Here is a 57,671-nt window from a genome sequence, read left to right on the forward strand (position 1 = left end):
ATCGGCATTTTGCCCCCAGCGGTAATGCGATTTTGCTAATAAATTTACAACGGGATTAAACCCTGACGAAATAAAATCTCCAAACTGCATTTCAACAACACTTTTCATTCCGGCTATAGATAAACCCATAGCGTTTTCAATAATTGCCGACTCACAAATGGGCGTGTTTCGTATTCTGTCTTTCCCAAATTGCTCAACAAAACCCTTGGTGATTTTAAAAGCACCACCATATTCAGCAATATCCTGCCCCATCATTATAAGATTGTCATGACGCTCCATGCTTTGCTTTAAACTTTCCGAAATAGCATCAATAAATCTTATGCTGTTAAAATTATTGTTAACAATAACTTCTTGATATTTAAATTGTTGATAAACATCATTTAATTCTAAGCTTTTACTAGGTATTATGTCGCTTTCTTCAAAACTAGTTGCTATAGCTTCATTAATAATATGACTGAATTCTGTTTTAATTTCATTTTTTAAATCTTCAGAAAGCACAGATTTACTTTGTAAAAATTGCTCAAAATTATCAATGGGATCTTTGGTTTTCCATGTTTCAAAAAGGCTGTTGGGTACATAATCGGTTCCGCTAGACTCCTCATGACCACGCATTCTAAAGGTTTTAAACTCGATTAAAACAGGTCTGTGGTTTTGACGTATACTTTCAGCAATGGCTTTCACTTCCGTAAAAACATCAACAATATTATTACCATCAATAATATATGATTCCATGCCATAACCTATAGCTCTATCAGCTAAATCCTTACAATAATATTGCTCATTGGTAGGTGTTGATAGTCCGTAGCCATTATTTTCAATACAAAATATAACAGGTAGTTGCCAGACCGAAGCGACATTCAAAGCTTCATGAAAATCGCCTTCACTGGTACCGCCTTCCCCGGTAAACACCGCAGTAACTCGATTTTTGTTTTGTAATTTATGGGCTAATGCTATGCCGTCAGCCACGCCTAATTGCGGGCCTAAATGTGAAATCATACCAATAATCTTATGGGCTTGCGAACCAAAATGAAAAGAGCGATCGCGACCTTTTGTAAAACCTGAAGCCTTACCATTCCATTGCGAAATTAATTGTTCAAGCGGTATTTTTCGAGTTGTAAAAACTCCCAAATTACGATGCATTGGCAATATATACTCATCAGACTTTAAGGCCATAGTCACACCTACTGAAATCGCTTCTTGCCCGATACCAGAAAACCACTTGCTAACTTTACCTTGTCTTAATAAAATCAGCATTTTTTCCTCTATCATTCTAGGATACAGCATGTTTTTGTACAATGCTATTAAATCGTTTTCATGGAGATGTTCTGCTTGATATGGCATGTCAAATCGACCGTTAAAAGTGTTTTTAATTATTGTATTTAAGCAATTCAAAGATACCATAAAAAGCACTGCTTTCTAAGGATTTTAAGTCTCAAAAGTGAGCCTAAATTTTTCAATGTTTTTCGTACATTTGTGTAATACACATCATAAAATAAACCTCATGAATAGGATTCCAAGTGTCGATTTAAAAGATTTTATTTCCAATGACGCTACCAAAAAACAAAATTTTGTAAACGCTATTGGTAAAGCTTATGAAGAGATTGGTTTTGTGGCTTTAAAAGGTCATTTTTTAAACCAAGAACTTGAAGAAAATCTTTATAAAGAAATTAAAAGCTTTTTTGACTTACCTATTGAAACCAAACAGAAATACGAAATTCCTGAAATTGGTGGACAACGTGGTTATGTATCTTTTGGAAAAGAGAGTGCCAAAGGTAAAAAAGAAGGGGATTTAAAAGAGTTTTGGCATTTTGGGCAATATGTTGAGGACGATGATGCATTGAAGGCTGAATATCCTGATAATGTTATGGTTGAAGAGCTTCCTGGTTTTAATTCAACAGGAAAAGAAGCTTATCAAATGCTTGAAAAAACCGCAAAATATGTATTGCGTGCATTAGCGATTCATCTCAATTTAGAAGAAACCTATTTCGACCAATACATTCATAATGGAAACTCTATTCTAAGGCCTATTCACTACCCTCCTATTACCGAAGAACCTAAAGAAGCTGTACGTGCTGCGGCTCATGGCGACATCAATTTAATCACTTTATTAATGGGAGCTCAAGGGCGTGGTTTACAAGTTCAAAACCATAAAGGCGAATGGATTGATGCCATTGCAGAGCCTGATGAACTCATGATTAATGTTGGCGATATGCTGTCTAGACATACTAATAACAAATTAAAATCCACCATACACCGTGTTATTAATCCGCCAAAAGAACTTTGGGGAACTTCACGTTATTCCATTCCTTTTTTCATGCACCCCATAAGCGCTATGAAATTAGATGTCCTAGAGGATTGCGTGGATGGCGAAAACCCAAAAGCTTTTGAAGATATTACTGCTGGCGAGTTTTTAAGAGAGCGTTTAATAGAATTGGGATTAATAAAATAACTTGTTTACTGACATAGCATTCGTAAAAAAACTATCTTATACCCTATTAAAAAATAGAAAATGGATTTACAAGATCAATTAAAAAATTTATTTCCAGATCATATAGAAGAAGTTCCAGAAGACACTACAAATAGTGATGATAATATCTGGATGCAGGACGATCCTATTTTATGTAAATACGAAAAGCGCAAAGGTAAACCTATTACCATTTTAGAAGGTTACACCGGGGCTACCGAGGATTTTAAAATATTAGCCAAGGAAATAAAAACCAAGCTTAGCGTTGGAGGTAGTTTTAAAGATGATAAAATTATCATTCAGGGAGATTACCGTGATAAAATCATGCAAATGCTTAAGGAAAAAGGATTTAACGTAAAACGCGTAGGCGGTTAATTTATGGAAAAGAAGATACTTCACATTACCAATGGTTCTGTTTTAACCAACTTTTTAAATGAGTTGAAAGTTGAAGGTGAATTTTTAACATGGCAGGCGATGTTATGTGAAGGTCCTACTACCGAAAAGGTCTTTTCAGAAGAATTTTTAGAGTTGCGGCGAGTGCATTTTAAAGACTTTTATGATGTTGAAGTAGATAATGAGCTTATTGAAAGTGAATTAGAAAAACTTAATCATCCCGATGACTATTCTGAAATTGTATTGTGGTTCGAATACGATTTATTTTGCCACCTTAACATGGTAGCCATTATAAGTCTGCTAAAACAAAAAAAGTTGAACCTGCCCGTTTATTTGGTCTGTAGCGGCCGTGTAAAAGGTAGTAAAACTTTAAAAGGCCTTTCAGAACTTAGTTCGGAACAACTTCTAGCACATTATAAAAATAAGGTACGCCTTACCGAAGAAGATTTAGAACTTGCACGAAATGTGTGGAGTATTTATTGTGGTATTGATCATAATTTATTAAAACCACTCATTGTAAAGAGCTCTTCGTTTAATTATTTAAGTAATTGCTTAAAAGCCCATTTAGAGCGTTTTCCAGATTCGATTTCAGGATTAAATGACTTGGAAAAGAATATTCTTGAAATTATTCATAAAAATAAAATTACTTCTAAGAATCATTTGTTAGGATACATCCTAAATTATCAAGGTTTTTTTGGTTATGGTGATTTTCAGCTCACTAGAATTATTGATGAGCTTAATGTTTTTTATGCCATAAAAGAAGATCATATTGAACTGAATAGAGTTGGCTATTTAGCCCTTGAAAATCAGCTTAATTGTGCAGACAAAATTGAAAACCATATGATGTATGGCGGCGTTAAAAAAGCAGCATTCTATTTTAGTCGATCGGAAAATAAGCTTATAAAATCTGTGCACTATGACGATTAAAGAGTCTGAACTTATTCTGAATCCAGATGGTAGTATATATCATTTGAATTTAAAACCTGAAAATATTGCGCATACCATTTTATTAGTGGGTGATCAAAATCGTGTAGAAAAAATATCAAAACATTTTGATCATATCGAATTTAAAACTCAGAAGCGTGAGTTTAAAACCCACACAGGCACCTATAAAGGAAAACGTATCACCGTGTTATCTACTGGAATAGGTCCCGATAATGTTGATATTGTCTTGAATGAATTGGATGCTCTGGTAAACATCGATTTTAAAACCAGACAGGTTAAAGAATCGCTTACTAAGCTTGACATTATTAGAATTGGCACTTCAGGATCGCTTCAAGAAAATATTCCGGTTGATGCCTTTGTTTTAAGCACCCATGGTTTAGATCTTAACGGACTGCTACGTTCTTATCAAATAGATCATATTGCAAATCCAGAAATCGAAAAGACCTTTATACAACACGCCAACTGGAGTTCTCATAAAGCGACACCCGTGGTTATTTGTGGTAGTGAAACTTTGGAAAAGAAACTAGAAAGTGACTTAACGCATAAAGGATTAACAGCTACAGCAGGTGGTTTTTATGGACCACAAGGACGTGTTTTGAGATTAGATATTCAAGATCCCAATTTAAATGCAAAAATGGATAATTTTAACTTTAATGGTGTTGTAATTTCTAATTTTGAAATGGAAACCTCAGCCATCTATGGCTTGTCAAAATTACTAGGCCATGATGCCTTATCTTTAAACGCCATAATAGCCAATCGTGCGAATGGTACTTTCAGTAAAAATCCTTTAGCGGCTATAGAAAAATTAATTAGTTACACTTTAAATAAACTTGTAGAATAGTTTTATCCTAATATGAAAAAAGTAAAGATTGGTGGCGTTCCGGAACATTTTAACTTAGCTTGGTATCTCACGATTAAAAATGGCGAATACAAAGCAGAGGATATCAATTTACGATGGCAAGATTACCCTGATGGTACTGGTGCCATGTGTAAAGGATTGAGAGATGGTGATATCGATATGGCTGTTATTTTAACGGAAGGCATTGTAAAGGATATTATTGCGGGCAACCCTAGTAAAATTGTACAAACTTTTGTGCAGTCGCCATTAATTTGGGGCGTTCATGTGGCTAATGATTCTACTTTTAAAGTTGTTGAAGACCTTAAAGGTACTAAAGCGGCCATTAGTCGATATGGTTCTGGTTCGCATCTTATGGCTTATATTAATGCTGAAAATCATCAGTGGAACTTAGACAAAGATTTAAACTTCGAAATCATAAATAACCTTGAAGGTGCTGTAGAAGGTCTTACTGAAGGTAAGGCAGAATATTTTTTATGGGAAAAATTTATGACCAAACCTATTGTAGATAAGGGTGTTTTTAGACGTATTTCCGATTGTCCAACCCCTTGGCCTTGCTTTGTTGTGGCAGCGAGAGAAGATTTTATTGAAAATAATTCAGAGGAACTCAAAACAATTCTAGATATTATCAATAATACGACAGCCGATTTCAAAGCCATTCCTAGTATCGACAAAACCATTGCAAACCGATATAATTTACAATTGGAAGATGTACAAGACTGGTTAAACCTTACGGAATGGTCTCAAGAATTAATTGATGAACAAACGCTCAACGAAATTCAAGAGCAATTACATAAATTAGGTGTTATTTCTAAAACAGTTGGTTATGAGACCTTAACACATAGTTTATAGTTTTATTTTCCGATTCAAATTTAATGCGTCTTATTACCGCTTCCCGTAAGAACTTAACCCGCTGTTAAAGTATTGCTGCATGGTGCTATCCTTAAGTAAATTCTTATAATTAGTTGGGTCTTCATATTTTTAGTTTGTCTATTTAGCTTCTTTTGCATAAATTCGCTACGTTTAAAAATTGGTAAACCAATTAGGTAAACCAGTTTTTGTAACAAACGAATAACCCTAAACTATAACAAATGAAACTAAATTTACTTAAGATCATGCGATTGTTTACAATCTGTATGATGTTTTTTGCTTTTAACCCAGTGTTAACAGCCCAAACAATTCCAGCTGATTTGATGAACAATTGTAGTCAGTGGAAAATCACAAAACCAGATGGTTCAGAACAAAAACCATTGTGTCAATACCCAAATCAAGACTATTATTATTTGAATTCTGCGAAAGATGCTATTGTTTTCCGCGTAGAAATTAACGGAAGCAACGGTTCTACAGCTAATTCTAACTACATCCGATCAGAACTTCGTGAAAGACTACCTGATGGAAGTTTAGATGTTTATTGGACAACAGCTGGACAACATGTTATTTATGTTGAGCAAGCTATTACCCACTTACCTACTTACAAAAATCATTTAGTAGCTACTCAAATTCATGGTAACAAAGATGATGGTATTGATGACGCTATGGTGTTAAGATTGGAAGGTCAACACTTATTTTTATCATTTAACGGTGGCAAATTAAGACCCGATTTTACTATTAAAACAAATTATCAAATAGGAACCAAACACGAAGTTATTTTTGAAGTTATTGATGGTAAACATTATTGTTATTATTCAGAAGACGGTAATCTAAAAGCAAGTTATGATGCTGGAACTGCATCGCAGTATTTAGTTAAGGATATAGCCAATGGGACTGATTACGTCATGGATTTAAACTATAACCAAACCTATTTTAAAGTTGGAAATTATACCCAATCTAATGTTTCTAGAGAAGAAGAATATGCTAAAAAAGCTGGACAAACTTACGATCCAAATGCCTTAAATTACGGTGAAGTTGAAGTTTATAACTTTAGTGTGATTCATGATGGTGTTGTTGATGGTGGTACTGAAGGTGGTGTAGATCCTCCTGCTCCAGGAACTACTCCTCCAGCAGAAGATGAAATAATTATTTTAGATGCTATAGGCGTAGGTACCGAAACAGGTAAAAATAATGTAGGTTCACCTTATGCCTTTGATGATGTTGTAACAGCAGATTTCTACTGGGCTGCCGATGCTTCAGTAGGTGAAGCTTCTATTACTTTCGATTTAGGTTGTAACCGTGATTTAACAGAAATAGGTATTCATTTCCTAAAGGCAGATGCTAGAACTACAAAATTTGATATTGCTGTTTCTGATGATGAAGGTGCTACATATACAAATGTAATTACTGCACAAGATAGTTATGCGACAGGTTACACCGTTGATGATGAACAAAAATTTGATTTAACTGGTAGTAATGGTCGTTATGTTAAAATTATCGGACATGGAAACAGTGCGAATTCTGGTTGGACCAGTATTGCCGAGGTACATATTTATGGAGAAAATGGAAGTTGTTCAACATTAAGCACTGGTGATGTACATGCTAATAACAATACATTATCTATATATCCAAACCCTGCTAGTCATGTTATAAACATTTCTAATGCAAAAGATTTTGAAACTGTTGAAATTTACAACTTAGTAGGTAAATTAGTTTCAAAACAAGCTATTCCAGGAAATTCAATGGATATATCAAACTTAAAATCTGGATTATATATCTTCAAATTTTCAGGAAAAAATAGTACAGTAAATAAACGCGTAATTAAAAAATAAGCGTTAATAATATACTTTTAAAAGCAGATGGAATTTTTCATCTGCTTTTTTTATGCTTTAAAATCACTTTAAGCAATGATATTAAATTATGGTTTATAATATAATAGCTTGTCATTCAGTACCAACCATAAAAACAAAATGTTAATATAAATCTAAAATAGTAACAAGCCTATTTCAAATTATTACATTTGGGCAAAACCAATAAAAACAATGAAAAAACTCCTACTTTTAGCTTTAGCAGTATCTGCTTTTAGCTGTAAAACAGAAACAAAGCCAGATTATATTGTGATTTCTGGGAAAATAACAAATAAATTACCTGCAGAGTTATCAATAAACACCCAAGACCGTTCATTTACTGAAGTTATAGAGGTTGCTGCCGATGGAACTTTTAATGATACATTAACGGTTGAAAAAGGTTCTTACGTTTTATATGATTCTAAAAACCCTGTTTTTTTATACCTGGACTCTGGTTATAACTTAAACATTAATTATAATGCAGCCGATTTTAAAAATTCCTTAGCCATTTCTGGTGAAGGTGCCGCTGAAAATAACTACCTGAAAGAAAAGAGAGAAAAAACACCATTGTTAATTGGAGATAATGCTAGTTTTTATTCTTTAAATGAAGATGATTTTAAAAGTAAACTGCTTAGTATAAAGGACTCATTATCGACACTTTTAACTAATACCCCTGGAATTTCTGAAAATTTCAAAACTTCAGAACAAAAGGAACTTCAATACAATTATTTAGCTGGTTTAAATGTTTATGAAAAAGCACACAGGTACTTCGCTAAAGACCAAGAATTTAAAGCCTCGGATGATTTCTTAAAAGAGTTTGATGGGTTTGACTATTCTAACGAAGCAGATTACAAAGGGTCTGCTAGCTACAAGAAAATTGTAACCGATCATTATATTACCGAAATTACTGATTTAATGGCTAAAGATTCATTATCTCAAGAGGAAGCTTTTTTCAAAACAGCAAAATCTATTCCTTCAGAACAAATTAAAAACACCTTCTTATTTGATTTTGCAAATCAGTCTTTGGGACGTTCAGAAGATATTGAGTCGTTCTATAAAGAGTTTATGAGTATCTCAACAAATGAAGATAATAAAGCTGTAATTACTGAAAAGTACAACAAACTTACAGCTGTAGCTGAAGGTAAGCCTTCACCTAAATTTGTAAATTATGAAAACTACAAAGGAGGTACTACTTCTTTAGACGATTTAAAAGGTAAGTATGTTTATATCGATGTTTGGGCGACTTGGTGCGGACCATGTAAACGTGAAATACCTTTCTTAAAGGAATTGGAAAAAACATATCATGATAAAAACATTGAATTTGTTAGCCTTTCTATAGATAAAGTTTCAGATCGTGATAAATGGAAAAAAATGATTGAAACTGAAAATTTACAAGGTGTACAGTTATTAGCTGATAATGACTGGAAATCTAAATTTGTACAAGACTATCAAATCCAAGGTATTCCACGATTTATTTTAATTGATACCGCTGGAAATATTGTTGATCCTAATGCACCTAGACCTTCAGATCCTAAATTGGTTGAAATGTTTACAGCATTGAATATATAATTAGAAATATTTCTAATCCACTAAAAAGCCATTTTAAAGTGATATCATCCTTTAAAATGGCTTTTCTTATTTATCCAATTCTAATTGAAAAGTATCTGATTTTATTTTATACTTAAAATCATTTTTTAACTTCCACTTGTTTTGGTGTACCTGCTTCTTCCTTTTCTTTAGGAGCTGGATTTACAGGTGGTTCAGGTTCTTTAAATAAATCTATAAAAGCATCTCCAATATAAGCTATAACATGGCTGGCTGTTAAACTCTCAAATCCGCATTGTAAAACTGCAAGATCTGCTGATTTTCCATGTAAGTAAGTTCCAAATATAGCTGCTGAAGTTGGGTGGTATCCTTGCGATAATAAGCCTAGAACAATTCCAGTTAAAACATCTCCACTACCTGCTGTAGCCAAACCAGGATTTCCTGTAGTATTTACATAAAGCTTATCATTAAAAACCGTGATGCTAAAGGCGCCTTTTATAATGACAATCAGTTTGTATTTTTTTGTAAATGCTTTTACCTTACTAAGCTTATCGAAATCATCCGTCCATGTACCAATTAAGCGTTCTAACTCTTTGGGGTGTGGAGTTAAAATACTATTTTCGGGAAGTAATTTTAATAATGTTTTTTTCTTCGCCAAAATATTAATTCCATCGGCATCAATCACTAATGGTTTTTTATTGGTTTTTAGAAAAGCTTCTACAGCGTTTATAGTATCATCGTGGGTTCCCAACCCTATACCTAAACCAATCACTGTGGGATTGATATCAAATTGAATATTACTAATTTTTTCTTCATCACCATCTGTAATCACCATGGCTTCAGGAAATGATGCTTGTAAAGGTGTATATCCGCATTTAGGCGTGTAGGCTGTCACCAACCCGGCTCCAGTCGTTAAAGTGGCTTTACTCGTTAAGGTGACTGCACCAATTTTACCGTAACTTCCACCAATTACTAAAGCATGTCCAAAATCACCTTTATGGGAAAATTTTTCCCTTGGGATGTAGTTTGGTATCACTTCAACCTTGCTTATTAATTCGGCTTCAGTTTCGGTAGTTAGCAAATAGTCTGGATCTAGTCCGATATCCAAGACTTCCCACTGCTCGGTATATTTAGCGGTTTCTGGTAAAAAGAAGATCAATTTAGGAGAAGCAAAGCTTAAAGTAAACCCAGCCCAAACCACATCATTTTCATCGGCTACAGGTTTATCTACAAAAAGTCCGGAAGGCACATCAATAGACAAGGTAAAAGCTTTTGTTTTTCTAAAATAAACGAACAATTCTTTAACCCAATCGGTAACTGGACGATTTAATCCAATTCCAAAAATAGCATCAACAATAATGTCTTTTTCATCAATTTCAGGAAAATCATCACTATTTACAATAGGTTCTGGCCAAGACTTTGTAACGCCTTTAAGCCTTTCGTAGTGCGCTAAAAAATCATCGGAACGCTTATTACTATAACCTACAATATAGGTTTTTACATGATAGCCGTGTAATACCAAATGACGTGCTAAAACCAATCCGTCGCCCCCATTATTACCTATACCGCAAAAAACATGTATCGGCACCGGAGCCCCTTGCATACGTAAATGCATCCAATTGAAAATTTGTACGCCCGCACGCTCCATGAGTTCAACCGAACTGATTTTTTGTCTTTCAACCGTTAATTTGTCGCCTTCGTAAATTTGTTCTTTAGAATATATTTTCATCTGTGATTTATTATTGTGGATTTTTCAGTTCTCACAAAGGTTTCTCAACTTTTTTCTACGAAAAACCAATCTATATAAGAATACTGTAAAAAAGTTCTTAAAGTTTTTTTATAAGGTTAAAAATAATACTTTTGAGGTGCACTATGTAATTATAATGAATCATTTCAACCAAAATATTAACAGCATTATTTTCCTTTCTAACAGAGGAAACATGACTATTTTTGGTACAACTACAAACATTACAACCCTTTGGGGTTGCTAATTACATATTCTTCGGGCATTATTTGTGATTTTAAGAATCACATCAATTCAATTATTATTTTTAATTATCATATCAATTCATTAAAAAATGAAGGTTTTAAAATTTGGGGGAACTTCTGTAGGTTCTTCAAAAAACATAAATAAAGTTATAAGTATATTAGAAAACTACGGTAAAAGTGACACGGTAATATGTGTAGTTTCGGCCGTTGGGGGTATAACCGACAAATTACTTTTAGCTGGAAAGCAAGCACAAAATAAAGAACAGGCATTTTTAAATACTTTTAATGATATCAAAGAAAAACATATTGATATTGTTAAAACACTAAACCCTGAAAACAGTGCATCAATATTAAACGAGGTTGAAGAAAAACTTAACGGTTTAAAAAGTTTGTTAGAAGGTATTTTCTTGATTAATGAACTGTCTCCAAAAACATCAGATAAGCTGGTAAGTTACGGGGAACTATTGTCATCTTACATTGTTGCTGAAACGATGAAAAATCGTGGTATTTCAGCCGAAAGAAAGAATTCACAAGAACTTATTGTAACCAATTCAAACTTCACAAAAGCTGAAGTTGACTATAAGGCTACAAATAAAAATATTCAAGATTACTTCAAATCTGATTCCAAAACAGTGACCATTTTACCTGGTTTTATTTCGAAATCTAAAACAGGTGAAATAACAACTTTAGGTCGTGGTGGATCTGATTTTACTGCTGCTATTGTTGCTGCGGCATTACAAGTGGAACAGTTAGAAATTTGGACAGACGTAAGCGGTATGTACACGACCAATCCTAAATTGGTGAAACAGGCGTACCCTATTGATAAAATTTCTTATCAAGAAGCCATGGAATTATCACATTTTGGAGCTAAGGTTTTATATCCGCCAACGGTGCAACCTGTATTGAGTTTAAGTATTCCAATTCATATTAAAAACACTTTAGAACCTGAAGCAGCAGGAACTATTATTTCTAACGATGAAGTTACTTCAACAAAACCGGTAAAAGGGATTAGTAATATTAGCAATATCGCCTTACTTACATTAGAAGGTAGCGGTATGGTTGGTATTCCTGGGTTTTCAAAACGTTTGTTTGAAACGTTGTCGCAGGAAAAAATTAATATCATCATGATTACTCAGGCTTCTTCAGAACATTCTATCTGTTTAGGAATTGAAGAAAAAGATGCTGAAAATGCCAAAGTAGCTATAGACGCTGTTTTTGAAAATGAAATTGCTCTAAATAAAATTGAACCTATCATTGTAGAAACTGGTTTATCTATTATCGCTCTTGTGGGTGATAATATGAAAAATCACCAAGGTATTAGTGGTAAAATGTTTAGTAGCTTAGGAAAAAATAACGTGAACGTTAGAGCTATTGCTCAAGGTGCTTCAGAAAAAAATATTACGGCTGTTATTGCTGAAAAAGATGTTAAAAAGGCGTTAAATACGTTACATGAGCAGTTTTTCGAATCGAAAACAAAACAACTTAATGTGTTTATTACAGGTGTTGGAAATGTTGGTGAGCGTTTGGTAGAGCAAATTCATCAGCAAAAGAAATTCCTTAAGGACAACTTAAAAATAAAAATGCGTGTTGTTGGTTTATCGAATTCTAGAAAAATGATTTTTGCTGAAGAAGGTATCGATTTAACCAACTGGAAAGCACAATTAGAAGAAGGTGAAGCTGCAACTTTACAAGGTTTCTTTGAAAAAACTAAAAGTTTGAATTTACGTAACAGTATTTTTGTTGATGTGACTGCAAATAAAAATGTAGCCGACCTTTACGCTCAGTATTTAAGAGAAAGTATTGGTGTGGTTGCTTGTAATAAAATCGCTTGTTCTAGTGATTTTGAAAACTATAAATTACTAAAACGTTTATCTCTAAAATATAATGCACCATTGTTGTTTGAAACCAATGTTGGTGCTGGATTACCAATTATAGATACCCTAAATAATTTGGTAGCTTCAGGTGATAAAATACATTCTATTCAAGCCGTTTTATCGGGAAGTTTAAATTTTGTATTTAATAATTTTAATGATCAAACAAAATTTTATGATGTGGTTAAGCAAGCTGGCGCTGAAGGCTATACCGAACCAGATCCTAGAATTGATTTAAGTGGTGTTGATGTAGCTCGTAAAATCTTAATCCTTGCTAGAGAAAGTGGTGTTGAGATGAATTTAGAAGACATCAAAAACAAATCATTTTTATCTGAAGCTGGATTAAAAAGTGATACGGTGGATGATTTCTATGAAACTTTAATTGCTGATGAAGCGCATTATCAATCCTTATATGCTTCCGCGAAAGCGAACAACTGTCAGTTAAAATACGTGGCAAAATTCGACCAAGGAAAAGCAAGCGTAAGTTTACAAGAAATCCCAGAGGGACATCCTTTTTACAACTTAGAAGGTAGTGATAATATTGTGATGTTCTACACACAACGTTACCCTAAAAATCCTATGATTATTAAAGGAGCGGGTGCTGGAGCCGATGTAACGGCCTCAGGATTATTTGCCGATATAATTAGAATTGCAAACGACTAAATCATGTTACATAAAAAAGATGCTTGTTTTTGTTCTAGTGCCCCAGAGGGTTATTTGCTAGACAGTATGAACGAAATAAAAATATTTTCGCCGGCAACGGTTGCTAATGTGGCTTGTGGGTTTGATGTATTAGGCTTTTGCTTAGACAGTATTGGCGACGAAATGGTGATAAGAAAGGTTGAGAAAAAAGGCATTCATATTACCCATATAGAAGGTTTTGATTTACCTAAAGATGCCGAATTAAACGTAGCAGGTGTATCCGCTTTAGCGATGTATAATACCTTATGTATTAATTATGGTTTTGAAATTGAAATATACAAAAACATAAAACCAGGAAGTGGTATTGGAAGTAGTGCTGCAAGTGCCGTGGGGAGTGTTTTTGGTATGAACGAGCTACTCGGAAGACCATTTAATAAAACAGAATTAACGGAGTTTGCTATTAAAGGAGAAGCTTTAGCTAGTAAATGTGAGCATGCCGATAACCTAGCCCCTGCCCTTTTTGGTGGTTTTACATTAGTAAAAAGTATGTCACCTTTACAAATTCTGGAAATTCCAACGCCGGATGATCTTTATGCGACGATTATTCATCCGCAGATAGAAATAAAAACTTCAGAATCTAGAGCTATTTTACCTAAAGAAGTGGCTTTATCTGATGCCATTACACAATGGGCAAATGTTGGTAGTTTGGTACATGCACTACACACAAGCGATTACGATTTGATTCAAGATGCACTTCACGATGTTATTGTCGAACCTCATAGAAGTCAGTTAATTCCGCATTTTAGCGAGGTAAAAGCAGAAGTTTTAAAAGCCGGCGCATTAGGTTGTGGCATTTCAGGTTCTGGACCATCAATTTTTTCATTGAATAAAGGTTTGGAAACGGCTAATAAAGTTAAAGAAGCCATGGAAAATGTGTACGCAAAAACAGATATTGCTTTTGAAGTTCACGTTTCTAAGATAAATACTAAGGGTGTGAAAGCCATATATTAAGATTGAAATAGCTATACTGTAATTTCCAAAAATACTGAGAAATTGCAGTATAAAGAATATTAATAATTAATAAACAGATTCCTGCCTTCGCAGGAATGATAAACAATGAACTATTACTCACTAAACCATAAAGCCCCGAATACAACTTTTGAAAATGCTGTTGTAAAAGGTTTGGCTCCAGATAAAGGCTTATATTTTCCTGAAAGTATTACGCCATTACCAAATTCGTTTTTTGAAAATATTGATAATTTATCAAATACAGAAATAGCTTTTGAAGCGATTAAACAATTTGTTTCACCAGAAATTCCTGAGGATGTCTTAAAAAAGATCGTAGAAGAGACCTTATCCTTCAATTTTCCTGTTGTTAAACTGAATGAAAATATTTCTACTTTAGAATTATTTCATGGACCAACCATGGCATTTAAAGATGTGGGAGCACGCTTTATGGCCCGTTGTTTAGGCTATTTTAACAAGGACAACAGCAATGAAGTTACTGTTTTGGTTGCGACTTCTGGTGATACTGGAGGTGCTGTTGCCAATGGGTTTTTAGGAGTAAAAGGTGTTAATGTTGTAATCTTATACCCTAGCGGAAAAGTGAGTGACATACAGGAAAAACAACTTACAACGCTTGGTCAGAATATCAAAGCTTTAGAAGTTGACGGTACTTTTGACGACTGTCAGGCCATGGTTAAAGAAGCTTTCTTAGATGAAAGTTTAACGAGTAAAATGCAGTTAACTTCTGCAAACTCTATAAACGTTGCACGTTGGTTGCCACAATTATTCTATTTTATGTTTGCTTATAAGCAATTGCATAATACTTATGATGACATTGTTTTTTCTGTGCCAAGCGGAAACTTCGGAAATGTTTGTGCCGGCATGATGGCGCAACAATTAGGCTTACCTATTAAACATTTTGTAGCTTCTAACAACGAAAATAATGTGGTTACACGTTATTTAGAATCTGAATTATACGAACCAAAACCTTCAGTGCAAACCATTAGTAATGCTATGGATGTTGGGGCGCCAAGTAACTTTATTCGTATTCAGGAAATATATAAGAATAACTTCAAAAGTTTAAAAGACAATGTGTCTTCTTATAGTTTTTCGGATGATGAAACGAGAGAAGCCATGTTAGAAATTTATAATAATTACAACTATGTGGCCGATCCGCATGGTGCTGTAGGCTACTTAGGTTGTAAATCACATTTAAAAAGCAATCCTGAAGCGCATTGTGTGTTTCTAGAAACGGCTCACCCAACAAAATTCTTGGATGTTGTAGAAGATGTTATTAAAGAAGAACAGCCTTTACCAGAACAGATCCAGGCAGTAATGGGGAAAGAGAAAGAAGCTACTTTAGTTTCTAGTTACGAAGACTTAAAAACGTTTCTTTTAAAGAGATAAAATAGCGTATAAAATAAAAAGGCTGTTTTAAAGGTTGAATTTTCGTCAATCTGAATTTATTTCAGATTCTCATAATCATTGTATTTCAATATCATGAGATTCTGTGTCAAGCACAGAATGACGGTTGCTTAAACTTTTAAGACAACCTTTTTTAAATTCTTAATTTTTCAATACTCAGTTACCGATCCCCAATTTTCTCCTGATTTTATACGGTAAAGCTGCATTTCAGAGATCCCAAATTGTTTGGCAATCATTTTTAATCGCGTTCTTCTATTGGGATCGTTTATTTTGCGTTTAATTAACCGCACTCTGGTTTCTGTCAGTTTTGAGTAAGTTCTTTTCCTAGGTTTATTTTTATATTCCGGATTACTGAATTGATGCGTTTCTTTTTCTCTTTTGGTTGCCCATTTTAGGTTATTTACGTGATTATCTGTTTTGTTATAATTTAAATGGATCACATAAATACCATCATTCTGTTCAAGGAAATGTTCTGCTACAAGTTTATGAACATATCTACTGGTCCATTTCCTTTTTTCCTTCAATTTTAAACGTATAGCTTCATAACCATTTACTAGTGATTTCTTTTGCTCAATGTCTTCATCTCCTTTACAGTTTAAAATTCGACCGTAATTGGAAATCTTGTATTTCTCTTGATCAGAGATTTTATCGTCAAACACAATCTCTTTCCATGCTTCTTTCCAGTAGTTTCTAATCATTTTTCTGCAATTTTATCAAAAATACTAAAACTATTGGGTTAAACCTCTAATTTTCACTAGTTTGACTATAAAAATTTGAAAAGAGGTAAGTGGAATTTCGTTTTTCAAAAAAATTGTAAAAATTTTCACCTTAAAAAATGAAATACTTTAGGAATCAATATGTTAAGACTCTAATTCAAAAAGTTATTTCCAAAGCCACCATTCTGCTTTAAATCCGAAATAATACCCCCATTGCTTTTCTCCTGCAAATTGTAAATAAGGCGAGTACAACGTCTCCTTTGCAAAATCATTATAGTAAGCTAGAGAAGCTACAAAACGTAAATGTGGTCTCGCCCAGAAGTCGCGTTGTCCTGTAGGTACTAAAACAGGTGCAAAACTTAACTTAGTCATACTTGCATAAGGATTAGTACCGTCTTTACGCTGTGAATAATGCAATTCGGCTAATAAAAGAAAATAATCTTTTAAATAGAATTGGTGTCGTGTTCCTACGGTAAAGTCGATCTTTTTATTATAAACCTCCTGCTCAAAATAGGTTGGCGCAAGATTATTGGATGCTGCACCACCTTTACTATTTGTATAAATAACATAAGCATTTAAAGTGTAATTATCAGAAAAATTAAATACTGAATGGTTTACTAAAGCCACCGAATAGGCGTTTTTGTACCGCAATGTATTTTCATCAGGAGCCCCAAAAGTAAGCCAAGTTTTAGATAAACCACCATCACCGCCATTAGCAATACCGCCGCCGTACCTTAATGTAAAATCATTAAATGAACCTGGCATCAATTTTTTTAAGTTACGGTGATATCGAACCCCTAAAACATATCCATAATCGGTTGGGAAGTTTTCGGCATCTGAAACATCAGGATTAGCATCCTCAGGAATGGTGTGGTCCTCACCTTCTTCCATGTGATGATATTCTGCTAGGGCTGTAATACTATTGTTTTCATCGATATCAAAATCGTGTTCACCAACAAACACGGTGCGTTGGCTTAATGCTGCACTTGGTGTACCCGTTTTAAAATTGAGATAAAAATATGGTGGTAAGGTTGAAGTAGTATCTACGGAAGCGACAAAAATAGTTGATAGTCGACTCTTCTTATATTCTACACCAACCCCCTGTCCGGAGTGATCATTAAAATAAAAGTGATCGGCAATATGGGCATCTGCACCACGATAAAACCGAGAACCAATCCAAATATTTAACCCAGAGCCTCTAATATTTCTAGCTTCCGCATAAATTTCTGGCATGGCAAAAGTTAGGCCTCCAACACTACTAGTAGTTGAATTTCCTATGGTAGTTAAGCTTGTAGAATAAACCGCTAAACGTATTTGAACATGGATTTCTGTAGAGTCTCCTTTTTGAGGATTGAAGGTTAAATTTGGGGCTAATTCTAAATAATCTTGTTCTTCCAAGCGCCCACCAATACTTCCCATATTATTAAGGTTTAATTTGCGTCCCACAGCGCCACCATTATCGAAGGACCAACCTACGCCTACCCGACCATAAGATCCAATATTTAGATTCTTACTTTTAGCATACTCATAATTAATTTGAGAAAAGCCATTAAAACTGGAGATAAAAAAAAGGAACATTAGAAATGAACTTCCAAAAAAACAACTGTTTTTTCTTCTTGCTGAGGGTAGTTTTTTGCTCATTTATCAGGTTGGTTTCTAACAAATATACAAGGAAACTTACTGATTAACAATGTGTTTTTTTAATAAATATCTTACAATTATAGTGGGATAAGATTAAAGTTTTCTTCGAATATCCTATTTTAGGCATATATTTAAACAAACTCCAACAATCTGAAATTCAAAAAGATATAGAAGTTTTTAAGAAACCGCTTCTTTCGAATAATTTTTTAAAATTTCAAATAGGTCTTGTTTGCTAAATGGCTTAGAAAGAATATCATCAAAACCTAGACTATCCAATTTGGAAATAAATTCTGTACTCGGAATATTAGCTGTAAAGGCAACAACATTAATATTAGGTTGCAGCTTTTTAATATGCTTAATGGCTTTAAAACCATTCATTTTAGGCATTTCAAGATCCAAAAGCACCAAATTTATTTTTTTATGCTCTTTTATGGCTTCTATCGCTTCAATACCGTTATTAGCTTCATAAATTTTTAAAACATGCTTTTCTAATAGCTTTTTAGCATACATCATACTTACCATGTTATCCTCAACCAATAAAACATTTAGTTTTAATAAAAAATCATCATTAAAAGCTTCCTCAAATTTTGATGTTTTAGAAGTTAAAATACCGCGCTCTAAATTTAATGGAAATTGAAAGCGGGTTCCTTTCTTTAAAACACTCTCTATTTGTATCTCAGAGCCCATGGCTTTAATTATGGATTGAGAAATTGACAATCCTAAACCAGTACCACCATAAACCGGATTCTTTTCATTTTTAATTTGATGAAAACTCTCAAATACCTTTTTTAAGTTTTTAGGCGCAATTCCCATGCCTGTATCTTGTACCATAAATTGTATACTTATCCTATCTTCCTCGGTATTATTTATTTGAGCCGAAAAAATAATACTACCTTGTTCTGTAAACTTTATAGCATTAGAAATCAGATTGTAAATAACCTGTGCTAACCTTTTTTCATCAATGTTAACGACTAAATCTTTCAATTTAGGATCGATATAGGAATGTAACTCTAAATTTTTCTCTTCGGCTTTATTAATAAAAGGAACGGTGATTTTAGATAAAAAATCAAATAAAACTTTGGGTTCGTAGGATAATTCAAATAGCCCTGATTCAATTTTATGCATGTCTAACATATCATTGACCAACAATAACATATTGTTATTACAATGATCTAAAATTTCAAAATAACGCTTGTTTTTAACCTCTTCCGATTCATTATCTAGAATAAGTTTTGTAACACCATTAATACTGTTTATTTGTGTTCGCAATTCGTGTCCTAAATTAGATAGCACTCGGGTTCGTCTGTCTTTTTCGCTTTCAGCATTGACTTTATCGAATGATATTTTATTTATAACCGATTTATTATAACTGAGGGCTTGCAGTGAAAACACCATCATCACACCAAAATTTACAGCGGAATTTAACATAAATCGATAATGAATTTGCTCTTCCGTTAAGTCTTTGTAATACTCCGAATACATTGGTGAAACAACAAAGGTAAGCAGCATAAAAACAAAAATAATGGCGTACAGCGTACTAGTGTGTTTTTTAAAATAAACCTCCCTACGAATAACATATGGCAATGAAAAAAGGAGTCCGAATTGAAACCAATAATAACCAGCCATAATTCCTTCCAAATAAGTTAAACCTAAAGTTGCCGAGCCTAAACAAACAAAAACGAAATAGGGTCCGAAAAGGTAATTACGCTTAACTACAAAAGCATAGACACTTAATGAAAAACCCAAAAGTGGTAATAGCATGAGTATAAAAGACTCGATATAGCCATTTTTATAACTTAAATAAGCATAATATAAATTAAATAGAATAGCAGCGATATAAACATTCATTGCTAATCTAAATGAAGTTTTCTGTAAAAGATCTTTAAAGTTAAGGGTTCTAAGTGGCTGTGTCATTGAGAGTTTAAGAGAAATCAAATGTAATAATTATTATATTTTATTGATTCATAATAGACTTTTCTTTTTGTTAAAAATTTTAAGAGATAATTTCATTAAAACAAATAAACCTCTTAAAATCTTATGAAAAAGCTAAACAAAGGGTATATTATAAATAGATAATGGACATGCTTTTGATTCAATTCATATTTGAAATTCAACTTTTACAATCCTTTTTCACGCCTTTATTTAACGCTATTTAACAATTCATTCAATCTTTAAACCAGATTAATTTCTATACTTTTGTGCTGCATATAAAACTAAAACAATGAAAAATACAGCCTTAACAGAAACTCATACATCCCTTGGAGCTAAAATGGTTCCTTTTGCAGGATACAACATGCCCGTACAATATGAAGGGGTTAATATTGAACACGAAACCGTTAGAAAAGGTGTTGGTGTTTTTGATGTCTCTCATATGGGTGAATTTCTTATTGAAGGCGAAAATGCTTTAGCTTTAATACAAAAAGTATCTAGTAATGATGCTTCAAAATTAATGATTGGTAAAGCTCAATATAGTTGCTTGCCTAACGATGACGGTGGTATTGTAGATGATTTAATCATATATAAAATTAAAGATGAAACTTACTTGTTAGTAGTAAATGCAAGTAATATTGATAAAGATTGGGATTGGATTCAATCTAAAAATGATGTTGGAGCCAATATGCGTAATTTAAGTGACGATTATTCTTTGTTAGCGATTCAAGGTCCAAAAGCTATTGAAGCCATGCAAAGTATTACAAGTCATGTTTTAGCAGCTATCAAATTTTACAATTTTGTTGTTGGAGATTTTGCCGGTATTGAAAATGTTATCATCTCGGCAACAGGATATACTGGTAGTGGCGGATTTGAGATCTACTGTAAAAACAGTGAAGTTAAGCAAGTTTGGGATAAAGTATTTGAGGCTGGAGCAGATTATGGTATAAAACCTATTGGTTTAGCAGCGCGTGATACGTTGCGTTTAGAAATGGGTTATTGTTTATATGGCAATGATATTGACGATACTACCTCTCCTATTGAAGCTGGATTAGGTTGGATTACAAAATTCACTAAAGATTTCACAAATTCTGAAGCCTTAAAAGCTGAAAAAGAACAAGGTCCTAAAAGAAAACTTATAGCTTTTGAATTGGATGAAAGAGGTATTCCACGTCAAGGTTATGATATTGTGGATTCAGAAGGCTCTGTAATTGGTAAGGTAACTTCGGGAACCATGTCACCAAGTTTAGGAAAAGGTATCGGCTTAGGGTATGTTTCTACGGAATTAGCAGGTGTGGATAGTAAAATTAGTATTCAAATTAGAAAAAATGCAGTGCCTGCAACAGTTGTTAAATTACCATTCTATAAATAATAATGGTTGATTTCCAAGCCATTTTAAATAGTATATATCAAGATGCTAAATCAGTTAAAGATAAAGGTGTTGTAGCATCTTACATCCCAGAATTAGCTCATGTAAATCCAGAAGCTTTTGGCATTCATTTACGCACTTCCGAAGGTGAAAATTATGGTGTTGGCGATTTCGACAAATTGTTTTCTATTCAGAGTATCTCTAAGGTTTTTGCTTTGTCTAAAGCTATGGCTCTAATAGGTGATGCTATTTGGAAACGTGTCGATGTTGAACCTAGCGGAAACCCATATAACTTTTTGGCTTTGTTAGAGATTGAAAACGGTATTCCTAGAAATCCGTTTATAAATTCTGGCGCTATTGTAATAGCCGATATTTTGCTTTCTAACTTAAAAAATCCGAAAGCAGATTTTTTAAATTATGTACGAGAGCTCGCTGGCGATTCTTCTATCAATTATAATGAAGAGGTTGCCTATTCCGAAAAGATAACTGGTTTTAAAAATTACGCCTCAGCAAACCTTTTAAAATCCTTTAATAATTTAGAAAACCCAGTAGATGCTGTTCTAGATTTCTATTTTCATCAATGTGCTATCGAAATGACTTGCAGTCAGCTGTCAAAAGCCTTTTATTTATTTGCAAATAAAGGCAGTTGTATGCAGCAAAAACAACATATTAGCAATCAGCAAGTAAAACGTATTAATGCATTAATGTTAACTTGTGGATTTTATGATGAAGCTGGAGAATTTGCTTTTGAGGTAGGATTACCAGGAAAAAGTGGTGTTGGCGGAGGCATAGTAGCCTTACTACCCGATCAATTTATTGTGAGTGTTTGGTCTCCCGGATTAAACAAAAAAGGCAACTCAAAATTAGGTATGCATGCTTTAGAACAGTTTACTACAAAAGCAAAATTGTCTATATTTTAGATTGCTCCAAAGTGCCCCAGTTATATGATAGAACGAGAAAACAAACATACTATTTTAATTTTAGGAGCTAGTGGTTTTCTTGGTGGTGCACTTTACAAAGAGCTCTGCTCCTATTTTAGAACCTTTGGCACTTATAATATTAGTAACCGTGCTCTAGAAAAAAACAAACATTTTTTTCAGTATAATTTTGAAGAGGATGACATCTATGAAATACTTGAAATTGTAAAGCCTACCATTATCATTTCTGCCCTTCGTGGGGATTTTTCAAAGCAAGTTTTACTTCATCAACATCTAGCCGAATATGTCTTTATAGAAAAAATAAAGCTTATATTTTTGTCTTCTGCCAATGTTTTCGATGCCTATAGCAAATACCCAAGTTACGAGTTAGATAAAACTTATAGCAATAGTATTTTCGGACATTTTAAAATTAAAATTGAAAATATGCTGCTGCGTTTGCCTAAAAAGCAAATCGTTATTATTAGACTCCCAATGGTTTTCGGAGCACAATCGCCAAGAATACAAGAAATTCTTCATTTCTTAAAAGCAAAAGAACCCATTGAAGTCTTTCCTAATTTGGTTATGAATGTTTCTAGCGATTCCAAAATGACACAGCAAATTCATTATATCATCAATCGTAATAAATCTGGTGTTTTTCATTTGGGAAGTGAAGATTTAGTGCATCATGACGATTTCATTAAGGAAATTATAGCCTCGTACGATTTAGAGCAAAAAGCCATATTTAAACAGGTTTACACAACAAATGATGAACGCTACCTAGCTGTTTTACCAAAATTCAATAAGCTTCCGAAGCATTTACAGTTAAAAAGCGAGGATATTTTAAGTGATTTGAAATTATAGTTGATAAGCCACTTACAATTCCTTAAATTGTCATTAAACTTTAAAAAGATAAAAGATCATGAGTAAACTTTCTGAACAAGACATCGAAAAAAAATTATTGCAATTTCCAGATTGGGATTATTATGATGATGCCATTCATAGTGAATTTGAATTTGAAAATTTCAAAGACTGCTTTAGTGCCATGAGCCGTATTGCTTTTGAATGTGAAGCACTAAACCATCACCCTAATTGGACAAATGTATACAATGTACTTACCATCTCATTATCAACGCATAGTGAAAATGGCGTTACCGAAAAAGATTTTAAGTTGGCCAAAGCCATTGAATTTATAGTAGAACCAGAAGAAGATTAATACTATTTATTTGTTTTTGATTTGAAGGTTTTTAAATTTGTCAAATTATTTAATTTAATACAATTGCTGCCACAAGTAGCATAACACATATAATTATGGGAAGAGCTTTTGAGTTTAGAAAAGCAAGAAAGATGAAACGTTGGTCTGCCATGAGTAAAGCATTTACTCGTATTGGTAAAGATATTGTGATGGCTGTTAAAGAAGGTGGTCCAGATCCAGATAGTAACTCGCGATTACGTGCTGTTATACAAAATGCAAAGGCTGTTAACATGCCTAAAGACAATGTGGAGCGTGCCATAAAACGTGCTAGCGACAAAAGTCAAGGCGATTACAAAGAGGTTATTTTTGAAGGCTATGCACCACATGGTGTGGCTGTTTTAGTAGAAACTGCTACCGATAATAATACCAGAACAGTAGCAAACGTTAGAAGTTATTTTAATAAATGTGATGGTAGTTTAGGGACTTCAGGATCTGTTGTTTTTATGTTTGATCACACTTGTAATTTTAGAATTAACGCAGAAGGTCTCGATCCAGAAGAATTAGAGTTAGAGTTTATAGACTTTGGTGCAGAAGAAGTTTTTGCTGATGAAGACGGTATTTTAATCTACGCCCCTTTTGAAAGTTTTGGTGCTATTCAATCGGAATTAGAAAGCAGAGGTATTGAGATTTTATCTTCTGGGTTTGAACGTATTCCGCAGGTAACAAAACCTTTAACTCCGGAACAAGCCGCCGATGTAGAGAAACTTTTGGAAAAACTCGACGATGACGATGACGTCCAAAATGTATATCATACCATGGAAGAAAGTGGAGAATAAAAAAACAAGAAAGAGAGCTTTTTAAGCTCTCTTTTTTATTTGAGCAATTTTCATGTTTAAAACTTCTATGTAGATGGAGTTTTATAAGAATTTCCTATAAAATCATTTCCTTATTTTAACTGAGTTTGTCTGTTTTTATTAGTATTTTAGTAGTTATAACTAACTAAACAACGATATGATTCTCCTTACCAACAGAATCATATTAACTATTTCTTGAAACTAACAAAAACTACTAAACAACAATGAAGTACGTATCTAAAGAAATTAAATGGGGCATTATAGGATGCGGTAATGTCACAGAAGTTAAAAGTGGTCCTGCTTATAAAATAACATGTGGGTTTACGATTTCCGCCGTAATGAGGCGTGATGCTAAAAAGGTCAAAGATTATGCAAAACGTCATCAAATTGACACCTACTACACAGATGCCGATCAGCTTATTAATGATCCCAATGTAGATGCCGTTTATATTGCCACACCTCCCGATAGTCATAAATATTATGCGTTAAAAGTAGCTGCTGCAGGAAAACCTTGCTGTATTGAAAAACCATTATCGCCAAGTTACGCTGATAGTCTTGAGGTTTATAACGCTTTTAAAGACAAAAACATTCCCTTATTCGTTGCCTATTATAGACGTTCTTTACCTAGATTTTTAAAAATTAAATCCTGGATAGATACCGGACTAATTGGTCAAGTTAGACATATCTCATCCCATTTGAGTAAACCACCAAGCGAAAAAGATTTATCAAAAACATACAATTGGAGAACCGATGATAAAATTGCTCCAGGTGGTTATTTTGATGATTTAGCAAGTCATGAATTGGATTTATTTACTTATTTCTTTGGTAATATTAAAGAAGCCCATGGGGTAAGTGTTAATCAACAAAATTTATATTCAGCTAAAGATGCCGTTACTGCAAGTTGGGTACATGAAAATGGTGTAACAGGTTCTGGGACATGGAATTTTGGATGTAGCGAACACTTAGATAAAGTAATCATATATGGTTCTAAAGGCACCATTAAATTTTCTGTATTTCACGATAACCCTATTGTGCTAAAATGTGAGGACAGAAGAAAAGAAGTGTATATCGAAAATCCAAATCATATTCAATTTCCTCATGTTGAAAACATGAGGTTTTATTTTGACGACCCATCTCAAACACATCCTTCAACTGGAGAAACAGCATTACATACCAGTTGGGTTATGGATAAAATATTAGGACAGATTTAATGTTTATTTTTTACATAAATTAATTTAAAACGACCATTGGTTTGATCGCGTTGTTCTAGCTCAAATTGATCTAAAGATTTAAAAAGCGGTGTTAATTTTTGAAAACCAAAATTACGGGAATCAAAATTAGGCTGCTTTTTAATGATTAAAGAACCTACATCACCAAGAAAAGCCCAACCATCATCATCGGCGCAATCATCTACAGCATGAGATAAAAATTGAATAACTTTAGGTGTAATATTGTAAAGGTTTTCTTTTGATTTAGTCGAACCATCAACCTGTTTCGGACTTGTCGTTTCTTTCTTTAAAATTTCAAGGTAAATAAATTTATCACAGGCTACGATAAAGGGATCTGGGGTTTTCTTTTCTCCCATACCATAAACCACCAATCCGGCTTCACGCAATCGTGTGGCTAGTTTTGTAAAATCACTATCTGATGAAACTAGGCAAAAACCATTTACTTTTTCCGAATAAAGAATATCCATGGCATCAATAATCATAGCCGAATCTGTAGCATTTTTTCCTGTGGTATACCCGTACTGTTGTATAGGGGTAATAGCGTTTTCTAATAAAACGTTTTTCCACTTGGCTAAATAAGGCTTTGTCCAGTCCCCATAAATTCTTTTTATGGTAGGTGTTCCATATTTAGTGATTTCTTCCATCATTTCTGAAATATACTTCGCAGGGATATTATCGCCGTCGATTAACACGGCTATTTTAGTGTCTTTTATCATATTTTTTAAAAATAAACAAAATCGTAACCATTATATCGATTTTGGCTTTGAATATTTTTTAACTTTTTTTTATTATTTAAAAATTTATAACTAATTACATTTATGGCGACTAATTCAAATTTATAATCAATTAACAACCATGAGTTTACCAAAAAAAACCTTTAGACTTATCTGTCTATTGTTTCTTTCTTTGATGATTTTTTCACCTCAAAACGCTGAAGCACAGAGAAAAAACAAGAAAAAAAACAAAGACAAAACCGAAACCAAAGCACCATCCTCAGAAAAAAAATCAAAAGAAAAATCTATTGCAGATTTAACCAAATCTAGTAAAAAATCGGAAGGTTTATTTACTATATACCAAGATTCCATCACGGGTTCTATCAAAATGTTGATTTCAGATGACCAGATTGGTAAAGAATTTATTTATTTCAGTCAGGTTGCCGATGGCGTTATGGATGCTGGAAGAATAAATAGAGGGTCCTACAAAGGTTCAAAAGTATTCAAAATTGAAAAATATTTTAATAAAATTGAGTTCGTAACTCAAAATACCTCTTTTTATTTCGATCCAGAAAGTCCGCTTTCAAAATCTGAACATGCAAATATAAGTAACGGTACTATGGCAAGCATTAAAGTAGAAAGCTACGATAAAGATAAAGGCTTGTATTTAATTGATGCCAACGAACTATTTTTAGACGAAACTTTAGCTCAAATTAAACCGGCAGCACGTCCTGGCCAATCCCCAACATCTTTTAAACTTGGTAAATTAAGTAAGGATAAGAGTAAAATTAATGCTATTAAGAATTATCCTGAAAATACCGATGTTGCTATTGAATACGTTTACTCCTCACCTTCCGTATTAAACAATGGTTCTGATGCTGTTGCCGATGGTAGAAATGTGAGCATAAAAATATACCATAGTTTTATTGCTATGCCTGAAAATAAATATCAACCTCGCTTTGACGACCCAAGAGTTGGTTATTTTTTAACTGAAGTGAACGATCAAACTGCGACAAATTCTACCCCATATAGAGACTTAATACACAGATGGGATTTACAAAAGAAAAATCCTGAATTAGCATTATCTGAACCTGTTGAACCAATCACTTGGTGGATTGAGAATTCTACGCCATTAGAGTGGCGTGAAACCATTAAAGAAGGTGTTTTACAGTGGAATGTTGCTTTCGAAAAAGCAGGATTTAAAAATGCTATGGTGGTTAAAGTACAACCTGATGATGCCGAATGGGACGCTGGAGATATTCGATATAATGTTTTACGTTGGACGTCTTCTCCTAAACCACCCTTTGGAGGGTATGGACCAAGTTTTGTTAACCCAAGAACAGGACAAATTTTAGGTGCCGATATCATGCTGGAATTTGTACATTTCACAAATCGTGTTTTCTATGATAAAGTTTATAACCTTGCTACTCCTGAAAAAGCTTATAATGCCGATGATCATGAGTTTGAAGATGAAAGTATGCGTTCTTGTGCTTTTGCCGACACTATGCATAATGAATTTATGATTGCTAATGCTGTGGCTGAAGCAAATGGTGCATCAGATTTAGAGCTTGAAGGCATCAAAAAAGAGGCTATGCTAGCGCTTATCATGCATGAGGTTGGTCATACCTTAGGTTTAAATCATAACATGAAGGCTAGTCAGTTATTTTCTCCAGAACAACTTGCAGATGCTGAATTTATAAAAGGAAAATGCTTAACGGGGTCAGTTATGGATTATGCGGCTTTAAACATAACTAGAGACCGTAGTAAACAAGGACAGTATAGTGATGTTGCCGTAGGACCATACGATGTGTGGGCTGTACAATTTGGTTACACACCTTTTAAAACCGCTAAAGAGCGTCACGATTTATTAAATGAATCCACTAAACCAGAACTTACTTTTGGAAATGACGCCGATGATATGCGTGCACCAGGAAAGGCCATCGATCCACGAGTTATGATTGGAGATCTTTCAAACGATGCTATTAGATATTCTATCGATCGTATTGAATTGTCTAATGATTTGATGAAAACAGTAAAACATAATTTCGCAAAGACTGATGAATCTTACCAAGAACTTCGTCGTGTATATTACCTATTAAGCGGACAGAAATCAACTGCTGCAGGTGTTATTTCTAGATATATTGGTGGGGTTTATGTAGATCGTGCTATGGCCGGACAAGAAGGCGGTACACAGCCTTATACCCCTGTTTCTTATGAAGATCAAAAAAGAGCTATGAAAGCATTAAGCGATTATGTTTTTGCTCCAGATGCTTTTACTGCACCAAACGATTTGTATAATTATTTAGCTATGCAACGACGTGGTTTCAATTTTAGAGAACCAGAAGACCCTAAAATTCACGAGCAAATATTAACTTATCAAAAGAATGTATTAACGCACCTTTTACATCCGCATACGTTACAGCGAATTTCAGACTCCGAACTTTATGGTAATACATATAAATTGTCTGCTGTTATGAGTGATTTAAATAATGCTATTTTTAAATCGGATATTAGCGGTAATGTAAATTCATTCAGACAAAATTTACAATTGGAATACACCCAAATGTTAATAGATATGTTAACAGGTAAACAAAGCGGTAGATATACTAACAATGCGAAATCTATGGCTCTATACAACTTAAAAAATATTAGAAATTGGTCTACACCTTCAGGTGATATTGCTTCAAAAGCACATAAACAACACCTAAAAACTTTAATAGACAATGCAACTAAAGAAGTGAAATAGTCGATAAAATATATAAATGAAAAAGCCACACATGTCATGTGGCTTTTTTGTATTTATTACTTAAAGTTATAATATTTGACGTGCTGTGCTTGACATAGAACCTCGTCACATTAAAACTTTAGTGTTATAAGAATCTGAAATAAATTCTGATTAACTTAAAGTAATATTAGACGTTTTAAAATATTGTAATTTAGTTATTTACAATATATTCATTAAAATTTTAGTTTAGTGTGTTATTTTGCTTTAAATTAAGTTTAAAAGAAATTTAATTAAGAATACTGCGAAACTTTCCCCTTCACTCCTTTAAAGAAACTATAAATATATTTGAAATCAGCTTCCATATCATGTGTGGGATAAAAAGGCTCGGAAACTAAGTTTTGTTTGTTTTCGTAATCCAAGGTAAACATGATAATAGGTACATTGGCCTTTTTAGCGATATAGTAAAATCCTGTGCGGTATTTTTCAACTTTTTTACGTGTCCCTTCTGGAGCTAAAGCAATTCTAAACTCATCAGTTTCATCAAAAAGTTTAGCAATAGCATCGACCTTGTTTTCATTTTCATGACGGTTAATAGGGCGTCCACCAAGCCATCTTAAAAACCAACCTAAAGGAAAAACAAACAATTCCTTTTTCCCTATAAAATGACTTTTAAGCAGTACTGAAGCTCGCATTAAAACACCAATGTAAAAGTCATGCCAACTAGTATGAGGTGCTGCTATAATAATGGCTTTCTTTACTGTATTTTTAGAGAAGTCTGTATTACCAACAATACGCCAGCCCAACCATTTAAAATAAATTAATTTAGCTAGCCGCTGCATAGTTTACATTTTTTGATAAAGTGCTTTTAACTTATCTCGGGTAATAATTTTTTTCCAGTTTTTACCAACGGCATTTTCCCAAAGCGGTTCAAGTCCTAATGCCACGTTAATCATGATTTCAAATTCTTCATCGGTTAATTGAGCACATATGCTTTGAGGGAGCTCAATACCATGCAATGCTTTCATCTCTTTAAATAGAGCAACACCTTCTGGATAAAATTCTTCCAAATGATCAAAAACAATACAATTCCCAATACCGTGCTTAGTCCCTAATAAATAAGACAAACCATAGCTCATGGCGTGTGCTACTCCAACTTGGGAATACGCGATGCTCATCCCTCCGTGCCATGAAGCCATCATAAGATTTTCTTGAGCTTCAATGTTGGAAGGACCTATATTATCATCTAAAAAGATTTCTTTACATAAATCTAAAGCCTTTTCACCATAACTTTTACTAAAAGCATTTAAATAAGAACCATTTAAGGATTCAATACAGTGAATATAACAGTCCATACCCGTATAAAACCATTGGTCCTTCGGTACATCTTTAGTAAGTTCGGAGTCTAACACCACTTGATCAAATGGTGTGAAATCTGAATTTATGCCCAGTTTTTTTTCTGGCCCTGTTAAAACGGTTGTTCTAGATACCTCTGCCCCTGTTCCAGAAATGGTTGGAATTCCAACATGATAGATAGCTGGATTTTTCACTAAATCCCAGCCTTGGTAATCTTTAGATTCACCTTCGTTGGTTATCATAATGGAAACAGCCTTTGCTAAATCCAATACAGAGCCTCCTCCAATACCAATAATTCCTGAAGGACGCGCTTTTGTTTTTAAAATGATGTCTTCAACAAGTTCATCCACTTGAGTTGTTTTTGGTTCTTCTTTAGTCGATACAAAAATTATTTTATCGTCGTAAGACAAAGAAATTCTTGATGTTAACCAAGTAGTGTTCTTAAAAACATCATCAACTAAATAGATAAATGGAGCGTTTATACTTTGGCGCTTTGGCGCTAAAATGTCGTTTAATTGATTAAAACTACCTCTACCAAAAATAACTCTTGGTACCATTGGAAAGTTCTTATAACTCATTTAATAGGTTTCTTTTTAGAATTGACAAAAATACTATAATTTTAAATTCTAAGGGTTCATATTTAGTTTAAAAAAAGACTTCATTTATGTGAAAACACGTATTCAAAATCAAGATTGTTAATTGTGTTTTGTATTAATTAAAACTCCTTATTTTAAAAGTTTTAAAACATCCCTAATATTTTCTATGGTATGATATGACTTACCGTTTTTTTCTTTTTCTTCTACTTCTTCGTGAGCCCAAGTAGTATGAAATGGTACATGAATCGCTTGGGCTCCAATATTTACTAAGGGTAAAACATCTGATTTTAAAGAATTTCCAATCATTAAAAATTCTGAAGGATCTACTTTTAGATGCTTTAATAATTTTGAATAATTGTTTTCTTTTTTATCACTTAACACCTCAATATGATGGAAATATGGGCTTAATTTCGACCTTTCTAATTTTCGTTCTTGATCAAGTAAATCACCTTTGGTTGCCAAAATAAGGCGGTATTTTGTTGATAAAACCTCCAAGACCTCCTCAACACCATCTAATACTTCAACCGGTTGATTTAGCATGGTTTTACCAATGTTTAGAATGGCTTCTATCGTTTTTGGAGAGACATTTTTATTAGATAAGTCTAAAGCGCATTCCACCATAGAAAGCGTGAATGCTTTTACCCCATAACCATACAGACCAAGGTTACCGATTTCCATTTTAAATAGCTCTTGGTCTATTTTATTAGGTGTCTCGTATTTGCTTAAAAGTTTAGAGAATTCTGCTTCCGCATCTCGGAAATACGTTTCGTTAACCCATAAGGTGTCGTCGGCATCAAAACCAATAACTTTTATGTTTTCGTAGTCTACCATATTTTTTTGGCACGTTCTAGATCTTCCGGAGTGTCAATTTCAACACCTTCAACATCTGTTTCTACCATTTTGATACGTTTACCATATTCCAAGTAGCGAATACATTCGATTTTTTCTGAAGCTTCTAAAGGTAGCATGGGAAGTCTATAAAAATCTAGAATAGCTTCTTTTCTAAAGGCGTAAACGCCTTTATGTTTAAAGTATTTCGCACCCGCTTCCTTATCACGTAAATAAGGAATAGGACTTCTGGAGAAGTACAAAGCAAAATTGAATTTATCGACAATAACTTTTACGGTATTCGGATTTTGAATTTCCTCTTCATTGGTGATATGAACCATTAAAGAAGCTAAATCGATATTTTTATCAGCGTCCGTTTTAAAAACTTCAATAAGTTTACTTAAGGATTCTTTATCGGTAAAAGGTTCATCACCTTGCACATTAATAACAATATCAACATCCATAAACTCAACAGCTTCAGCAATTCTATCGCTTCCACAATCGTGTTCTTTTTTGCTCATCATGGCTTTTCCGCCATTATTTACAATTTCTTGATAAATAATATCGCTATCGGTAACCACAAACACATCGTCAAACAAGCCAGTTGCTACTGTGGCCTCGTAAGTACGAAGGATAACCGTTTTACCACCAAGATCTTGCATAAGTTTTCCCGGAAAACGCGAAGCCGCATAACGGGCAGGAATCATTGAAATTATTTTCACAAGTTTAATTTTTAAAATATGTTAATAGCAATCTAAATTCAAATCAAAAGTACTTAATTTTAAAGCTATTCTTCAAAAAAATCATCTTTAAAACCTATGAGGTATAATTTTTCTTTAGCTCTGGTTACTGCTGTATAAAGCCATCTCAAATAATCTTTATCGATGCCATTTGGTAAATAAGGCTGCTCTACAAAAACAGTATCCCATTGCCCACCCTGAGATTTATGGCAGGTTATCGCATAGGAAAACTTTACCTGTAAAGCATTAAAATGCTTAGAGGCTTTTACTTTTAAAAACTTTTTATAGTTACTCCCCTCATTTTCAAAATCTTTAAGTACCTCTTGGTATAAACGGTTTGAATCTTCGTAGGTAAGCGACGGACTTTCAGCATCAATAGTATCAAGAAGTAAAACGGTTTCAATGGGAGTCATTTTAGGGTAATCGACCATTCGTACTTTAACTTCAGCAAAACGAAATCCGTAAAGTTCTTCAATTTTAAAAATTTCTAAAACTTCAATAATATCGCCATTCGCAATAAACCCAGCTTCTGTAGTGGGTTTAATCCAGAAATAATTGTTTTTAACAACCATTAAAAAATCTCCTGCAGACAATTCATTTTCGTTAAATAAAATTCGACTTCTAATTTGTTGGTTGTATAAATTAGCACGTTTATTACTTCTTACAATAATAGCTGTTTCTTCATTACCTAACTCGCTATAAGCGTCGTTAATGGCTTCCATAATTTCATAACCATCAATCAACCTTATAATATCTTTGAAAGGCGCAATATTAAATTTAAAACTATCAAAAAAGCTACTCGCTAAGGTTTCTCGTAAAACCGTAGCATTAACTAGGATACCAGAGTCTTGTTCCTGACGTACAACTTCATCCAGTTCCATTCTAGTGACTTCCTTATTGTAATTTAAAGCCAAGTTCTTTTCATCTAACGCCGGGCTAACATCAACTTTTACCGGAGGTAACTGTGCGGTATCACCTATTAAAAGTAATTTACACTGATGTCCAGAATACACATATTGGATCAAGTCGTCTAATAAAGAGCCGTTTTCCATAAATTTAGATTCTCCAGGTGTGTCTGGAATCATCGATGCCTCATCTACTATAAAAATGGTGTTTTTGTGCTTATTAGGCTGAAGAACGAACTTAACCCCTCCTCCCTTTTCTTTTTTAGGAAAATATATTTTTTTATGAATGGTAAAGGCTTCTTTACCTGAGTAATTTGAGATGACTTTTGCAGCTCGACCCGTTGGTGCTAGTAAGACGGCGCTCTTTTTTACTTTCCATAAATTGGATACAATGGCACCTACAATTGTTGTTTTTCCGGTTCCGGCATACCCTTTAAGCAAATAAAGCACATCTGTAGATTTATTTAAAATAAATTCAGAAAGTTGCTGTAGAACAATATTTTGTTTTAGCGTTGGATCGAACGGAAACTGCTGTTTTATAAGCAAATAAAATTGAGAAGCATTCATTAAGGAAAGGGGCGCGTTTTTTTTTATTCAAAGATAGAAATGATTTTTACTCTCTTTGTTTTTACGGTTAAAAAAAAATTGTAGATTTGCTAAATACCTTTAAAATAAATTTTTAATTAAATAGCATACTATGTTAACATTTATTCTTATTACAGTTGCTGTGATACTACTTACAATTGGCTTGGTTAAGTTAATTGACAAAATTATTCCATCTAAACTTAAACCTGTCTTAACTATCGCCCTTTGGATTTTAATTGGCTACCTAGGGTATTTAACATATATGTCTATTTACGAGCCAATTCAATTTAATAAAGTAAAAAACAAGCGTTACGTTCAAGTTATTGAGAGTTTAAAAGATATTAGAGATGCTGAATTAGCACACAGACAAGTAACTGGGAAATTTGAGGGAGATTTTAATAAACTAATTAAGTTTATTGATACTGCTAAATATACCATTACGCAACGTAGAGATTCAACCATTTTAGATGAAGAAAAAACAAAATTATATGGTGTTGATTCTTATAAAGAAATTGTAGTTATTGATACTTTAGGATTTGTATCTGTAAAAGATTCTTTATTTAAATCATCTAACAGATATAAAACAATGATGGATGTTCCTGTTGGAAAGCCTGGGACAAAATTCAATTTACAAGCTGGTTTTATCGAGCAAAACAAAATTAACATTCCTGTTTTTGAAGCTTCAGTTAAAAAACGTGACTTATTATTTGATCAAAGCAATGATCTTATCATTCAAGAGAATCAAGTAATTTCTGTTGATGGAGTTAACGGTGATGCGCTTAAAGTAGGTTCTATGAACGAAGTTAAAACGACTGGAAACTGGCCTAAAACATATGGCGATAACGAATAATAATTCTAACGAATTAACAAATATAGAATTGTCCATTCAAATTAGTTTGAGTGGACTTTCTTTTTGTATACTGAATCGTAAGCTAAATACGATCATTCATTTGAATGACATTCAGTTTGAAAAGAAACTCAACCCCTTAGAATTATTAGACCGATTAAAAGGTCTATTTGATTCTGAAAAAATGTTGTCTTACAACTTCTCTAATGTTTTCGTTGTATATGATAACGACTTATCTTCTTTAGTTCCTGAAACTTTATTTAGTGAAGATTGCCTGGCCGACTATTTAAAATTCAACTCTAAAATTCTTAAATCTGATTACATCACCTATGATCGTATTTCAGAAAACAACAGTGTAAATGTCTATGTCCCCTATATAAATATTAATAATTTTATATATGATAAATTTGGGGCCTTTACTTTTAAACACATTTCCACAGTACTTATTGAAAAGATCCTGCAACTTGAAAAAATTAAGATGAACACACGTATGTATGTTCATGTTAACAAAAATCATTTTGAAATTATAGTGGTGGAGAACTCTAAATTAAAGCTCTTTAATACCTTTGGATACAGTTCTAAGGAAGATTTTATTTACTTTATACTATTTACTGCAGAACAATTAAATTTAAGTCCCGAAACACTAAAGCTTGTCTTCTTAGGGCAAATTGAAAAAGAGGATTCCTTATATCAAATAGCCTATAAATACATTAGAAACATTAGCTTTGGTAGTCGTAATGACCGATTTAAATTTGAAAGCGCTCCCAAAACACCTTATGCTCACTTCACCTTAATAAACAATTTTTAATGCGAATTATTTCAGGATTATATAAAAGTAGAAAAATCATTGCTCCTAAAAACTTGCCTGTACGCCCTACAACAGACATGGCTAAGGAGTCCTTGTTCAATATCATTAATAACCTTTATTATTTTGATGATATTTCTGTTTTAGACCTTTTTGCAGGAACCGGAAACATAAGCTATGAATTTGCTTCACGAGGCACTGAGCAAATTACTTGTGTGGATCAAGATTTTGGCTGTATTAAATTCATTAATTCAACGGCAGAAACGTTTGATATGCCCATTCAAACAATTAAAAGTGATGTTTTTAAATTCCTAGAATCTTCTAAAATTCAAGCCGATATTATATTTGCCGACCCACCTTACGATTTTACTGTAGAGCAATTTTCTAAGATTCCAGATTTAGTATTTTCAAACGAATTATTACTCGATGGCGGTTTACTTATTGTAGAACATTCTAAACATACAGACCTATCTGGTGTAAGTAATTTCTCGTATTCTAAAAGCTATGGTGGTAATATGTTTAGTTTTTTCGAAATTGCCGAATAAAATTTTATTATAATTCACTTTTTTTCAGTACTTTAGGAGTATCCCTAAGCGCGTAGCAATACAAATAGCCTTAAAAACAATCTGCATAAAACACTTAAAAATGTAGAATTGTAAGTATTGTTTTTATAGTTAAAGCTAAACTGAAAAACCATTAAGCATATTAATGTGACTTTTTAAAGATTATAATTATTAGTTAGTCACTAGTTTTTAAATGATAAACCCTTCTTTAAAACAAAGAAGGGTTTATTTATTTGAAAGTAAATCTATAAGCCGAATCCTGTATGATTTTAATCTAAAATAAAACTAAAATCACCCTTATCATTTATCTGAATGTATAGTTACCCATACACTTTAGCTGCCTACCCTCTAGCATCAGACGTGCAGCCTTCAAGCGCTAGTTTACATGACATTGCACCACATAGAGTTTACCCGGTTTCACTACAGCATTACCTGTACATACTTTCTGTTGCACTTTTCCTAATCTCACGACTGGTGGCCATTAACCACTATGTTGCACTATGGTGTTCGGACTTTCCTCCCTTCATACTAAAACAAATTTAGCAAAAGAGCGATAAGGCGATTTACTTAGCGGCAAAAGTACGTAAATTGTTAATAACTCCTATTAAATTTAAGCTTCTGAATTCAGATTTAAGCGTTGAATTTTTAACTTTGTTGCTCTAATATTTTTCAATGGAACATTTTGTTGTATCGGCTCGAAAATATAGACCACAAACCTTCAAGGACGTTGTTGGTCAGCAAGCCATTACCAATACTTTACTAAATGCCATTGAAAACAATCATTTAGCCCAAGCCCTTTTATTTACAGGCCCTCGAGGTGTTGGTAAAACAACTTGCGCTCGTATTTTGGCTAAAATGATTAATAGTGATGGTGAAGTAACTGGCGACGAAGATTTTGCTTTTAATGTATTTGAATTAGATGCCGCATCGAACAACTCTGTTGATGATATTAGAAGTCTAACAGATCAGGTTCGTATTCCACCTCAAGTAGGAAAGTATAAAGTTTATATTATTGATGAGGTACACATGTTATCTCAAGCGGCTTTTAATGCCTTTCTTAAAACTTTAGAAGAACCACCAAAGCATTGTATTTTCATTCTCGCAACTACTGAAAAACATAAAATCATTCCAACTATTTTATCGCGTTGTCAGATTTTTGATTTCAAACGAATTACCGTTAAAGATGCTAAAGAATATCTAAAATATATTGCTGAAGAACAAGGTATAACTGCTGAAGATGATGCCTTACATATTATCGCTCAAAAAGCAGATGGCGCCATGCGTGATGCGCTTTCTATCTTTGACAGGGTTGTTAGTTTCTCTGGAAAAAATTTAACCAGACAAGCCGTTACCGAAAACTTAAATGTTTTAGATTACGAAACGTATTTTTTAAGCACCGATTTAATCCTGGAAAATAAAATTCCGGATTTACTCATTCAGTTTAATAATACCTTATCAAAGGGTTTTGATGGACACCATTATATTGCTGGGTTAGCTTCTCACTTTAGAGATTTACTGGTGAGTAAAAATCAAGAAACCATAGAACTTCTTGAAGTTGGCGATCAAACTAAAGCCAAGTATTTAGAACAGGCTAAAAAGGCCTCACAAGACTTTTTAATGCAAGGTATTAACCTCGCCAATGAATGTGACCTGAAGTATAAAACTAGTAAAAACCAGCGACTCCTCGTTGAATTATGCCTCATGCAGCTTGCCTCTATCACTTTTGATGGAGAAAAAAAAAATGGTAAACATTACATAATTCCTGCTTCATATTTTAAAAGTAAAGGCATTACTCCTATAGCAGTTCAAGTTCCTGAAAAGCAAGAACAAACATCGGAAAATAATGAAAAACCAGTTAGTGCACCTTCTGGCACTACCACTAAGGCGGCTGAACGTTTTCAAGAAAATAAGCCACCTACCATTGTTTTAAAAAAAGATACCAAACGTACATCCGGACTATCCCTTAGCAGTATACGGGCTAAAAAAGAACATCAAATCAAACTGATGGAAGTGGTGGTAGATGAGGAAAATTTACCCTCTGAACCCTTTACAGAAAGTGAGTTTTTAAAAGTTTGGAATGAATATATCAATTTATTAAGACAGGAAGGTAAGCATAACTTAGCTTCTATTTTGGCCATTGACACACCTAAACTAAAAGGTACCACAGCACATCTAGAGTTCCCTAATGCTACAAATAAGGTAGAAGTTGAACGTCAGCAATATGATTTATTACTTTATATAAGAAAGTCTTTAAGTAATTACGACATTGCTTTAGAAATTACCATAAATGAGGTTAAGGAAAAGCAATACGCTTATACCACGGTTGAAAAATTTGAAAAATTAAAGGAAAAAAACCCAAGTATTGATCTTTTGAGAAGAACTTTCGACTTAGGTCTTTAATCTTACTAAAAAATAAAATTATGCTCGGATTAAAACTACCAACAGACCCAAGATGGGTGAATATTGTAGAAAAGAACATTGAAGAAATTTTAACCGATCATGCTTTCTGCGAACAAAAAGCTACCAGTACAGCTATATCATTAATTGTTAGTTTTCCTGAATACACCGATTTGGTACAAGAAATGACTGCTTTAGTTAAAGAAGAAATCAGTCATTTTAAAATGGTACATGACAAAATCATTGAACGCGGTTGGGTATTGGGAAGAGATAGACGTGATGAATATGTGATTCATCTTTTAAAATTTTTCCCTAAAGGAGGTAGCAGAACCACGCAACTTGTGCATCGTTTATTATATGCAGCTCTAATCGAAGCTAGAAGCTGTGAACGTTTTAGATTGCTCTCGGAGGAATTAGAAGACAAAGAACTCGCAACTTTCTATAGAAATTTAATGGTAAGTGAAGCAAATCATTACACCATGTTTTTAGGGTTTGCTAGACAGTATGGTGATAAAAAAGAAGTAGATGCCAAATGGCAGAAACTTTTGGAGTATGAAGCTGAAATTATGAGAGATTTAGGAACCTCTGAAACCATTCATGGTTAAAACTTATAGCCAATACCTATTTGTAAAGTTCTATTTTTAGCGTTTAAACCAGAATCATCATCATATACATTATTTAGTCCGTTGGCATGTCGTATATCGGCAAAAAGAGCTTGATTTATACGGTATTCTATTCCTAAAATGGATGAAAAACCAAAATTTTTAGCCATATCATCGACTTTATGCACTTTTAAACCAACTTGCGGCCCTAGGTTTAAAAAGATTTTCTTAGTCAATTTAACACATACTAAAACAGGCATTTGAATGTAATCAAATTGTAAATCGTCTGCTTTAGAGCCTTCATAAGAAAATTGAAGTTCAGGGATAATGGAAACAGTTTTAGATAAACTTACATCGGCTAAAAAACCAATATAAAAACCATTTCGGTGTTTGTTTTCTTCAGGAATTTCAGATGAAAAGTCTAAGCTTGAAATATTCATACCAGCACGAACACCGTATTTTACGTTTTGTGATATCCCCCTTAAGGACAAAAACATGACCACGACAAAAAAGTAGAACTGTTTCATAAATAGGTATTTTGGGATTGATTATTTTTTAATTATTCAACTAATAATGCTCCGAACATTTTTTCCATTTAGGAAATATAACTTCAGGAAACAGTCTTAAAATATTTTTATGGGCAGTAGGTCCCAATTATTTTATAACTTTAAGATTTTCAATAAGCTTCTATAAGGGTTGAAAAAAGGAACTCGTGTCATTAACATTTACGAAATATCTTTGTTCTACGCATTAATGAAGTTCTTAATTTCAGAATCGAAAAACTTATAAAGACGAATATATATTATAATTATATTGCTTTACAACAATACAAGTTGAAGTGCAAAATTTTACTGTGTATTGCTAGAAACCGTATCGTAGTAAATACTTTTTATCACACCATCTGCCAATCCTATTTTAGGCACATAAATGTTTTTAGCACCACTCCATTTCATGGCCGATAAATAAATACGCATGGCAGGAATGATAACATCGGCACGGTCTTGATTTAAATCTAGTTCTGTGATACGCTCTTCGTAAGAGTAATTTTGAAGCGTATTATAATAGGAACTCATATAGAAATAGCTAAGGGGTTTTCCCATCGCTTTTCCTGAGATCTTGAAGATTTTATTAATATTTCCTCCAGAACCGATCACGGATATTTTATCGAATTCTAATGCGTTGGAAGCAATCCACTCACGAAGTTCTTGCCAGGCTTCATTTCTAACCATGTCATTTAGCAATCTTACAGTTCCTATTTTAAACGAACGTGAGGCTATGGATTTGCCTTGATCTATAACTGTAAATTCGGTGCTACCACCACCAACATCTACATACAAATAGGTTTTATTAGGATCGATGTATTTATTTAAATCGGTTGCAGCGATGATAGCTGCTTCTTCTTCACCTTCAATAACATCAATTTTAATACCCGATTGCTCTAAAACCAAATCGACTATTTGACTTCCATTTGAAGACTCACGCATGGCTGAAGTTGCACAGGCTTTGTATTTTACGACTTTATGCGACTTCATTAATAGTTTAAAAGCAAGCATGGTATCTAAAATACGCTGCGTATTTTCTTTAGAAATTTTACCTTTCACAAAAACATCTGCACCTAAACGAATAGGAACCCTAACTAAAGAGTTTTTCTTGAATTGCACAGGACGCCCTTTTTGTTCAATAATATTTGAAATAAGTAAGCGAACTGCGTTGGAACCAATGTCTATAGCAGCATATTTTTTTAATGAAAGCATATTAATCTTCTAATTTTTTAAGGTAATAATCGTAAATAGCGTATTGCGATCTAATTTTTTTATTGTCGTTAACACGGTAATTATTTTCTTGAGAATCACTTAATACTCTTGCCTTTACATTGTCATTCCAACAAATATTAAAGGTGTCAATAATTTCTTGTTTAATTTCTTCATCATAAATAGGACAACTCACTTCTACTCTATTTTCAATATTCCTTGTCATCCAATCGGCTGAAGAAATGTATAATTTAGGGTTGCCGTTATTTCCGAAGATATAAATTCTTGAATGCTCTAAAAACTTATCTACCACACTTATCACTTCAATGTTTTCACTCATTCCAGGAACGCCAGGAATTAAACAACACAATCCGCGCACAATCATTTGCACTTTTACACCAGCTCTACTCGCTTCATAAAGTTTATCGACCATATCATAACTAGAAATACTATTCATTTTTAGTCTAATCAGGCCTTCTTTTCCTAAACTAACGTTATTAATTTCATTATCAATAAGTTTAAATACTTCCCTTTTTGTGTAATGCGGCGAAACAATTAAATGTTTATACTTATTAATTTTATAATTGGTTTCGAAAAAGCCAAAGATTTTATCGACATCTTTTAAGATTTTTTGATTGGCGGTAAAGAGTGTATAATCGGTATAAATTTTAGCTGTAGATTCATTAAAATTACCTGTACTTATAAAGCCGTATCGATGGAATTTCTTCCCTTCTTCACGCTCAATAACACACATTTTACTGTGTACTTTAAGTCCGGCAACTCCAAAAATAAGGTTAACACCAACTTCTTCCATTTGTTTCGCATAGTTGATATTCGCTTGCTCATCAAATCTTGCGCGTAATTCAATTGACACCGTAACTGTTTTTCCATTAATCGCTGCATTAATTAATGAACTTGCGATATGAGAAATCTCAGCCAATCGGTAAATGGTGATTTTTATAGTTTTAACCTTCGGGTCTAAGGCGGCTTCCCTTAAAAATTTAACAACGTATGAAAACGTTTGGTAAGGTGCATGCAGTAAATAGTCCTTTTTAGCAATGGCTTCAAAAATACTAGTTTGTAAGCTCAAACCTTTTATAGGTAGCGCTTCAATTTTATCGTATAATAAATCGGTTCTCCCTAAACTTGGGAATCCCATGTAATCTCTTCTGTTATGATAACGTCCTCCAGGAATAATACTATCGGTTTCATCGATGCCCATTTTTGACATTAAAAATTCTAAGGTATCCTTATCGATGGTTTTATCGTAAACAAACCTAACAGGTTCCCCAACTTCGCGATGCTTAACACTATCTGAAATTTTATCAATAAAACTTTTACTTAAATCACTTTCAAAATCCAACTCACCATCTCTGGTTATCTTAATCATGTGAGCCGAAATACTCTTATAATCGAAAATATTAAAAATATCACCTAAACAATGACGTAATAAATCATCAACCGCAATAATAAAGAACTTTTCTCCTTGTTTTGGTAAAACCACAAAGCGATTAACAGATTTAGGAATTTCTATTAAAGCAAATTGTTTGGTATCATCAGGCATTAGCATTTTTACAGCCAAATAAGCACCGCTATCTTTTAAATTTGGAAGCACCACCTCATCATTAAGAATAATGGTTACTAAGGCTGGACTTACTTCTTTTAGAAAATATTCTTTTATAAAATCGTGCTGAGCGTCATCAATTTGAGTTTCATTGATGATATAAATATTTTCATTTTTAAGTTTCTTAACGATATCGTATAAAATATCTAAACTTTCACTTTGTTGATCAATTACAATCTGTGTAATGATTTCGAGTAACTCTTTAGCTCGAATACCCCCAAGTTCATTTTTGGCACCTTTTCCAGCCTCCACAATACGTTTTACAGTAGCATAGCGTACCTTAAAAAACTCATCTAAATTATTAGAAAATATACCTAAAAACCTTAACCTTTCAATTAAAGGAACAGTTTCGTCTTCTGCTTCTTGTAAAACTCTGGCGTTGAATTGTAACCAACTTATCTCTCTATTTATATAACTATTATGTACTGAGGATTCTAATTTAGTCATTAAAGGTATTTTTTAATAATCATAACAAATATATCGTATTTAGCTTGAATAATGTTAACAAATACGTTTGGTTATTGACAAAAAAAATGAAGAATTAATGATAATTTAAGATTAGGTATTATTTACTGGTAATCTGAATTATTTCAAATCTCTCGGAAATAAAATCTGAATAGTTTTACCTTTTTCGATGTCTTTCCAATGCTCAATATCAAATTCAATTTTTACGAATCCTGAAGTTGGTACATTATCAATAATTTGATTACCAAAAGTGTTTACAAAATCGGTAATAGCATGATTATGACCAAAAATCATAACATTATTGATTTGGTCATCACAAGATTTTATGAAGTCAATGAGATTGTAACCTGCGAAATCATACAAATCATAATGGTAACTTATAATCGATGCATCTATTTTAAGGTTTTTAATGAAGATTTCAGCCGTGGTTTTTGCCCGATAAGCATCGCTAGAGGCGAGTTTGTCTACAGCTAGGTCTTGTTTAGCTATTTGTTTTGAAACCAAATCGGCATCATCTAAGCCTCTCGTGTTCAAAGGGCGTTCATGGTCTATAACATCAAACTCCCAAGAAGATTTAGCATGTCTAACTAAAATTAAATATTTCACAATAATTTATATTTTTTTAGTATTTCAGGGTCAATTTAATTTGAAAAAATCACACTGTTTAGAGTTAATATCCAATAAAACGACACTAAACCTCATAAAAAAACAGAAGAATTTTATAAATAATTAATCACCACACGATAATTATCAAATTCTTCCGATTAAGTTCTCTTAACAAACTCTTAATCGAATAAATAAGTGATTTAACATTTTTTTTTGAACTTCAAGAGGCATATAACTTCATTTGTTATACCTACAATGATGATCCTATGCTCTCAAATCCAACTAAAAATAAATTATATCACATTGTTTTACAATGCCTTCCCTCATTTTTAATAAACATCATAAAATTACAGCTTTACTTTAAATGGCTAATTACTATTCAAATTTATATTGAACACTAGCCTGGATTTGTAACGCTTGATAAACTTATATAAACACTTTATCAAATGCAATATGAGAAATAATTACCATTGTATTTTAAATAAACAAATAAAAAGCAGTTTACTTCTTATTGTTGTAACCCTGTTTCCTTCATTCATTTTTGCTCAATTGGGTACACAATCTACATCCATAGATCAAGATGTTACTTTTGAATGGTCAGACACACAGACTACTTACAATGATGCTGCAACCATTCAAAAAATTATAGTTGACGGTACAGAGTACAATACCTTTGTTGTACCATCGGACTATAAACTTACGCGATTAGGACCAAATGGGGATGGTCAAAATAAAATTTTAAAAAACGGTAATGAAGAAGCCATTTCTTCCGATCCAAGAGATGATTGGGATATTGCAGCATTGAACGCGTTCCAGGATAAAAACTTAAACCATTATTTCACTTCCGCAAGTAACGGTGAAGATTTGTGTGGAGATTTTACTGTTGCTGCAAGTAGCACGGCTACAGCTCAAAAGCAATCATTAATTTATTCACCAGCCATACCATCTAATGATGATGGTATTTTAGCCATTACAGAAAGAGGTGGAAATAACTGTTTATATGTAGAAGTTTACGGCTATCCTGCTGGGTCTACAGGCGGAACTGAACAGCGTTTAGGAGACACATTTGTACGAACCAATGGTAACTTTGGCGGTTGTAGTTCAATAACAGCTCCTATATCTGGCTCAGATTATTGGGCTTCTGATCGTTGTAATGATAATGGTCAAGGAATTGGTATCGCACTTTTTTATCTAAATGATTTAGCACCAACAGGGTCGCTAATTACTAGAATTGATTTTGTTGGCGCTACCGAAGACCATGGTGATGGGAAATTCTTTTTACTTCAAAAATACGCTGTTGATCAACAATTAATAGAATGTTTAGATAATACGTATAATGGTGATTTAAATGTTTTAAACAATGCTCCTGCTAATTCAACATACACCATTATACCCCCTACTACAACAGGTGGCGGTACATTTACCTCTAATACAGATGGAACGTATACATTTACTCCAGCCCCTGGATATACGGGTACTATTACCTTTGATTATGAACTATGTTTACCTTCACCCAACACCTCTGTTTGTGAAACAGGCACTGTATCATTACAGTATGTTAATCTCCCTCCCGAACCCACTCACGAAATTACTTGCAACAGTACAAATAATTTCACTTTAGAAGTAACTTCTCCTCTAGGAGATTATGCTTATTCCATAGACAACGGCAGTACTTTTCAAACCTCAACTACATTTGATAATTTAAACGAAGGCTCGTACAGTTTAATAGTAAAAAGCACTGATACCGATTGTGAAAAACAAAATAGTTCAAACCCTATTATTTTAAAAGATTTGGCACTTACAGGTATTGTAACCGATGTAGCTTGCAAACAAGATACTACAGGAGAAATTGATATAACTGTTTCTGGAGGGCAAGTTACTTACACTTATGCATGGACTGGTCCTAATGGGTTTACAGCTACCACAGGAGACCTTACAAACTTAGCTATTGGTGATTATGAAGTTAAAGTTACCGATAATAACGGTTGTGAAATTATTGATGATTTTACTGTTTCAGCTTCAGCCGACACCGTAGCCCCCACGATTACTTGTCCGAATGACATCACCATAAGTACCGATACAGGTTTATGTACGGCTTCTTCAGTGAATTTAGGAACCCCTGTGACCTCCGATAATTGTTTGGTAGTAAGTGTTACCAATGATGCTGTTGAACCATTTGCTTTAGGAAGTACCACAGTAACCTGGACTGTTGAAGACAATTCGGGAAACAAAACGACTTGTACACAATTGGTTATTGTTGAAGACAATACACCAGCCTCTGGAACAGCGCCAAACGGAACTACTGGTATTAATGCTTGTGCAGAAGAAAGTACAATTGATAGCATTGTAACGGTAGCTAGTGATATTAATGCTATTGAAGGAGCTTATACCGATATCTGTGGCACCATAAGTGCTACTTTTAAAAGTCAGACATTGACTGGAGATTCTTGTGCTTGGTCGTTAGCGCGTGTTTATACAGTTTCAGATGGCAATACTTCAAATAATTTTGATATCACTATTACGCATATAGGAAGTGATCAAACTGCGCCAACCTTAACCGGAACTGCACCTTCTGGAGTTACAAATGCCGATGCATGTCTTGCAGATGCTCAAACCGATTATCCATTTAATGCCACTACTCTAGCAGCTAGTTATTCTGATAATTGCAATAACGTCACTGTTAACCTCACTAATACTAACCAAACTGGCAATGACTGTACTTGGACTTTAGTTTACACTTACGAAGTTGTAGATGACTGCGGAAATAAACTAGAAAATCAAACCATTACACATACTGGAAGTGATCAAACTGCGCCAACATTAACAGGAACAGCTCCTACTGGTGTAACTAATGTTAATATGTGTTCGGCAGATGCTCAAACCAATTATCCTTTTGACGGCACTGCAATCGCGACAAGTTATTCAGACAACTGTAATAACGTCACTGTTAACCTCACAAATACTACACAAACAGGTGATGATTGTGCATGGACATTAGTTTACACATACGAGGTTGTAGATGACTGCGGAAATAAACTAGAAAATCAAACTATTACACACACAGGAAGCGATCAAACTGCGCCAACATTAACAGGAACAGTGCCAACGGGAGTTACTAATGCCGACGTTTGTCTTGCTGATGCTCAAACCAATTATCCTTTTGATGGCATTGCAATCGCGACAAGTTATTCAGACAACTGTAATAACGTCACTGTTAACCTTACAAACACAACCCAGACAGGCGATGATTGTTCATGGACTTTAGTATACACGTACGAAGTCGTAGATGAATGCGGAAATAAATTAGAAAATCAAACCCTCACACACACAGGAAGCGATCAAACTGCACCAACCTTAACAGGAACAGCGCCAACGGGAGTTACTAATGCCGACGTTTGTCTTGCTGATGCTCAAACCAATTATCCTTTTGATGGCATTGCAATCGCGACAAGTTATTCAGACAACTGTAATAACGTCACTGTTAACCTTACAAACACAACCCAGACAGGCGATGATTGTTCATGGACTTTAGTATACACGTACGAAGTCGTAGATGACTGCGGAAATAAATTAGAAAATCAAACCATCACACAGACAGGAAGCGATCAAACTGCTCCTACATTAACAGGAACAGCGCCAACTGGTGTAATAAATGCAGATTCGTGTCTTGCAGATGCTCAAACCAATTATCCTTTTGATGCCACAACTGTAGCATCTAGTTATTCTGATAACTGTAATAACGTCACTGTTAACCTCACCAATACTAACCAAACTGGTGATGACTGTTCTTGGACTTTAGTCTACACTTTCGAAGTTGTAGATGACTGCGGAAATAAACTTGAAAACGAAAGCATCACTAATTCGGGAAGTGATCAAACCCCACCATCTTGGACTAACGAACCTATAGATTTAACCGTAGAATGCGATGGAACAACAGATGCTAGTGGTGCTTTTACCAATTGGTTAGCGTCTTTCAATGGTACTGATACTTGCGGAACGGCAACAATAACTAACAACAGCTCTGGTTTATCCGATTTATGTGGCGCTACCGGAACAGAAACGGTCACTTTCATTTTAACAGACAATTGTGGAAATTCCATTACAAAAGAAGCCACTTTCACTATTGAAGATACCACCAATCCTACTTGGACGGACGAACCTACAGATTTAACCGTAGAATGCGATGGAACAACAGATGCCAGTGGCGTTTTTGCTAATTGGTTAACATCTTTCAGTGGAACTGATACTTGCGGAACGGCAACAATAACTAACAACAGTTCTGGTTTATCCGATTTATGTGGGGCTACCGGAACAGAAACAGTGACTTTCACTTTAACAGACGATTGTGGTAATGCCATCACAAAAGAAGCCACTTTCACTATTGAAGATACCATCAACCCAATTTGGACAGACGAACCTTCAGATTTAACCGTAGAATGCGATGGTACAACAGATGCTAGTGGAGCTTTCGCTAATTGGTTAATATCATTCAGTGGAACTGATACTTGCGGAACGGCAACAGTAACTAACAATAGTTCGGGTTTATCCGATTTATGTGGGGCTACCGGAACAGAAACAGTGACTTTCACTTTAACAGACGACTGTGGAAATTCGATTACAAAAGATGCTACTTTCACTATTGAAGATACCACAAACCCAACTTGGACTAATGAACCTTCAGATTTATCCGTAGAATGCGACGGTACAACAGATGCCAGTGGCGCCTTCGCCAATTGGTTAGCCTCTTTCAGTGGGACAGATACCTGCGGAACAGCTACCGTGACTAACAACAGCGCCGGTTTATCCGATTTATGCGGTGCTACAGGTATAGAAACGGTGACTTTCACGCTTACTGACGATTGTGGGAATGCCATCACCAAAGATGCGACTTTCACAATTGAAGATAATACGAACCCAACATGGATTAACGAACCTGTAGATTTAACGGTAGAATGTGACGGTACTACAGATGCCAGTGGCGCCTTTGCCAACTGGTTAGCCTCTTTTAATGGTACTGATAGTTGCGGAACAGCTACTGTAACTAACAACAGCGCCGGTTTATCCGATTTGTGTGGTGCTACAGGAACAGAAATGGTAACTTTCACCTTAACAGACGAATGTGGAAATTCGATTACAAAAGATGCTACTTTCACTATTGAAGATACCACAAACCCAACTTGGACAAACGAACCTACAGATTTAACAGTAGAATGCGATGGTACAACCGATGCTAGTGGTGCTTTTGCTAATTGGTTAACGTCTTTTAGTGGTACTGATACCTGTGGAACAGCAACTGTGACTAACAATAGTATTGGTTTATCTGATTTATGTGGCGCTACAGGTACAGAAACGGTGACTTTCTCTTTAACAGACGATTGTGGTAATGCCATCACCAAAGATGCTACTTTCACTATTGAAGATAATACAGCGCCAACTATAGACACCACCAATCAAATGGATATTGATATTGTTTGTGGATCAGGGAACACACAACAGCAATTAAACGATTGGTTAAATAACAACGCTGGAGCTACAGCTACAGATAATTGTAGCAATATCACATGGTCCAACAATTACGGAAGTGATACGGCAATTAAGTGTATTGGAGAAAACGGTATTGAAGTGGTATTTACTGCAACAGACGATTGTGGAAACTCTAGTACCACTACTGCTTCTTACCTTATAAAAGATGATGTACCACCTACTCTTACTGTACAAGCACAAAGTATTACGGTTCAATGTGATGGCATTGGAAATACAGCACAACTAAATGATTGGTTAAACACGAATGGTGGTGCTACAGCAACCGAGAATTGTTCTACCATAGTGTGGTCCAATGATTTTACTGGACTTTCAGATGATTGTGGAGAAACCGGTTCAGCCTTAGTAACGTTTACCGCTACCGATGCTTGTGGAAATACGTCTTCCTCTTCAGCAACCTTTACGATTGAAGACACCACATTCCCAACTTGGAATAATGAACCTTCAGATTTAACAGTAGAATGCGACGGTACAACTGATGCCAGTGGTGCCTTTGCCAATTGGTTAGCCTCTTTCAGTGGGACAGATACCTGCGGAACAGCTACAGTAACTAACAACAGCGTCGGTTTATCTGATTTATGCGGTGCTACAGGTGTAGAAACGGTGACTTTCATGCTTACAGACGATTGTGGTAATGCCATCACCAAAGAAGCAACTTTCATTATTGAAGATAATTCGAACCCAACATGGATTAACGAACCTGTAGATTTAACGGTAGAATGTGACGGTACTCCAGATGCCAGTGGCGCTTTTGCCAATTGGTTAGCCTCTTTCAGTGGGACAGATACCTGCGGAACAGCAACCGTGACTAACAACAGCGCCGGTTTATCTGATTTATGCGGTACTACAGGAACAGAAAGAGTCACTTTCACACTTACAGATGATTGTGGTAATGCCATCACCAAAGAAGCGACTTTTACTATTGAAGATAACACGAACCCAACTTGGACTAACGAACCTGTAGATTTAACAGTAGAATGCGATGGTACAGCAGATGCTAGTGGTGCTTTCGCCAATTGGTTAGCATCATTCAGTGGGACAGATACCTGCGGAACAGCAACTGCGACTAATAACAGTGCTGGATTATCCGATTTATGTGGTGCTACAGGAACAGAAACGGTGACTTTCACGCTTACTGATGACTGTGGAAATTTCATCACGAAAGAAGCCACATTCACGATTGAAGACACAACAGCACCTATAATTGATTCTCAAAATCTGGCGGATATCGAAATTATTTGCGGCCAAGGAGATACCGAAAAAGAATTAACCGATTGGTTAAATAGTAATGCAGGAGCAACCGCTACCGACAGTTGCAGTTCTATAACTTGGAGCAATAATTATGGTGGTGATAATGCTGTAAAATGTAAACTAGGAAAAGGTATTGAAGTTATTTTTACTGCAGAAGATGAATGTGGAAACACAAGCAGTATCAGTGCCTACTATCATATTAGAGACATTACGCCTCCAACTTTAGTAACTCCTGCTTCCGATTTGACCGTTGAATGTGATGGTGCAGGCAACTTAACCGCATTAAACAATTGGTTAAATGCTAATGGAAGAGCTGTTGCTACCGAAGACTGTTCAACTATAATTTGGACTAATGATTTTACAGGGCTTTCAGATGATTGTGGAGAAACTGGGTCTGCAACGGTAATATTTACGGCTACCGATGGTTGTGGTAATGCTACAACAACTTCGGCAACTTTTACTATTGAAGATACAACAGCGCCCAGTATTACAGATACTGCTTCAGACATTACTTATGAGTGTTTAAGTGATGTTCCAGTAGTCGGTAGTTTAACGGCTACCGATCAATGTAGCGGTCTCATTACAACAACGGGTGTTGATGTTGTGGATGATACAAATCCTTGTCATGTCATTATTAAAAGAACTTGGACTTTTACAGACGACTGCTCTAATACATCTAGCACCACTCAAACTATAACCGTTACCGATACCACAGCGCCTGTGCTTGATTTACCGGTTAATGTAACTGCCGAATGTAGTGATAACCTATCACCTATTATATTCGGAACAGCCACGGCAACCGATAATTGTGATCCTGCCCCTGGAGTTACTTATAATGATGTAAAAACCAACGGACCTTGTTCTGGTACTTATACTATTACACGTACTTGGACGGCAACAGACAGCTGTGGAAATACCGTTTCAGCAAATCAAATTATTTCAACTTCAGATACCACTGCTCCAACATTCGACCAATCAGTTTTACCTATAGATGTGGTTGTAGAATGTGATAACGTTCCTGCAGCCGAGGTTCTAACAGCTTCAGATAACTGTGGAAATGCTTCGGTTAGTGTCTCTGATCGCAGAATTAATGGTAGCTGTCCTTCAAACTATATCATTGAAAGAACTTACACAGCTACCGATGAATGCGGACTAACAAACACACATATCCAAACCATAACAGTTCAAGACACTAAAGGACCTGTATTTGTTGAAGCATTACCAGCAACTACATTAAGAGTTGAATGTGATGCCGTACCGATTCCTGAAACTTTAACTGCAACCGATATTTGTGGATCGGCCACCGTTACGGTTAACGATGTAAGAACCAATGGCTATTGCAAATATAACTACAGCATCACCAGAACTTGGACTGCCAAAGATGAATGCGGATTAACAACAACACATACACAAATTATCACTGTTGAAGACACTAAAGCACCACTATTTGTTGAGAGCTTACCTACAGATATTACGGTGGAGTGTGATGCTATACCTTTTCCAGAAAATTTAACGGCTACAGATAATTGCGGAAATGCAACGGTTAGTGTTAGTGATGTTAAAATTATTGATAACTGTGCCAATAACTATGTTATCGAAAGAACGTATACAGCAAAAGATGAATGTGGTTTAACCACGACCTATACCCAGATAATAACAGTTCAGGATACCACTGCTCCAACACCTTCAACCTCATTTGAAGAAAATTTAGATGTGAGTTGTACCAATATTCCTGAAATTCCGAATGTGACTTTCACAGATAATTGTTCTTCAAACATTACTATCGATTTTGAAGAAACAAATTCATTCGATGAAAATGTGCTTCAAGATTATCAAATCATTAGAACATGGATCGTAAAAGATGAATGCTTAAATGAAGCTACTTACACGCAAACTTTACATGTTACTCTTGATGAAATATATACAGAATTTGTAGCTCCAGACACTTGCTTTAATGAAGGTATTGTGGATTTAAACAGTTTCATTCCAGATGATCTTAATAAAACTGGATTATGGGAAATTCTTGAAGGTGAATCTGCTGCAACTCTTGTAGGGCACATTTTCGATCCTACTAATATTCGAATGAGTGAAGACTTCCGCCCTGGCACTGATGGTATTCTTTACCGGTTTAGATACACAACAACAGATAATGGCTGTATGAGTGTTAATGAAGTGGTTATGAATTTACATGCCGATTGTGTGGTACTACCCTGTGGTGTTGATAACATAAAAATTTCAACAGCTATAACACCTAATGGAGATGGATATAACGATACTTTCGATATCAAAGGTATTGATTTATGTGGGTATACTGCTGAGGTTCAGGTATTCAATCGTTGGGGAGCTCTCGTTTACCAATCTAACGATTATACCTTAGGGAGTATTGAAACTTCTGGGGTACAAGGCAACTGGGATGGGTCATCACCTAGCTCATCATTAGGGTCTAGCGGACGATTACCTTCCGGAACATATTATTATATCATTAATTTAAAAAATAGTGGAATTAGTCCATTGACTGGCTCTGTTTATATAGGAACCAATTAACACTTAACCTATGAAATTATTAAAACATTACATTATAGCCGTTTTATTGCTTCATTGTACTCTAGGTGTTGCTCAGCAATTGCCGCAATTCACGCAGTACATGTACAATACCATTTCTATAAATCCGGCGTATGCTGGAAGTCGTGAAGCTCTTAGTATTGTCGGGTTACATAGAAGTCAGTGGGTTGGTTTTAAGGACGGTCCTGTTACTCAAACATTGTCTATAAATACTCCCCTACGAAATGATCGAATCGGTTTAGGGCTGTCGTTTATTGAAGATGATTTAGGCCCGACGAATTTCACTTATGTTTACGGTGATTTCTCTTATGCCATTCCAACTGGTAAAAATGGACGTTTAGCTTTTGGAGTTAAGGCAGGTTTTACACATTTTAGTTTCGATTCAGATTTTCGTTTGGATGAGGACAATAAATTTGATCCACAAATATATGGTACCGAAGACCGATGGTCTCCCAATATCGGTGCTGGAATTTATTGGAGTACAGACCGTTTGTATTTTGGCTTATCGGCTCCTAGGCTTTTAAACACCGATATCCACAAAAAAAATGGATTTGAAGCGCTTGAAAATATTAGTTATTATTTAACTGGAGGTGTCGTCGTAGATTTGAGCAATAAATTCAAATTTAAGCCAGCCTTTTTAGTTAAAGCTGTTAGTGGTGCTCCACTATCGTATGATATTACCGCGAACTTCTTGTACAACGAAAAGTTTTGGCTTGGAGCTTCTTATAGAATCAATGAAGTCACAGCTGCCATTGGTGGTATCGCTGATTTCCAAATATCAAAACAACTCCGTATAGGTTATGCCTATGAAAAGCCCATTTCTGATATCGCTAGATACACTACAGGAACACATGAACTTTTACTCATGTATGAATTTAAATTCATAAAAACAGAACTAAAATCTCCTCGTTATTTCTAATCCGATTATTTATGAAAAATAAAAGCTACATTTTCCTTTATATCACGCTACTCATCAGTTTTTCTGTATTCTCGCAGCAAGGAAAACAAAATAAAGCTGATACCTTGTTTAATAAATTTTCATTTGTAAAGGCTTCGAAACTTTATCAGGAACTTATTCAAAATAACTATAATAGAGATTATGCTACTCGTAAAATTGCCGATTGCTACGCGCTATTAAGAGATCCAAGAAATGCCAACAGGTATTATAAAAGCGTGGTTAAACAAGATGATGTTCCTGTAGAGTATTACTACAAATATGCGCAGTCTCTTCGAGGTATGAAAAAATATAAAGAATCTGAAATATGGCTACAACGCTACATAGATTCTGGTGGTGTTCCAGGTGATAACGACTTTACTAAAAACGTAAACTTTATAAGTAGTGTATTTGGAGCAAAACAACAGTATTTTCTTGATAAAGTGAGGTTTAATTCTAAATACAGTGACTTTGGAGCATTTGAACACCAAGGACAAGTTTACTTTGCCTCCTCTAGAGATCAAGGGGTACTAACAAAACGTGTTTACGGATGGAATGAGCAACCCTTTCTAGATGTTTATGTCGCTAAAGCAGGTACGCGTAGAAATGTGGATCATGGCGCTAAAGTTCCTGGAGATGTTAATTCGATATATCATGACGGTCCCGTAACCATTACTAAAGATGGGAAAACCATGTACTTTTCTAGAAATAATTTTGCAAAAGGTGTTGAACGAAAGGATGCTAAAGGAATCACAAATATGAAAATATATAGAGCGCACCTCGTGGATGGGCAATGGACAAACCTTGAAGACTTAGAAATTAATAGCGATGATTTTTCAACGCAACATGCGGCTTTAAATAGCGATGATACTAAGTTGTATTTTGCATCTGATAGACCAGGAACCTACGGTGGATCGGATATTTGGGTCGCTAATATCAATCCTGACGGTTCTATTACCGATGTACAAAACATGGGAAATATCGTAAATACAGAAAAATCAGAAGGTTTCCCATTTATTAACAACGAAGGCATTTTGTTCTTCTCCTCGGATGGCCATGTGGGACTAGGCTTAATGGATATTTTTGCAACTTTAAAAGATGATGACTATAGTATTATAGACATCATAAACTTAGGAATTCCTGTAAATTCCAGTACCGATGATTTTGCTTTTACTATGAATGCCAACGGTATTACCGGCTATTTTGCTTCAAACCGTCGCGGCGGAAGAGGCAGCGATGATATTTATGCTTATCACCGCGAGCCGGTACTACACATTGAAGGCGAAGTTATTGATGCCATAAATATGAATCCTATCGAAGGTGCTAAAATCACCTTATACGATGCCAATGATAAAGAAATCGCCTATATGTTAACGGATGAAAATGGCTATTACCAAATAAATATCGACCGCAATAAAGACTATAAAATTGTGGCTACTCAAGATAAATACATCGAAGATTATCGGAAGTTCACTTCAAAAAATATTCAAACAGAATTGATTACCGTTCACACTAACTTATTATTAAATCCGAAACACGATGTAATTAAGCTCGCTGAATTGCAAACCATTTATTTTGATTATGATAGATTTAATATTCGAGAGGATGCTGCCATGGAGTTGGATAAAATTGTAAATCTAATGTTGAATGATTATCCAGAAATGGTGATTAGAATTGAATCCTACACAGATTCTAGAGGCTCATTAAGTTATAATGAAAAATTATCTATTGATAGAGCCAATGCTACTTACAACTATTTAGTTTCCCATGGCATTGATGCTAGTAGAATTGTAGCACATGATGGTTTGGGTGAAGGCCAATTAACCAATGGTTGCGAAAATGATACCGAATGTGAAGAGAAAGAGCATCAACTAAACCGTAGAACCCAATTTATTGTGGTTAAAATGGAATAAACAGTAGTATTTTTAGTCCTAAAGATTAAGGATTTGGTCTTAAATAACCAATTGTCTGAATTTAGGCGGAAAGTTTTGTTTTCGTCATGCTGAACTTGATTCAGCATCTCACATGTCTTGCTTAATGAATATTTTATTCTGAGACCCTGAATCAAGTTCAGGGTGACGACCAATATTATGGTTTTTAATAGATGTTCAATAAAAAAATATCTAACTAACAATAATAAATAATTTTCTGATTGTTCTGATATTAGCTTGTTTTCGTCATGCTGAACTTGATTCAGCATCTCACATCTTGCTAAATGGGTATTTTATTCTGAGCCCCTGAATCAAGTTCAGGGTGACGACCAATATTATGGTTTTTAATAGATGTTCAATAAAAAAATATCTAACTAACAATAATAAATAATTTTCTGATTGTTCTGATATTAGCTTGTTTTCGTCATGCTGAACCTGATTCCGCATCTCACATCTTGCAATATGAACATGTCATAGGAAGTCACTGAGTCGAGTTCAGGGTTACGACCAATTTTATGGCTTTTAGTAAAAATTCAATGAATATTTATCAAACAGAAAAACAACTTTTAATTTTCCGAAGATCCTGATATAGTATTCATAGCGATAGTTTCATTATTTTTCAATCTATAATCTCTTTTGTTATTTGAGCTTAAGTCTACAAATAATTCTGAATGATTGGTTTTAGTACAATCATTGAAAAAAGAAGGGTTTTTATACCAATTTTCTAAAGTAGTATCGTCTTCCTTCAAATTTAATGAAACAGCCCCTTTACATTTGTTAAAACTTACGTTGCTTAACTGTATTTTAGACAAATCGGCATCATTAATTTCGATGCGTTCACTAAGTATGATAGCCTTATTAAAACCAGAAATAACACTACTTTCAAGGCTAAAGTTAGTACTTTTTCCAATAAATATAGATTCCTTTATTAAACCTGCTTTAATCCCGTAATCTAGGTCTTCCGAATCTGTTAAAAGCGTCAAGTTTTTTGCTGTTACCATTGTTTCTTTTTCAGTGTCAATAACTTTATTAAAATTAGTATGCGACAAAACGTTCATACATCGAGATCCACTTAATGATAAATAAGGTGAACGCACAGCCAGCGAATTGTTTATGTTACAAACGGCACCATATCTAAAATCATAATCATTCCCTTTAGGTTTGTTTGAAACCATTTGATTCATTTGAATTTCGCCTCCAATTACACCAAGCGAATGACCTCCCGAATAACTTACCATGACATGATTTACTGTTGTACTAGCTCCTACACCAGCAAATAACAATGCATTTGAAATAATATCTTTGCTAGATTCAGCTCCCGCATATTCTATTCTAACATAGGATATAAATCCGGAATTACTTTTTAAATTTTCTCCACCAAATTTGGTGTATTCATAATTAGTAGGTTCTATGCTTCCAAATAATGAAGCTACATGGCTTTTTCCTAATTTATTGGTATACCCATCACCAAGGATGATAATGCCTCCCCAGTCCCCCGCTTTTTTCCTTGTCGCATTTGAGGTAAAAACAATAGGATCTAATGAAGTTCCTTCCGCTATTATAGCTGCACCGGGAGTTATGGTCAGTGAAGCTTTAGTTTTGGAGTCTCCCATAATCACTGTTCCAGGTTCAATACCTAGAATAGCGT

At 34.3% G+C, this 57,671-nt stretch carries 41 protein-coding genes and 1 other RNA gene (2 of these 42 only partly in view); 25 read left to right on the forward strand and 17 right to left on the reverse strand.

The window, feature by feature from the left end; translation table 11 throughout:
* A protein-coding gene (locus JJL45_RS11115; RefSeq protein ID WP_068604780.1) for a thiamine pyrophosphate-dependent enzyme crosses the window boundary here: on the reverse strand, positions 1–1,341 show its 5' portion. Its footprint begins 636 nt before the window's first position; the window shows 1,341 of its 1,977 coding nt (coding positions 1–1,341); it begins with the start codon at positions 1,339–1,341; the stop codon falls past the left edge of the window.
* Positions 1,342–1,501: 160 nt separating this feature from the next.
* Here JJL45_RS11115 and JJL45_RS11120 point away from each other — a divergent pair, with 160 nt between their 5' ends.
* The 7 genes from JJL45_RS11120 (at position 1,502) to JJL45_RS11150 (ending at position 8,944) form a co-directional block, all read left to right on the forward strand.
* A complete protein-coding gene (locus tag JJL45_RS11120; protein WP_068604709.1) occupies positions 1,502–2,449 on the forward strand; it encodes an isopenicillin N synthase family dioxygenase in 948 nt (315 codons plus the stop codon).
* 60 nt (positions 2,450–2,509) lie between these two features.
* Positions 2,510–2,839, forward strand: coding sequence for a translation initiation factor (locus tag JJL45_RS11125; protein ID WP_068604711.1), 330 nt, complete (start codon positions 2,510–2,512; stop codon positions 2,837–2,839).
* A gap of 3 nt (positions 2,840–2,842) precedes the next feature.
* Positions 2,843–3,784, forward strand: coding sequence for a DUF1835 domain-containing protein (locus JJL45_RS11130; protein ID WP_068604714.1), 942 nt, complete (start codon positions 2,843–2,845; stop codon positions 3,782–3,784).
* Entirely contained in the window at positions 3,774–4,643 is an 870-nt protein-coding gene (locus JJL45_RS11135; RefSeq protein ID WP_068604716.1) for a nucleoside phosphorylase, read from the forward strand. Before JJL45_RS11130 ends, JJL45_RS11135 begins: the two co-directional genes overlap by 11 nt.
* 12 nt (positions 4,644–4,655) lie before the next feature.
* Complete coding sequence (locus JJL45_RS11140) at positions 4,656–5,510, forward strand: substrate-binding domain-containing protein (RefSeq protein WP_068604718.1); 855 nt, start codon at positions 4,656–4,658, stop codon at positions 5,508–5,510.
* A 239-nt stretch (positions 5,511–5,749) separates the two neighbouring features.
* Positions 5,750–7,360, forward strand: a complete 1,611-nt coding sequence (locus tag JJL45_RS16285) for a polysaccharide lyase family 7 protein (protein ID WP_082935988.1) — start codon at positions 5,750–5,752, stop codon at positions 7,358–7,360.
* A gap of 210 nt (positions 7,361–7,570) precedes the next feature.
* On the forward strand, positions 7,571–8,944 hold the full coding sequence (locus JJL45_RS11150) for a redoxin family protein (protein ID WP_068604722.1): 1,374 nt from the start codon (positions 7,571–7,573) through the stop codon (positions 8,942–8,944).
* A gap of 118 nt (positions 8,945–9,062) precedes the next feature.
* Here JJL45_RS11150 and JJL45_RS11155 read toward each other — a convergent pair whose 3' ends face one another.
* Positions 9,063–10,649 carry a bifunctional ADP-dependent NAD(P)H-hydrate dehydratase/NAD(P)H-hydrate epimerase gene (locus tag JJL45_RS11155; protein ID WP_068604725.1) on the reverse strand — a complete coding sequence of 529 codons (1,587 nt, stop codon included), beginning with the start codon at positions 10,647–10,649 and terminating at the stop codon, positions 9,063–9,065.
* Between the two features lie 349 nt (positions 10,650–10,998).
* Here JJL45_RS11155 and thrA point away from each other — a divergent pair, with 349 nt between their 5' ends.
* From thrA to thrC, 3 genes are all read left to right on the forward strand, one after another.
* The gene (gene thrA / locus JJL45_RS11160; RefSeq protein ID WP_068604726.1) at positions 10,999–13,443 is read left to right on the forward strand and encodes a bifunctional aspartate kinase/homoserine dehydrogenase I; all 2,445 of its coding nucleotides are present in this window, start codon (positions 10,999–11,001) and stop codon (positions 13,441–13,443) included.
* 66 nt (positions 13,444–13,509) lie between these two features.
* The gene (locus tag JJL45_RS11165; protein WP_068604782.1) at positions 13,510–14,433 is read left to right on the forward strand and encodes a homoserine kinase; all 924 of its coding nucleotides are present in this window, start codon (positions 13,510–13,512) and stop codon (positions 14,431–14,433) included.
* A gap of 105 nt (positions 14,434–14,538) precedes the next feature.
* Positions 14,539–15,834 (forward strand): threonine synthase, encoded by a 1,296-nt coding sequence (gene thrC, locus JJL45_RS11170; protein ID WP_068604728.1) that lies wholly within the window; start codon positions 14,539–14,541, stop codon positions 15,832–15,834.
* Positions 15,835–16,001: 167 nt separating this feature from the next.
* On the opposite strand, the gene JJL45_RS11175 is transcribed toward thrC, so the two are convergent.
* The 3 genes from JJL45_RS11175 to JJL45_RS11185 all read right to left on the reverse strand — a co-directional run bounded on the left by JJL45_RS11175 (position 16,002) and on the right by JJL45_RS11185 (position 20,123).
* Positions 16,002–16,550, reverse strand: a complete 549-nt coding sequence (locus tag JJL45_RS11175) for an NUMOD4 domain-containing protein (protein WP_068604730.1) — start codon at positions 16,548–16,550, stop codon at positions 16,002–16,004.
* Positions 16,551–16,733: 183 nt separating this feature from the next.
* Positions 16,734–18,146 (reverse strand): carbohydrate porin, encoded by a 1,413-nt coding sequence (locus tag JJL45_RS11180; protein ID WP_068604784.1) that lies wholly within the window; start codon positions 18,144–18,146, stop codon positions 16,734–16,736.
* Positions 18,147–18,386: 240 nt separating this feature from the next.
* Positions 18,387–20,123, reverse strand: a complete 1,737-nt coding sequence (locus JJL45_RS11185) for a hybrid sensor histidine kinase/response regulator (protein ID WP_068604732.1) — start codon at positions 20,121–20,123, stop codon at positions 18,387–18,389.
* A gap of 307 nt (positions 20,124–20,430) precedes the next feature.
* Here JJL45_RS11185 and gcvT point away from each other — a divergent pair, with 307 nt between their 5' ends.
* The 6 genes from gcvT (at position 20,431) to JJL45_RS11215 (ending at position 25,681) form a co-directional block, all read left to right on the forward strand.
* The gene (gcvT, locus tag JJL45_RS11190; RefSeq protein WP_068604734.1) at positions 20,431–21,510 is read left to right on the forward strand and encodes a glycine cleavage system aminomethyltransferase GcvT; all 1,080 of its coding nucleotides are present in this window, start codon (positions 20,431–20,433) and stop codon (positions 21,508–21,510) included.
* Between the two features lie 2 nt (positions 21,511–21,512).
* Positions 21,513–22,427: a glutaminase gene (locus JJL45_RS11195; protein WP_068604735.1), complete on the forward strand. Its 915-nt coding sequence runs from the start codon at positions 21,513–21,515 to the stop codon at positions 22,425–22,427.
* 24 nt (positions 22,428–22,451) lie between these two features.
* On the forward strand, positions 22,452–23,285 hold the full coding sequence (locus tag JJL45_RS11200; RefSeq protein ID WP_068604737.1) for a sugar nucleotide-binding protein: 834 nt from the start codon (positions 22,452–22,454) through the stop codon (positions 23,283–23,285).
* A gap of 58 nt (positions 23,286–23,343) precedes the next feature.
* On the forward strand, positions 23,344–23,637 hold the full coding sequence (locus JJL45_RS11205; protein ID WP_067149159.1) for a 4a-hydroxytetrahydrobiopterin dehydratase: 294 nt from the start codon (positions 23,344–23,346) through the stop codon (positions 23,635–23,637).
* A gap of 95 nt (positions 23,638–23,732) precedes the next feature.
* On the forward strand, positions 23,733–24,452 hold the full coding sequence (locus JJL45_RS11210; RefSeq protein ID WP_068604739.1) for a YebC/PmpR family DNA-binding transcriptional regulator: 720 nt from the start codon (positions 23,733–23,735) through the stop codon (positions 24,450–24,452).
* A 242-nt stretch (positions 24,453–24,694) separates the two neighbouring features.
* Positions 24,695–25,681, forward strand: coding sequence for a Gfo/Idh/MocA family protein (locus JJL45_RS11215; RefSeq protein WP_068604741.1), 987 nt, complete (start codon positions 24,695–24,697; stop codon positions 25,679–25,681).
* Here the strand turns inward: JJL45_RS11215 and JJL45_RS11220 are convergent.
* Positions 25,678–26,415 carry an NYN domain-containing protein gene (locus tag JJL45_RS11220; RefSeq protein ID WP_067149151.1) on the reverse strand — a complete coding sequence of 246 codons (738 nt, stop codon included), beginning with the start codon at positions 26,413–26,415 and terminating at the stop codon, positions 25,678–25,680. The two genes, JJL45_RS11215 and JJL45_RS11220, sit on opposite strands and share 4 nt — an antisense overlap.
* A gap of 139 nt (positions 26,416–26,554) precedes the next feature.
* Here JJL45_RS11220 and JJL45_RS11225 point away from each other — a divergent pair, with 139 nt between their 5' ends.
* Entirely contained in the window at positions 26,555–29,158 is a 2,604-nt protein-coding gene (locus JJL45_RS11225) for a zinc-dependent metalloprotease (protein WP_068604743.1), read from the forward strand.
* A 269-nt stretch (positions 29,159–29,427) separates the two neighbouring features.
* Here the strand turns inward: JJL45_RS11225 and JJL45_RS11230 are convergent, their stop codons facing one another.
* The 5 genes from JJL45_RS11230 to JJL45_RS11250 form a co-directional block, all read right to left on the reverse strand.
* Complete coding sequence (locus tag JJL45_RS11230) at positions 29,428–29,976, reverse strand: 1-acyl-sn-glycerol-3-phosphate acyltransferase (protein ID WP_068604744.1); 549 nt, start codon at positions 29,974–29,976, stop codon at positions 29,428–29,430.
* Between the two features lie 3 nt (positions 29,977–29,979).
* Positions 29,980–31,068, reverse strand: a complete 1,089-nt coding sequence (locus JJL45_RS11235) for an iron-containing alcohol dehydrogenase family protein (RefSeq protein ID WP_068604746.1) — start codon at positions 31,066–31,068, stop codon at positions 29,980–29,982.
* Between the two features lie 147 nt (positions 31,069–31,215).
* Entirely contained in the window at positions 31,216–31,917 is a 702-nt protein-coding gene (locus JJL45_RS11240; RefSeq protein WP_068604748.1) for an HAD family hydrolase, read from the reverse strand.
* A complete protein-coding gene (gene kdsB / locus JJL45_RS11245; RefSeq protein WP_202664386.1) occupies positions 31,911–32,621 on the reverse strand; it encodes a 3-deoxy-manno-octulosonate cytidylyltransferase in 711 nt (236 codons plus the stop codon). Before kdsB ends, JJL45_RS11240 begins: the two co-directional genes overlap by 7 nt.
* Positions 32,622–32,701: 80 nt before the next feature.
* Entirely contained in the window at positions 32,702–34,126 is a 1,425-nt protein-coding gene (locus JJL45_RS11250; protein ID WP_068604752.1) for an ATP-dependent RecD-like DNA helicase, read from the reverse strand.
* Positions 34,127–34,256: 130 nt separating this feature from the next.
* Between JJL45_RS11250 and JJL45_RS11255 the strand changes: the two genes are divergently transcribed.
* Genes JJL45_RS11255 through JJL45_RS11265 form a run of 3 tightly spaced genes read left to right on the forward strand, consistent with a single transcriptional unit; the run spans position 34,257 to position 36,341 of the window.
* Positions 34,257–34,994 (forward strand): hypothetical protein, encoded by a 738-nt coding sequence (locus JJL45_RS11255; protein WP_202664134.1) that lies wholly within the window; start codon positions 34,257–34,259, stop codon positions 34,992–34,994.
* Entirely contained in the window at positions 34,978–35,799 is an 822-nt protein-coding gene (locus JJL45_RS11260; protein WP_068604754.1) for a DUF3822 family protein, read from the forward strand. The genes JJL45_RS11255 and JJL45_RS11260 overlap by 17 nt, the downstream gene beginning before the upstream one ends.
* On the forward strand, positions 35,799–36,341 hold the full coding sequence (locus tag JJL45_RS11265; protein ID WP_067149126.1) for an RsmD family RNA methyltransferase: 543 nt from the start codon (positions 35,799–35,801) through the stop codon (positions 36,339–36,341). The genes JJL45_RS11260 and JJL45_RS11265 overlap by 1 nt, the downstream gene beginning before the upstream one ends.
* Positions 36,342–36,591: 250 nt before the next feature.
* Here the strand turns inward: JJL45_RS11265 and rnpB are convergent.
* Positions 36,592–36,929: RNase P RNA component class A (rnpB, locus tag JJL45_RS11270), an RNA gene on the reverse strand.
* Between the two features lie 102 nt (positions 36,930–37,031).
* Between rnpB and dnaX the strand changes: the two genes are divergently transcribed.
* Entirely contained in the window at positions 37,032–38,759 is a 1,728-nt protein-coding gene (gene dnaX, locus JJL45_RS11275) for a DNA polymerase III subunit gamma/tau (protein WP_068604756.1), read from the forward strand.
* 20 nt (positions 38,760–38,779) lie between these two features.
* Positions 38,780–39,361, forward strand: coding sequence for a tRNA-(ms[2]io[6]A)-hydroxylase (locus JJL45_RS11280; protein WP_068604758.1), 582 nt, complete (start codon positions 38,780–38,782; stop codon positions 39,359–39,361).
* On the opposite strand, the gene JJL45_RS11285 is transcribed toward JJL45_RS11280, so the two are convergent.
* From JJL45_RS11285 to JJL45_RS11300, 4 genes are all read right to left on the reverse strand, one after another.
* Entirely contained in the window at positions 39,358–39,885 is a 528-nt protein-coding gene (locus JJL45_RS11285) for a porin family protein (RefSeq protein WP_068604760.1), read from the reverse strand. The genes JJL45_RS11280 and JJL45_RS11285 overlap by 4 nt on opposite strands.
* A gap of 321 nt (positions 39,886–40,206) precedes the next feature.
* A complete protein-coding gene (locus JJL45_RS11290) occupies positions 40,207–41,112 on the reverse strand; it encodes a Ppx/GppA phosphatase family protein (RefSeq protein ID WP_067149114.1) in 906 nt (301 codons plus the stop codon).
* Between the two features lies 1 nt (position 41,113).
* Entirely contained in the window at positions 41,114–43,180 is a 2,067-nt protein-coding gene (gene ppk1, locus JJL45_RS11295) for a polyphosphate kinase 1 (protein WP_068604761.1), read from the reverse strand.
* Between the two features lie 138 nt (positions 43,181–43,318).
* Positions 43,319–43,804, reverse strand: coding sequence for a SixA phosphatase family protein (locus JJL45_RS11300; protein ID WP_068604763.1), 486 nt, complete (start codon positions 43,802–43,804; stop codon positions 43,319–43,321).
* A 453-nt stretch (positions 43,805–44,257) separates the two neighbouring features.
* On the opposite strand from JJL45_RS11300, the gene JJL45_RS11305 reads away from it, so the two are divergent.
* The 3 genes from JJL45_RS11305 to JJL45_RS11315 are packed head-to-tail and all read left to right on the forward strand — an operon-like array spanning position 44,258 to position 56,005.
* A complete protein-coding gene (locus JJL45_RS11305) occupies positions 44,258–53,140 on the forward strand; it encodes a gliding motility-associated C-terminal domain-containing protein (RefSeq protein ID WP_202664135.1) in 8,883 nt (2,960 codons plus the stop codon).
* A gap of 10 nt (positions 53,141–53,150) precedes the next feature.
* Complete coding sequence (locus tag JJL45_RS11310) at positions 53,151–54,077, forward strand: type IX secretion system membrane protein PorP/SprF (RefSeq protein ID WP_068605207.1); 927 nt, start codon at positions 53,151–53,153, stop codon at positions 54,075–54,077.
* A gap of 11 nt (positions 54,078–54,088) precedes the next feature.
* Positions 54,089–56,005, forward strand: a complete 1,917-nt coding sequence (locus JJL45_RS11315) for an OmpA family protein (protein WP_068605204.1) — start codon at positions 54,089–54,091, stop codon at positions 56,003–56,005.
* Between the two features lie 584 nt (positions 56,006–56,589).
* Here JJL45_RS11315 and JJL45_RS11320 read toward each other — a convergent pair.
* A protein-coding gene (locus JJL45_RS11320; protein ID WP_082936003.1) for a hypothetical protein crosses the window boundary here: on the reverse strand, positions 56,590–57,671 show its 3' portion. The gene runs 121 nt beyond the window's last position; only the last 1,082 of its 1,203 coding nucleotides appear in the window; its start codon lies off the right edge, out of view — the gene reads right to left on this strand; its stop codon occupies positions 56,590–56,592.

This window comes from Tamlana sp. s12 (assembly GCF_016767215.1).
GTDB classification, from domain to species: domain Bacteria; phylum Bacteroidota; class Bacteroidia; order Flavobacteriales; family Flavobacteriaceae; genus Pseudotamlana; species Pseudotamlana agarivorans.

Excerpts from the sequence above, each read along its gene's own strand:
- JJL45_RS11120 (WP_068604709.1), top strand. The coding sequence starts at position 1,502 with ATGAATAGGATTCCAAGTGTCGATTTAAAAGATTTTATTTCCAATGAC.
- JJL45_RS11125 (WP_068604711.1), top strand. The coding sequence starts at position 2,510 with ATGGATTTACAAGATCAATTAAAAAATTTATTTCCAGATCATATAGAA.
- JJL45_RS11130 (WP_068604714.1), top strand. The coding sequence starts at position 2,843 with ATGGAAAAGAAGATACTTCACATTACCAATGGTTCTGTTTTAACCAAC.
- JJL45_RS11135 (WP_068604716.1), top strand. The coding sequence starts at position 3,774 with ATGACGATTAAAGAGTCTGAACTTATTCTGAATCCAGATGGTAGTATA.
- JJL45_RS11140 (WP_068604718.1), top strand. The coding sequence starts at position 4,656 with ATGAAAAAAGTAAAGATTGGTGGCGTTCCGGAACATTTTAACTTAGCT.
- JJL45_RS16285 (WP_082935988.1), top strand. The coding sequence starts at position 5,750 with ATGAAACTAAATTTACTTAAGATCATGCGATTGTTTACAATCTGTATG.
- JJL45_RS11150 (WP_068604722.1), top strand. The coding sequence starts at position 7,571 with ATGAAAAAACTCCTACTTTTAGCTTTAGCAGTATCTGCTTTTAGCTGT.
- JJL45_RS11155 (WP_068604725.1), bottom strand. The coding sequence starts at position 10,649 with ATGAAAATATATTCTAAAGAACAAATTTACGAAGGCGACAAATTAACG.
- thrA (WP_068604726.1), top strand. The coding sequence starts at position 10,999 with ATGAAGGTTTTAAAATTTGGGGGAACTTCTGTAGGTTCTTCAAAAAAC.
- JJL45_RS11165 (WP_068604782.1), top strand. The coding sequence starts at position 13,510 with ATGAACGAAATAAAAATATTTTCGCCGGCAACGGTTGCTAATGTGGCT.
- thrC (WP_068604728.1), top strand. The coding sequence starts at position 14,539 with ATGAACTATTACTCACTAAACCATAAAGCCCCGAATACAACTTTTGAA.
- JJL45_RS11175 (WP_068604730.1), bottom strand. The coding sequence starts at position 16,550 with ATGATTAGAAACTACTGGAAAGAAGCATGGAAAGAGATTGTGTTTGAC.
- JJL45_RS11180 (WP_068604784.1), bottom strand. The coding sequence starts at position 18,146 with ATGTTCCTTTTTTTTATCTCCAGTTTTAATGGCTTTTCTCAAATTAAT.
- JJL45_RS11185 (WP_068604732.1), bottom strand. The coding sequence starts at position 20,123 with ATGACACAGCCACTTAGAACCCTTAACTTTAAAGATCTTTTACAGAAA.
- gcvT (WP_068604734.1), top strand. The coding sequence starts at position 20,431 with ATGAAAAATACAGCCTTAACAGAAACTCATACATCCCTTGGAGCTAAA.
- JJL45_RS11195 (WP_068604735.1), top strand. The coding sequence starts at position 21,513 with ATGGTTGATTTCCAAGCCATTTTAAATAGTATATATCAAGATGCTAAA.
- JJL45_RS11200 (WP_068604737.1), top strand. The coding sequence starts at position 22,452 with ATGATAGAACGAGAAAACAAACATACTATTTTAATTTTAGGAGCTAGT.
- JJL45_RS11205 (WP_067149159.1), top strand. The coding sequence starts at position 23,344 with ATGAGTAAACTTTCTGAACAAGACATCGAAAAAAAATTATTGCAATTT.
- JJL45_RS11210 (WP_068604739.1), top strand. The coding sequence starts at position 23,733 with ATGGGAAGAGCTTTTGAGTTTAGAAAAGCAAGAAAGATGAAACGTTGG.
- JJL45_RS11215 (WP_068604741.1), top strand. The coding sequence starts at position 24,695 with ATGAAGTACGTATCTAAAGAAATTAAATGGGGCATTATAGGATGCGGT.
- JJL45_RS11220 (WP_067149151.1), bottom strand. The coding sequence starts at position 26,415 with ATGATAAAAGACACTAAAATAGCCGTGTTAATCGACGGCGATAATATC.
- JJL45_RS11225 (WP_068604743.1), top strand. The coding sequence starts at position 26,555 with ATGAGTTTACCAAAAAAAACCTTTAGACTTATCTGTCTATTGTTTCTT.
- JJL45_RS11230 (WP_068604744.1), bottom strand. The coding sequence starts at position 29,976 with ATGCAGCGGCTAGCTAAATTAATTTATTTTAAATGGTTGGGCTGGCGT.
- JJL45_RS11235 (WP_068604746.1), bottom strand. The coding sequence starts at position 31,068 with ATGAGTTATAAGAACTTTCCAATGGTACCAAGAGTTATTTTTGGTAGA.
- JJL45_RS11240 (WP_068604748.1), bottom strand. The coding sequence starts at position 31,917 with ATGGTAGACTACGAAAACATAAAAGTTATTGGTTTTGATGCCGACGAC.
- kdsB (WP_202664386.1), bottom strand. The coding sequence starts at position 32,621 with ATGATTCCTGCCCGTTATGCGGCTTCGCGTTTTCCGGGAAAACTTATG.
- JJL45_RS11250 (WP_068604752.1), bottom strand. The coding sequence starts at position 34,126 with ATGAATGCTTCTCAATTTTATTTGCTTATAAAACAGCAGTTTCCGTTC.
- JJL45_RS11255 (WP_202664134.1), top strand. The coding sequence starts at position 34,257 with ATGTTAACATTTATTCTTATTACAGTTGCTGTGATACTACTTACAATT.
- JJL45_RS11260 (WP_068604754.1), top strand. The coding sequence starts at position 34,978 with ATGGCGATAACGAATAATAATTCTAACGAATTAACAAATATAGAATTG.
- JJL45_RS11265 (WP_067149126.1), top strand. The coding sequence starts at position 35,799 with ATGCGAATTATTTCAGGATTATATAAAAGTAGAAAAATCATTGCTCCT.
- dnaX (WP_068604756.1), top strand. The coding sequence starts at position 37,032 with ATGGAACATTTTGTTGTATCGGCTCGAAAATATAGACCACAAACCTTC.
- JJL45_RS11280 (WP_068604758.1), top strand. The coding sequence starts at position 38,780 with ATGCTCGGATTAAAACTACCAACAGACCCAAGATGGGTGAATATTGTA.
- JJL45_RS11285 (WP_068604760.1), bottom strand. The coding sequence starts at position 39,885 with ATGAAACAGTTCTACTTTTTTGTCGTGGTCATGTTTTTGTCCTTAAGG.
- JJL45_RS11290 (WP_067149114.1), bottom strand. The coding sequence starts at position 41,112 with ATGCTTTCATTAAAAAAATATGCTGCTATAGACATTGGTTCCAACGCA.
- ppk1 (WP_068604761.1), bottom strand. The coding sequence starts at position 43,180 with ATGACTAAATTAGAATCCTCAGTACATAATAGTTATATAAATAGAGAG.
- JJL45_RS11305 (WP_202664135.1), top strand. The coding sequence starts at position 44,258 with ATGAGAAATAATTACCATTGTATTTTAAATAAACAAATAAAAAGCAGT.
- JJL45_RS11310 (WP_068605207.1), top strand. The coding sequence starts at position 53,151 with ATGAAATTATTAAAACATTACATTATAGCCGTTTTATTGCTTCATTGT.
- JJL45_RS11315 (WP_068605204.1), top strand. The coding sequence starts at position 54,089 with ATGAAAAATAAAAGCTACATTTTCCTTTATATCACGCTACTCATCAGT.